Source organism: Winslowiella arboricola (assembly GCF_025527015.1).
GTDB classification, from domain to species: Bacteria; Pseudomonadota; Gammaproteobacteria; order Enterobacterales; family Enterobacteriaceae; genus Erwinia; species Erwinia arboricola.
This window is the reverse complement of sequence record NZ_JAODIM010000030.1, coordinates 1-57,493: the sequence shown is the minus strand read 5'-3', so window position 1 is coordinate 57,493 and position 57,493 is coordinate 1. Positions and strand designations below refer to the sequence as shown.

Here is a 57,493-nt window from a genome sequence, read left to right as displayed (position 1 = left end):
ACCGATCGTACCCGCGCCATTGTGCCGGTGCATTATGCCGGTGTGGCCTGTGAGATGGACACTATTATGGCGCTGGCGCAGCGCTACCAGCTGTTTGTGATTGAAGATGCCGCGCAGGGCGTGATGTCCCGCTACAAGGGCAAGGCGCTGGGCACCATCGGTCATATTGGCTGCTTTAGCTTCCATGAAACCAAAAACTACACCGCCGGTGGCGAAGGTGGCGCAACGTTGATCAACGATGCATCGCTGGTCGAACGCGCCGAGGTGATCCGTGAAAAAGGCACCAACCGCAGCCAGTTCTTCCGCGGTCAGGTGGATAAATATACCTGGCGGGATATCGGTTCCAGCTATCTGATGGCTGATTTGCAGGCGGCTTATCTGTGGGCGCAGCTGGAAGCCGCGACCAGGATTAACGACCAGCGTTTACGCCTGTGGCAGCGCTATTACGACGCCTTAAAACCGGTTGCCGCCCGTGGGCTTATCACCCTGCCGTCGATGCCGGTTCACTGCCAGCATAATGCGCATATGTTTTACATTAAGCTGCGCAACCATGACGAGCGTCAGGCACTGATCGCCTGGCTGAAGGAAGCTGAGATTCTGGCGGTATTCCACTATATTCCGCTGCACAGCTCACCCGCCGGAGAGCGCTTCGGTCGCTTTGCCGGAGAAGACCGGGTGACTACGGCGGACAGTGAGCGCCTGCTGCGTCTGCCGCTGTTTTACAATTTATCGGACAATAACCAGAGCACGGTTATCAATTCGCTACTGAGCTTCTTCTCCTGATATGTCACTGGCCAAAGCCTCAGTGTGGACCGCCGCGTCGACACTGGTAAAAATCGCTGCCGGCTTGCTGGTGGTTAAGTTGCTGGCGGTCTCTTACGGACCGGGCGGCGTGGGACAGGCGGGGAACTTCCGTCAGCTAATTACCGTGTTAGGCGTGCTCGCTGGCGCCGGTATTTTTAACGGCATTACCAAGTATGTCGCCGAATATCAGCAGCAGCCGGATAAACTGCGCGCGGTGACCGGCACCGCCTCCAGTATGGTGCTGGGCTTTTCGACGCTGCTGGCGGTGATTTTCCTGCTGGCGGCAGAGCCAATCAGTATCGGCCTGTTTGGCCACGCGGATTATCAGCAGGTGGTGCGCATCGTGGCATTTTTGCAGATGGGCATTGCCTGGGCCAACCTGTCGCTGGCGATCATGAAAGGTTTTCGCGATGCGATGGGTAATGCGCTGGCGCTGATCGCCGGCAGCCTGATTGGCGTGGTGGCCTACTATGTCTGCTATTGGCTTGGCGGTTACAGTGGTGCGCTGGTCGGTCTGGCGTTGGTTCCGGCCTTGGTGGTGCTGCCTGCGGCGCTGCTGCTGGCGAAACGTGACCATCTGCCGCTGCGCTATTTACTGCCGCAGTGGCATGGCGAGCTGGCGGTTAATCTCGGTAAGTTTACGCTGATGGCGCTGATCACCTCGGTAACCTTACCGGTAGCCTGGGTGATGATGCGTAATCTGCTGGCGGCTCATGAAGGTTGGGAGCAGGTAGGCCTGTGGCAGGGGGTGACGACGATTTCAGATGCTTATCTGCAATTTGTTACCGCCACTTTTAGCGTCTGGCTGCTGCCGACGCTGTCACGACTGAAGAGCAAAACGGATATTTCCGCAGAAATCTGGCGCGCGCTGCGTTTTGTGATTCCGGCGGTCGCCGCCGTCAGTTTCTGCGTCTGGCTGCTGCGCGATTTCGCAATCTGGCTGCTGTTCTCGAGTCAGTTTAACGGCATGCGCGATCTGTTTAGCTGGCAGCTACCCGGCGATGTGCTGAAAGTCGGCTCCTATATTTTCGGCTATCTGGTGATCGCTAAAGCGTCGCTGCGCTTTTATATTCTGACTGAAATCAGCCAGTTTATTTTGCTGACCGCCTTTTCCCGCTGGCTGATTCCGCTACACGGCGCCACGGGTGCGGCGCAAGCTTACCTGGCGACCTATGTGGTCTATTTTGCGCTCTGTTGTAGCGCTTTCTTAATTTATCGTCGAAGAGCATGACTACACTGATTCACGTATTGGGATCGGATATTCCCCACCATAACCTTACCGTGCTGCGCTTTTTTAACGATGTGTTAAGCGTTAAACAGCCGACGGCTGATGCCCGCCATTTTATGGTGGTGGCACAGGATGGCAGCGCTTTTGCCGCCTTTAATGCGCTGCATATTGAGCTATTTGCCAGTAAAAAAGCGCTGGCGCAGGCGGTTATCGCCCGTGCGCGTCAGCGGCAGACGCGCTTTTTCTTCCATGGTCAGTTTAATCCGCTGCTGTGGCTGGCGCTGCTGACCGGCAAACTGCGCACGTCGCAGGTGTTCTGGCATGCGTGGGGGGCGGATCTGTATGAAGAGTCCTCCAGCCTGAAGTATCGTCTGTTCTATCTGCTGCGCCGGCTGGCGCAAGGGCGCCCAGGGCACCTGTTTGCCACTCGTGGTGATATTAACCACTATCAGCAGCGGCATCCGCAGACGCCAGCATCGTTACTCTATTTCCCGACGCGCATGGCTGCACAGCTGGCGCCGTCAGACGCCGGCGAGCGGCCTTTTACTATTTTGCTGGGTAACTCCGGCGACGCCAGTAATCGTCACCGCGAGGCGTTACAGGCCATTCACCAGCAGTTTGGCGATACAGTAAAAGTGATTGTGCCGCTGGGCTATCCACCGAATAATGAAGCCTATATTGCCAGCGTGCGGCAAGCCGGCGAGGCGTTGTTCAGCGCGGAAAATCTTCAGCTACTGACCGAGAATATGCCGTTTGCCGACTATCTCCAGCTGATTGCGCGTTGCGATCTCGGGTATTTTATTTTCCGGCGACAGCAGGGTATCGGCACCTTATGCCTGTTAATTCAGGCCAATATCCCGTTTGTATTAAGTCGTGAGAATCCGTTCTGGCAGGATTTAACCGAGCAGCAGGTGCCGGTGCTGTTTAGCGGCGATGTGCTGGATAAGCAGGTGGTGGCAGAAGCGCACCGCCAGCTGAGTTTGCTGGATAAACAACGCATCGCCTTTTTCGACCCGGCATTTATCACCGGCTGGCAACAGGCGTTATTGCTGGCTGAAGGGGACAAGGCATGAGCCTGATGCAATTTAGTGGTTTGCTGCTGGTTTATCTGTTTTCAGTTGGATTTATTCTGACGCTGACCTGGCGTGAATTCCGTCGCGTACGTTTTAACTTTAACGTCTTCTTCTCGTTACTGTTTTTGCTGACCTTCTATTTTGGTTTTCCGCTAACCAGCATTCTGGTGTTTCAGTTCGACGTCAATGTGGTGCCCGCGGAAAACCTGTTGCAGGCGATGCTGGCGGCCAGCTGTTTTTATGGCATCTATTACGTCAGTTATAAAACCCGGCTACGCGCATCTGCCACCCAGCCGCGGCGTCCGGTGTTTAATATGAACCGGGTAGAGACCCATCTTACCTGGGTGATGCTGGCGCTGGTGGCGCTGGCGACAGTCAGCATTTTCTTTATGCACAATGGCTTTTTGCTGTTCCGCCTGCATGCATATAGTCAGATTTTCTCCAGTGATGTCTCCGGTGTAGCGCTGAAGCGCTTTTTCTACTTCTTTATTCCGGCGATGCTGGTGGTCTACTTTCTGCGTCAGGATTCGCGCGCCTGGCTGTTCTTCCTGGTCAGCACGCTGGCGTTTGGTTTGCTGACCTATGTGATTGTCGGCGGTACGCGCGCCAATATTATTATCGCTTTCGCGCTGTTCCTGTTTATCGGCATTATTCGCGGCTGGATCACGCTGTGGATGCTGGCAGTGGCCGGTATGCTCGGCGTGGTGGCGATGTTCTGGCTGGCCTTACGTCGCTATAATCTTGATGTCAGCGGTGCGGAAGCGTTTTACACCTTCCTGTATCTGACGCGTGACACCTTCTCGCCGTGGGAAAACCTGGGTCTGCTGCTGCAAAACTACGACAAGATTGATTTTCAGGGGCTGGCGCCGATTGTGCGCGACTTCTATGTGTTTATTCCCAGCTGGTTATGGCATGACCGGCCCGGTATTGTGCTGAACAGTGCTAACTACTTCACCTGGGAAGTGCTGAATAACCATTCCGGGCTGGCGATTTCACCGACGCTGATTGGTTCGCTGGTGGTCATGGGCGGTGTGGCGTTTATTCCGCTCGGCGCGGTAGCGGTGGGGCTGATTATCAAGTGGTTCGACTGGCTGTATGAGCTGGGCAAAGCGGAAAGCAATCGCTATAAAGCCGCCATTCTGCAAAGTTTCTGCTTTGGCGCCGTGTTCAATATGATTGTGCTGGCGCGTGAAGGGCTCGATGCTTTTGCTTCGCGTGTGGTGTTTTTCTGCGTTATTTTCGGCGCCTGCGTGGTGGCCGCTAAACTGCTTTACTGGCTGCTTGACCGCGCGGGCCTGATCCGCCGGCGCGTCTCAGCTCGTACGATGCAAGCTGCAACACAATAATAAAATCTCTTTCGGCTAAGATGAGCCGGAATGATGTAAGGGAACTTAAATGGACGTCACCTCTGCTGCGCCGCAATATCAAATTCGTGGTCTGTCGCTGTATGGCTTTCGCGATATGACGCAGTGTCTGGATTTTCTCTATCGCGACGGGCCGCTGAGAAGCGGCACGCTGGTGGCGATTAATGCCGAAAAAGTACTGACGGCGGAAAGCGATACCGACCTGTATAAACTGATTGATGACGCGGAATATAAATATGCGGATGGCATCAGTATCGTGCGTTCGATCCGTAAAAAGTACCCGCAGGCGCAGGTATCGCGTATTGCTGGCGTGAACTTATGGGAAGCGCTGATGGAGCGCGCCGGGCGCGAAGCCACGCCGGTGTTTCTGATCGGCGGTAAACCAGCGGTGCTGGCGCAAACGGAAGATAAACTCCGCCGGCAGTGGAACGTCAATATTGTTGGCAGTCAGGATGGTTACTTTGCTCCGGCCGATCGCGAGGCGCTGTTTACCCGCATTCGCGCCAGCGGAGCGAAGATTGTCACTGTTGCCATGGGATCGCCAAAGCAGGAAATCCTGATGCGTGACTGCAAAGCCTTCTGCCCTGATGCACTGTATATGGGAGTAGGCGGCACCTACGACGTGTTTACCGGTCATGTGAAGCGTGCTCCCATGATTTGGCAAAATCTGGGCTTAGAATGGCTGTATCGCCTGATTTTGCAGCCAAGTCGTTTACGTCGTCAGCTCAGATTGCTGAAATATCTCAACTATCATTACCGCGGCCAACTTTAATTTTCCCGGGTGTTAAAGGTCTTAATGCAGTTTCGTACTGATTTGTGAGCTAAAAAGGGCAAAAAACGCCGGTTGTTTCGACGGAATGCACAAAGCGTAATCAAACGCGTTTTTTTGTGAAAAAAGCACTGGACAGGATCGGCTCACATCCGTAGTATGCACATCCGCAACGGCGCTACGCGCCCGTAGCTCAGCTGGATAGAGCGCTGCCCTCCGGAGGCAGAGGTCTCAGGTTCGAATCCTGTCGGGCGCGCCATTTAATTTGTGCGCAAGAGCTGCGGTGGTAATATTTATCGCGTTAGGAAGTAAGCAGTAAGATGTGGTGGCTATAGCTCAGTTGGTAGAGCCCTGGATTGTGATTCCAGTTGTCGTGGGTTCGAGTCCCATTAGCCACCCCAGATTTTGTACGGTATGCGAAGGTGGCGGAATTGGTAGACGCGCTAGCTTCAGGTGTTAGTGTCTTAACGGACGTGAGGGTTCAAGTCCCTCTCTTCGCACCAAACAAAATCGATGAGAAGCAGTAAAGCAGTACATTTCGGCGAGTAGCGCAGCTTGGTAGCGCAACTGGTTTGGGACCAGTGGGTCGGAGGTTCGAATCCTCTCTCGCCGACCATATTCGAAACCCCGCTTTTATAGCGGGGTTTTTTGCGTCTGGCGTCCGCTAAAAACATCTTTGCGGCAATCCTTCCTCTCCTGACTATTAAAACCCGCTTTTGTCTCAATTGGGAGACGTATAACTATATGTTAATAAACGTATTTTCCTGATCTGACAATTGTTGTCGCCGATCGGAGACGTTGATTGGCTATGATGTGGGGTTTTGACGACACTGTTTATCTGCGTATTTATCTGTAAAACGATTTCTAACTTGATGAAAATAATCATATTTAGAAATAATTAATAAGATAACTGCCATCATGGCACGCATTATGCAATACTATGACTGTAGATGCTCATTCCACCTCTTATGTTCGCGCAAGCTTCATAAACCTGGGAATGATGCAGAGCCATTTTACGGTACCAGTTGTCCAGCCAGCCAATATCGTCAGTTGATCTTATTGGATCCCCGGGCACCACGTTGAGTCTGGTACCAATCGGTTGTCTTACCGACCTGATATTTACACCTGCCATCTGGCAGGTGTTTTTTTTGCCTGAATCCAGACGTAAAAAAGCCGGGCGAACCCGGCTAATTGTTATCTTCATTACCGACTGCGCTAAGGATTACTCTTTAACGTCAGCAGTAACCCGTCACGTCGCATCTGCGCCGCTTCTTCCGGCTTATGCTGACGATCCAGCGTATCTGCCAGCCAGGCATAATCAAAGGCATCAGGGCGCTGTTTTAACGCTTCACGGAAGGCTTCACTGGCTTGCTCCCACTCACCGTGCTTCATCAGCAGCTGACCCAGCGTGCTGTGCAGCAATGGAGTTGCGCCATGCTGTTTGATCTGCTGGCGCAGCGCTTTTTCCAGCTGTTCCGGATTGCCGGTTTTCAGCCGTGGCATCAACAACACCAGACGCTCGTCATACTGACGCTTCAAGCCGTCCAGCACGATAGCCTGAGCCGTATCATGGTCGTCGCATTCAATCAGATGATCTGCCATCGCCACCTGCAAGGCTGGTTCATGACGCGTTTTACGGCTCTGATCCTGCCACCAGCGTTTCAGGCCATCACTGCCCTGATCGGCCATCGCCTGATTCATTAAGCCCAGCCATGCCTGCTGCTGCAGGGCGGCACGATGATTGTCATCGGCAACCTGCGCTTTTTGCATCGAGGGCAGAATATCTGACAATGAACTCCAGGCGCCGGTACGAACATAAGCCTGCTCCGCCAGACGCAGCACTTCCGGATGACGCGGCGCCACTTCCAGCAGGCGATCAACACCATGACGTGCGGCATGATCTTCATTGCGCGCCAGCTGAATACGTACGCGGGTAATTTCAACCGGTAACTGATCACCCTGCGCCAGTTCGGCGGCGCGCTCCAGATGCTGATTGGCGCGTATTTCATCACCGCGCTGCTGCGCGGCTTCCGCAGCCAGCAGATAGTTCACTACCGGTTGTTCAGCATGATCGGCATTACGTGAAAGCAGCTTTTCCACCTGTTTGTAATCGCCTTCCGCCAGTTTCAGCATCGCTTCCTGCGTCTGCTTACGCGCCCGGCTGCGTTTACGGCCAAGGAACCAGCCACGCGTTCTGACGCCGGTACGCAAAATGCGGCGCAACAGCCACTCCACCGCCAGAATTACCAGCAACGCCAGAATCAGAATAATCACCAGGCCGGTGACGCTGGTTTCAATATTCCAGTTGTCGGTCTGAATCAGTACATATCCCTGGTGACCTGCGATCATCGGGCCGATGACCACACCGGCAATCAGCAGAAGGAAAAGCAAAAGTACTTTAAGCATGCTTATTCTCCCTGCTGCGGCTGCGGCTGCGGCTGATCGCCTGACGGCTGCGCCAGCAGATTGCGTACGCGCGTCTGCATCAGTTTATCCAGCATCGGCTGGCTCTGCAGGGCGTCCGGCACATCCATCGAGACACTCTGCTGGCTGAGATCATCCAGCTGAGCAAGGAAGGCTTTGGTTGAGGCGTCATTGGTATCAAACCAGGCGCGTACCCAGGTTGATACGGTATCAATCGACTGTTTATAGATCTCATCCTGATGGCGCGGCACCGCCTGGGCGGCAATCAGCAGGCGTGAGCGAATATTTTCACGCAGATAAACGTCCTGGTTCGGAGCCAGCAGCGGTTCCGCCGTATTGTCACGGCGACGCACGGTAATAAAGTCATCCATAAATTTGTGCCAGCTCTTCACCAGGTTCTGGCGCCACTCATGCAGCGACGAGGAGAGCTCAGTGCTGTCCTCATCCATTGGCGAGTCATCGCTGTCGGTGTCGGCAATACGTAAATTGTCGACGCCGTTAGCCAGCTGATTAAGTTTCAGGATAGTACCGTCATAATCCACCTGGCTGACCGCCGACAGATTACTGATATCCTGGGTCAGGGCACGACGCACTTCAATCAGGCTGGGATCATTCATATCCGCCAGGCTGGCATCGGCGCTTTTCAGCAGCGCGGCGGAAGTGGTGACATCCTGATCGCTCCACAGCTTACGTCCGGCCAGCTTCACCAGATAATCCGCCTGCGCCAGTAACCAGGTGCGCGAGTCGTTACCGGAGATGGTGGTGACTTTCTCTTTTAATTCATCCAGCTGCTGACTGGTGGCGGATTGCTGGTCGCGTGCGGTCTGCAATGCGCTGGTCTGCGCCGCAAGTTGCTCAGTGAGCTGCTGCTTGTCATTTTTTGACTGCTGTTGCAGTTCGGTCAGCTGATCCGCCAGCGCCTGAGTGGCTTCGGTCTGCAATTGCGCCTGGTGTTTAGCATTAATATACAGTCCGGCGCCCAGCGCCAGAGCGATGACAATTGCCAGAGCGCCCAACGCCATGCCGCTGTTTTTCGACTTCCGTGGCGGTTTTTGTTCCGCTGGCGCGGTGGTTTCTACCGCTGGGGTGGTCTCTTCAACCATGGCGGATGAATCTTTTTGTTCCGTCATTGTGGCACATCCCATCTTTAAGTTTATTGTAACGCGCGCAGCAGCGCGTCGTTATCGGCCCCATCGGCTACCGTAATTTCCTGCCAGCCAGACTCCCTGGCCAGGGTAGCCAAACGTTCACTGACGACCACCAGCCGACAGTGTAGTAACCATTCCTCACGATCGATCTCAGGGAACAGTAAATAGAGTTGCTGCAGCATCTCACCACTGGTTACCACCAGCGTATCAATGCCGCGTTCGCGCCAGCGACGTCCTTCAGTGTGGCCGTCGTAAAATTTGGCGCAACGCTGATAACATTCACAAAACGTTACTTCGGCGCCACGTTCAGTCAGCGTTTCTGCTAACAGTTCGCGGCCCCCATTGCCACGCAAAATCAGCGCGCGCTTGCCGGCAACGTGCATCAACGCAGGCAGCTGGACCAGGATTTCACTGCTTTCGCGCTGGCGTGGATATTCTACCTGATAGCCGGTGGCGGTATGCATCACCAGCGCCGTACTGCGACCTATAGCATAATAGTTCAGGCTGGCAGGCCATGTTACTCCGTGTTGACGGATGACCGGCTGCGCGAAGTGAATGGCATGCTGCGACAGAATAAACAGTAAATCCCCGGCAGCCAGGCTGGCCAGCTGCTGTGGCAGATCATCAAGATCGCGGCCAGGCGTAAATTCAATTAACGGCATGCTCCAGGCAACCTGTCCCAGGCCGCGCAGGCGACTGACCAGCTCTTCAGCAGCAGGTGATGGACGGGTTACCAGAATTGTCATACCGGCGGATTCCCCTGATAAACCTCAGCCAGAATCTCACGCGCGCCTTTATTCAGCAGCTCTTCGGCGAGGGAGATACCCATTTGTTCGGCATCGGCGCGGGGGCCACGGCGTTCACCGCAGATCATCTGTTTACCATCCGGCGAACCGACCAGGCCGCGCAGCCATAGCTCGTCGCCTTCCAGTAGCGCATAACTGCCGATCGGTACCTGACAGCCACCTTCCAGACGGGTATTCATCGCGCGCTCGGCTCTGACGCGCACCGAAGTATCTTCGTGGTTCAGGGCCGACAACAGGGTAATGGTGTGTTGATCGTCGAGACGACACTCAATCCCCACCGCGCCCTGGCCCACTGCGGGCAGCGACTCTTCCGCCGGCATCGCATAGCGAATACGCTGTTGTAAACCCAGACGGTTGAGGCCGGCCACCGCCAGGATAATCGCGTCATATTCACCGGCGTCCAGTTTGCTGAGACGTGTACCGACGTTGCCGCGCAGCGAGCGGATCACCAGGTCGGGGCGGCGTGCGCTAAGCTGACACTGGCGGCGCAGGCTGGAGGTGCCGACAATCGCGCCCTGTGGCAGCGCATCAACCGAGTCATAGTGGTCAGAGACAAAGGCATCGAGCGGATTATCACGCTCGCAAATTGTCACCAGCCCCAGCCCCTGCGGAAAATCGACCGGCACATCCTTCATTGAATGCACCGCGATATCCGCCCTGCCTTCCAGCATTGCCAGCTCGAGTTCTTTAACGAATAAGCCCTTGCCGCCGACTTTGGCTAAGGGTGTGTCGAGGATCACATCACCGCGCGTCACCATCGGCACCAGTTCAACAGCAAGCCCCGGATGGCAAGCCATCAGGCGCTGTTGTACATATTGTGCCTGCCACAAAGCGAGCGGACTCTGCCTGGTGGCAATTCTTAAAATTTTGTCTAACATGCTTCATACCGTTTTGATCGTTCATTGATTATCCTATCATTGATACGTGAAGGCTGTCAGTTTCAACGGCTTTTAAACGGTATGTCAGGGATGAGTACACCAGGCGGAAGGTTGATTGATCGTAAAACGTGCTAAACTGTGGGGTAGCGCAACTTTCTTTACGGTCAATCTGCCAGGTGTTAGATTGATCACGTTTCCAGCATTTATTCGCCCGAATATTTCTAAAGCAAAGGGTGGATGTCGGAAACCGGGTTTGTTTAAAAACACTGGGACAATCAGGCGAAACGTCTTGTACCTCTACATTGAGACACTGAAACAGAGACTGGATGCCATCAATCAGCTGCGCGTTGATCGTGCACTGGCTGCGATGGGACCTGCTTTCCAGCAGGTATACAGTCTGCTGCCAACCTTATTACATTATCATCATCCGCTGATGCCGGGTTACCTCGAAGGTAACGTTCCACATGGCATCAGCTTCTTTACGCCTGATGAAAACCAGATAAGCTATCTCAATGATTTAGAAGGTAAATCAGGTAAGAGCGCGGCGCTGCCCGCGCAAGGCGAACGGCCGATTACCGGTGTTTATTCGATGGGCAGCACCTCATCAGTAGGGCAGAACTTCACTTCTGACCTCGATATCTGGGTCTGCCACCAGTCCTGGCTCGATAATGGAGAACGCCTTAGCCTGCAGAAAAAGTGCACCCAGCTGCAAAAATGGTGCGCGGCGATGGGCGTTGAAGTCAGCTTCTTCCTGATTGATGAGAACCGTTTCCGCCATAATGAGAGCGGCAGCCTGGGTGGCGAAGACTGCGGTTCAACCCAACATATCTTACTGCTGGATGAATTCTACCGTACCGCAGTGCGGATGGCGGGTAAGCGTATTCTGTGGAATATGGTGCCGGGTGAAGAAGAAGAGCATTACGACGACTATGTGATGTCTCTCTACTCGCAGGGGGTGCTGACCCCTAATGAGTGGCTGGATCTCGGCGGTCTGGGCACGCTGTCGGCGGAAGAGTACTTTGGCGCCAGCTTGTGGCAGCTGTATAAAAGTATCGATTCGCCGTATAAAGCGGTGCTGAAAACCCTGCTGCTGGAAGCCTACTCCTGGGAATATCCGGATCCAAAACTGCTGGCGATGGATATCAAGCAGCGCCTGCATGACGGCGAAATCGTCTCCTTTGGCCTCGATCCTTACTGCATGATGCTGGAACGCGTCACACATTATCTGACCAGCATTGATGATCACGCGCGCCTTGACCTTGTGCGCCGCTGTTTCTATCTGAAAGTGTGCGAAAAGCTGTCGGAAGAGGGCGGTAAATCGGGCTGGCGTCGTGAAATTCTCGGTCAGTTGGTGAAAGAGTGGGGCTGGGATAACGAACGCCTGAGGATGCTTGATAGCCGCTCCGACTGGAAAATCGGCCGGGTACGTGAAGCGCACAACGAATTGCTGGATGCGATGATGCAGAGCTATCGCAATCTGATCCGCTTTGCCCGTCGTAACAACTTAAGCGTCAGCGCCAGCCCGCAGGATATTGGCGTGCTGACCCGTAAGCTGTATGCCGCGTTTGAAGCGCTGCCGGGCAAAGTGACACTGGTTAATCCGCAGATTTCGCCGGATCTTTCCGAACCGCATCTGACTTTTATTCATGTGCCCAATGGTCGCGCCAACCGCGCAGGCTGGTATCTGTATAATCAGTCGCCGGATATGGGGTCGATTATCAGCCATCAGCCGCTGGAATATAACCGCTATCTGAATAAGCTGGTGGCCTGGGCGTGGTTTAATGGTTTGCTGACCAGCAAAACGCGGCTGCATATTAAAGGCAATGAAATCTGCGACCTCGCGCGTTTGCAGGAGCTGGTAGCCGATGTGTCGCATCACTTCCCGCTGCGGCTGCCTTCGCCGACGCCAAAAGCGCTGTACAGCCCGTGCGAAATTCGTCATCTGGCGATTATTGTCAACCTCGAATATGACCCGACGGCGGCGTTTCGCAATCAGGTGGTGCATTTTGATTTCCGTAAGCTGGATGTGTTCAGCTTTGGCGAGCAGCAGCAGTGCTTAGTTGGCAGTATCGATCTGTTGTACCGTAACTCGTGGAATGAGGTGCGTACACTGCACTTTAATGGCGAACAATCGATGATTGAAGCGCTGAAAACCATTCTTGGCAAAATGCATCAGGATGCGGCGCCGCCGGATGCGGTGGAAGTGTTCTGTTACAGCCAGCACCTGCGCGGTTTGATTCGTACCCGGGTGCAGCAGCTGGTTTCCGAATGTGTCGAGTTACGCCTCTCCAGCACCAGCCAGGAGCCGGGACGCTTTAAAGCGTTACGCGTGGCTGGCCAGACCTGGGGACTGTTCTTCGAACGTCTCGGCGTTTCAGTACAGAAACTGGAAAATGCGGTTGAGTTTTACGGCGCAATTTCCAATAACAAACTGCATGGTTTATCGATCAAAGTCGAAAGCGAGACGCGCTTACCCAGCGTGGTTAACAACTATGCCAGCGAAGGAATCATCCAGTTCTTCTTTGAAGACACCAGTGATGACCACGGCTTCAATATCTATATTCTCGATGAAACCAACCGCATTGAGATTTATCACCACTGTGAAGGCAGCAAAGAAGATCTGGTGCGCGATGTCAGCCGCTTCTACTCGTCATCACATGACCGCTTCACCTACGGTTCCAGCTTCGTTAATTTCAATCTGCCGCAGTTTTATCAGCTTGTGCAGGCGGATGAGCGCTTACAGGTGATTCCATTTCGTAGCCAGACACTGACTCAGCTCTGTGCAACCGTCTCTGACAATGACCATACGGATTACCAGCAGCGTATCCAGATGCATTGATTAGCGCCGCCCCCCGGTGCTAAATAGTAAAAATGCGACAACGGCAGCAACATCGAATCGCCAATACCTGTTGCTTTTCAGAGTTCACCTGCGATGATAAGCAACCAGTAAGCATTAATCATGAGCCAAACGATAATGAACAAAAAGATATGCCAGCTGGCGATGGCGCTGGCGTTAGCGAGCCTGGTTGGTTGCGGTTTAAAAGGCCCGCTCTACTTTCCGCCGAAGGATCAGCCGCAGCAGGAACAGCAGCCTGCGCAGCAGACGACGCAGGATCCCACCACAACCCTGCAGGATGGTAGCGTTCAGAATCCAACGCCTGACCAGCCGGGTATGTAACTGACTGAGTAATCTATGGCGCATCCGGCGGAGCAGAAAATGCAGTTCTCCAAAATGCACGGCCTTGGCAACGACTTTATGGTCGTTGATGCTGTGACGCAAAATGTCTATTTTTCACCAGAGCTGATTCGCCGTCTGGCGGATCGTCATCTGGGGATCGGCTTTGATCAACTGCTGATCGTTGAACCGCCGTACGATCCCGATCTTGATTTCCATTACCGCATTTTCAACGCAGATGGTAGCGAAGTTGCCCAGTGTGGCAACGGCGCGCGCTGTTTTGCCCGCTTTGTGCGCCTGAAAGGCTTAACCAATAAGAACGATATCAATGTCAGCACCCAGACCGGGCGCATGGTGTTGAGTGTCACCAGCGACGATCTGGTGCGCGTGAATATGGGTGAGCCAAATTTCGAGCCGCAGCAGGTGCCGTTCCGCGCCAATAAAGCGGAGAACCTCTATCTGATGCGCATCGCTGAGCAGACCGTAATGTGTGGCGTGGTGTCGATGGGCAATCCGCACTGCGTGATCCAGGTCGACAACGTAAAAACCGCCGCGGTCGAAACCCTTGGCCCGGTGCTGGAGAGCCATGAGCGCTTCCCGGAACGCGTCAATGTCGGCTTTATGGAAGTAGTGAATCGCGAACATATTCGTCTGCGCGTCTATGAACGCGGCGCAGGTGAAACACAAGCCTGTGGCAGTGGCGCCTGTGCTGCCGTCGCCGTTGGCATTCAACAAGGTAAGCTCGCGGAGAAAGTCCGCGTCGATCTCCCGGGCGGCGCTCTGCATATCGCCTGGAAAGGGCCGGGTCATGCGCTGTTTATGACCGGACCGGCCACCCACGTTTACGACGGGTTTATTCATTTATGAAAAATGTCGGCGAACAGACCGCCAGCGAGGTGATGCTGGACGATCAGGCGGTGAGTGACTACCTGCGGCAAAATCCGGATTTCTTTATCCGCAACGCACGGCAGGTTGAACAGATGGTGATACCTCATCCGGTACGCGGCACTGTGTCGCTGGTGGAGTGGCATCTGGCGCGTCAGCGCAACCATATCGCCCAGCTCGAAGAAGAGATCACCTTGCTGATGGAGCAGGCCACGGCCAACCATCAACTTTTTGATCGTCTGTTAGCGTTGCAGAGCCATCTGGCAGCCGCACCGACGTTGCACGATATGCTGAACCGCCTGCATCGCTGGGCGCGTGAGCTGGGACTGGCGGGCGCCAATCTGCGCCTGTTCAGTGATAAGTGGCATATTGGCGCGCCGTCGGACTTCACTCAGCTGGCGCTTTCTCCGCAGGCATTTGAATCGGTGCGCATTCAGCGCATGGGTAATCAGCAACACTACCTCGGCAACCTCAACGGGCCGGAGTTACTGCTGCTGTTGCCACAGGCGAAAGCGATCGGCTCCGTGGCGATGTCGCTGATGGGCGATCGCGGCGATCTTGGCGTGCTGTTATTTAGCAGCCGTGATACCCAGCACTATCAGTCTGGGATGGGGACACTGTTACTGCAGCATCTGGCGCTGATGATGCCGGATCTGCTGTCGCGCTGGATTGAACGGGCATGAACAGCGACTCGCCTCTACAGCCAGCCGTAGAGGGTTTCCTGCGTTACCTGAAAGTGGAGCGGCAGCTAAGTCTGCTGACGCAAAAAAGTTACAGTCATCAGCTTAGCGTACTGGTGACGCTGGCGGATGAGATGAAAATCAGCGACTGGGCAAAGCTGGATGCGGCTCAGGTTCGCTCGCTGGCGGCGCGCAGCCGTCGCGCCGGACTGCAACCCGCCAGCCTGGCGTTGCGCCTCTCCGCGCTGCGCAGTTTTCTTGACTGGCTGGTCGGCCAGGGACAGTTAAAAGCCAATCCGGCGAAAGGCATTGCCACGCCGCGCGCGCCGCGCCACCTGCCGAAAAATATCGATGTCGATGAGATGAATCAGCTGCTGGAGATCGATCTTAACGATCCGCTGGCGGTACGTGATCGGGCGATGCTGGAAATTATGTATGGCGCCGGTCTGCGTCTGGCGGAGCTGGTCGGCATCGACTGCCGTCATCTTGATCTCGCCTCCGGCGAGGTGTGGGTGACCGGCAAAGGCAGCAAAGAGCGGCGGTTGCCGATTGGCGCCACCGCCGTCAGCTGGGTAGAGCAGTGGATGGCGTTACGCGACTTTTTTGCTCCGGACGACGACGCGCTGTTTTTATCCAGCCAGGGCAAACGTATCTCAATGCGCAACGTGCAGAAACGGTTTGCCGAGTGGGGCGTTAAACAGGGCGTTAACAGCCATATCCATCCGCATAAACTGCGCCACTCTTTCGCCACTCATATGCTGGAGTCGAGCGGCGATCTGCGCGCGGTGCAGGAGCTGCTGGGGCACGCCAACCTGTCGACCACTCAAATCTACACCCACTTAGACTTCCAACATCTTGCATCGGTTTACGATGCGGCACATCCCCGTGCGAAACGAGGAAAATCCTGATGCACTTTTACCGCCCCCTGCGACCAATTAAAGCGATTACCTTCGATCTTGACGATACCCTGTATGACAACTCCGAAGTGATTCGTCGCACCGCAAAAGAGTCCCATGCTTTCCTGCAGGGTTATCATCCGGCGCTGGCTGATTTCACTCCTCAGCAGTATCAGGCGTTGCGCGATAAGTTGTTGCAGCAGGAGCCGGAAATTTATCATGATGTGTCGGAATGGCGCCGTCGTGCGGTAGTTGAGGCGATGCTGAGTGTTGAACTCCCAGCGGTGGAAGCAGAAAAAGGTTCACGCGCGGTGATGGCTAACTTCGCCCACTGGCGCAGCCAGATTGAGGTGCCGGAAGAGACGCATCAGGCGCTGACGGCGCTGGCGCAACGCGTGCCGCTGGTAGCGATCACCAACGGTAATGCCGAGCCACATCTGTTTGGCCTTGACAGCTATTTCAAATTTATCCTGCGTGCCGGCCCGCACGGGCGCGCTAAACCCTGGCAGGATATGTATCAGCTGGCCGCGCAAAAGCTTGATCTGCCAATGGAAAATATTCTGCACGTTGGCGACGACCTGACCACCGATGTGGCCGGTTCGGTGCGCTGCGGCATGCAGGCCTGCTGGATTAATCTGCGTGGCGGCAACCTGATGCATATCGGCGACAGTCGTCTGTTACCGCACCTTGAAATTTCGCAGTTGGCATCGCTGACCGCGCTGGTATAATAACTGTTAATATATCCAGTAAAACGCCTGCGGGCGTTTTCCCTGCCTGAATGGTGCTTATGGACGTTTCTGACCTGCTCGACAGTTTGAATGACAAACAACGCGAAGCCGTGGCGGCGCCACGCAGCAATTTGCTGGTGCTGGCGGGCGCGGGCAGCGGCAAAACGCGTGTGCTGGTACACCGTATCGCCTGGCTGCTGGCGGTCGAGAACTGCTCGCCATACTCGGTGATGGCGGTGACCTTTACCAATAAAGCCGCCGCGGAGATGCGTCACCGTATCGAACAGCTGATTGGCACCAGTCAGGGCGGGATGTGGATCGGGACTTTCCATGGCCTGGCCCACCGTCTGCTGCGCGCGCACCATCTGGACGCCGCGCTGCCGCAGGATTTTCAGATTCTCGATAGCGAAGATCAGCTGCGGCTGTTAAAGCGCCTGATCAAAGCGATGAACCTTGATGATAAACAGTGGCCCGCGCGTCAGGCGATGTGGTACATCAACGGCAAAAAAGACGAAGGTTTGCGGCCAAAGCATATTGAGAGCTACGGCAACCCGATTGAGCAGACCTGGCTGCGCGTTTATCAGGCGTATCAGGAAGCCTGCGACCGCGCCGGGCTGGTGGATTTTGCCGAACTGCTGCTGCGTGCGCACGAACTGTGGCTGAACAAACCGCATATCCTTAATCACTATCGCGAACGCTTTACCAATATTCTGGTGGATGAGTTTCAGGATACCAACAATATTCAGTACGCCTGGATTCGCATGCTGGCCGGCGACAGCGGGCGGGTGATTATCGTGGGTGATGATGACCAGTCGATCTACGGCTGGCGCGGCGCGCAGGTCGAAAATATTCAGCGCTTCCTCAATGACTTTACCGGCGCGGAAACCATCCGTCTGGAGCAGAATTACCGTTCAACCAATAACATTCTGAAAGCGGCCAATGCCCTGATCGCCAACAATAATGGCCGTCTGGGTAAAGAGCTGTGGACCGATGGCCTTGATGGCGAACCGATCTCCCTCTACTGCGCGTTTAACGAGCTGGATGAAGCGCGTTTTGTGGTTAATCGCATCAAGGTGTGGCAGGAGAACGGCGGCGCGTTAAATGACTGCGCGATTCTCTATCGCAGCAACGCCCAGTCGCGCGTACTGGAAGAAGCGCTGTTGCAGACCAGTATGCCCTACCGCATTTACGGCGGTATGCGCTTCTTCGAACGTCAGGAGATCAAAGATGCGCTGGCCTATCTGCGTCTGATGGCCAACCGTAATGACGATGCTGCCTTTGAGCGTGTGATTAATACCCCGACTCGTGGTATAGGTGACCGCACCCTTGATGTGGTGCGACAAACCTCGCGCGATCGGCAAATGACGCTATGGCAGGCGACGCGCGCCTTGCTGCAGGAAAAAGTACTGGCGGGTCGCGCCGCCTCGGCGCTGCAACGTTTCTGCGAACTGGTGGATTCCCTGGCGCAGGAAACCGCGGAGATGCCGCTGCATGTGCAAACCGACCGGGTAATTAAAGACTCCGGCCTGTGGATTATGTATGAGCAGGAAAAAGGTGAGAAGGGCCAGGCGCGCATCGAAAACTTAGAAGAGCTGGTCACCGCCACGCGTCAGTACAGCTATCAGGATGAAGATCAGGATCTGATGCCGTTACAGGCGTTTCTCTCCCATGCGGCGCTGGAGGCCGGTGAAGGCCAGGCGGACAAATGGCAGGATGCGGCCCAGCTGATGACTATGCATGCGGCGAAAGGTCTGGAGTTTAGCCAGGTGTTTATCGTCGGTATGGAAGAGGGGATGTTCCCGAGCCAGATGTCGCTGGATGAGGGCGGCAGGCTGGAGGAGGAGCGTCGGCTGGCCTATGTTGGCGTCACGCGCGCGATGCAGAAACTGACGCTGACCTATGCGGAAACGCGCCGGCTTTATGGTAAGGAAGTGTATCACCGTCCGTCACGATTTATTGGTGAGCTGCCGGTTGAGTGCGTCGACGAAGTGCGTCTGCGTGCCAGCGTCAGCCGTCCGGTAAATCATCAACGTCTGGGGACGCCGGTAGCCAGCAATGACAGCGGTTTTGCCCTCGGACAGCGAGTGCGCCACAGCAAGTTTGGCGAAGGTACTATCGTGAATATGGAAGGCAGCGGCGAACACAGCCGGCTGCAAGTGGCCTTTCAGGGACAGGGGATCAAATGGCTGGTGGCGGCATACGCCCGACTGGAAACGGTCTGACGCCACGCTTGCCGGGTGGGCCGCTTGACGCCTTTTTCGTCTCAGCGTAACATGCGCCCACGATTACCCTAAGAGGACATTCGCCTTGGACACACCCAGTCGATACTGGCTCAATAACCTGTTTAGCAGGTGCAACGCCTAAGGCTATCCTCTTAAATGCTGGTAGCCTTCGTGGTTGTCAGCGACCCCGCATTTCCCGTCGCTTGAGTTAGCACTATCACTGACTGAAACGTCATCGTTTCCCGTGTTCTGGCGCAATGTCCCATTTGTTACTGCAATTGGGAGTACTGCTATGCTGAGCGCATTTAAACTGGATCAAAACCGTTTATCCCGTCTGGAACTGGATGACGAGTCAGACTCACTGACCTCATCGGTCTGGGTGGATCTCGTTGAGCCGGAAGAGAATGAACGTGAGCGTGTCCAGTCTGAATTAGGCCAGAGCCTTGCAACCCGTCCTGAACTGGAAGATATCGAAGCTTCGGCGCGTTTCTTCGAAGATGAAGACGGTCTGCACATTCACTCCTTCTTCTTCTATGAAGATGCGGACGATCATGCCGGTAACTCCACCGTCGCGTTTACTATCCGTGAAGGGCGTCTTTACACCCTGCGTGAGCGAGAACTGCCCGCATTCCGCCTCTACCGTATGCGCGCGCGCAATCAGGTGCTGATCGACGGTAACGCCTTTGAGCTGCTGCTGGATCTGTTTGAAACCAAAATCGAACAACTGGCGGATGAGATCGAAAACGTCTACAGCGATCTGGAAAAGCTGAGCCGGGTGATTATGGAAGGCCAGCAGGGCGATGAGTTTGACCGCGCGCTGTCGACGCTGGCGGAACTGGAAGATATTGGCTGGAAAGTGCGTCTGTGTCTGATGGATACCCAGCGTGCGCTGAACTTCCTGGTGCGTAAAGCGCGTCTGCCGAATACGCAGCTGGAGCAGGCGCGGGAAATCCTGCGCGATATCGAGTCGCTGTTGCCACATAATGAATCGCTGTTCCAGAAGGTGAACTTCCTGATGCAGGCGGCGATGGGCTTTATCAATATTGAGCAGAACCGTATTATTAAAATCTTCTCAGTGGTCTCGGTGGTGTTCCTGCCGCCAACGCTGGTGGCCTCCAGCTACGGGATGAACTTTGAGTTTATGCCGGAGTTAAAATGGAGCTTCGGTTATCCCGCCGCCATCACCCTGATGATCCTCGCCGGTCTGGCGCCTTACGCTTACTTTAAACGTAAAAACTGGCTGTAAGCGCGGGTTCCCTCCCTCATAATATGGGGGAGATACCGTCTTGCCATTTGATGCTGGCACATCTTGTGACATCCGCGTAAGTTATAACCTCTTCTTTTCCCAACGCAAGTTTGCTTAATATGGAACGGCTGTCACTCAGGCTGCAATGGTTTATCCTGCTCAGCGTCTCGCTGCTGTTGGGTTTTTTGCTGCAATATTTCCACGTCCCCGCTGCGCTGTTACTGGGGCCAATGATTGTTGGCGTGGTGATGGGGTTGTCCGGCGCGACCTTACGGATTGATAAGCGGCTGTTTATTCTGGCGCAGGCGATCCTCGGCTGCATGATTGCGCAAAGCCTCTCCCCTTCGATTCTTACCCCACTGATCGCTGACTGGCCGGTAGTGCTGGCGGTGCTGGTGCTGACGCTGGCCGCCAGCGGGCTGTCGGGTTTTTTGCTGGTGCGCTTTAGCGATCTGCCCGGCGCTACCGGTGCCTGGGGATCGTCGCCTGGCGGCGCTTCGGCGATGGTGGCGATGGCCGGTGAATATGGCGCCGATGCGCGGCTGGTGGCGTTTATGCAGTATCTGCGCGTGCTGTTTGTCGCCACGGCAGCGGCGGTCGTGGCGCGTATTGGACTGGGCGACAGCGCGCAAAGCGCCGCGCCGCAACTGTGGTTTCCGCCGCTGGATATGCGTTTTGCCGGCACGCTGGCGGTGGCCTTTGGCGGCGCCTGGCTGGGCCAGAAATTCCGTATCCCCTCGGGCGCCCTGCTGTTGCCGGCGCTGTTTGGCGCCGTACTGCATGCCAGCGGCACGCTGTCGTTGCAGGTGCCGGAGTGGCTGCTGGCGCTGGCCTATGCACTGATTGGCTGGAGCGTTGGCTTGCGCTTTACCAAACCGATCTTCCGGCTGGCACTGCGCACCCTGCCGCAAATGATATTGTCGATTATTGGTCTGATGCTGTTATGCGGCGGTATGGCCTGGATGCTGACGCGGCTGCTGCATGTCGATCTGCTGACGGCTTACCTGGCAACCAGCCCGGGCGGGCTGGATACTGTGGCAATTATCGCCGCGGGCAGCCAGGTGGATATCGCTTTTGTGATGGCGCTCCAGACCTTACGCCTGTTCACGATTCTGCTTACCGGCCCGGCGATGGCGCGTTTTATTTCACGCTACGCACGATAAAACCTGTCGGGCGGCGTTCTCGCCGCCCGTATTAGCCAATCAGATAGGTCGCGGTGGCGCTGGCAATATACACCCCTGCGTCGTTATGCAGCTCCACGCGCGCTACCGCCACTTTATTGCCGCCGCGCAGCAGGCTGCTGCTGGCGGTAAAGCGCTCGCCGCGTCCCGGGCGCAGATAGTCGACGCGCAGATCGATGGTGCCCATCCGTGACAGCCGCTGACGCAGCTCCTCTTCGTTAATACGCTCCTGGCGGGTCAGGGTATTACTGACACACACCAGCCCGGCGGCAACGTCCAGCACCGAAGCAATCACGCCACCGTGCAGTATCTTTTGCGCCGCATTACCGACCAGCATCGACTGGTTGGCAAAGCCTAACTCGGCGTAATCCGGCTCCAGGCGATCAAGCGTCAGGCCAAGGGCGCGGTTAAACGGCATATCATAGACAAAGATCTCACCAATCAGACGGCGCGCAGCGTCCTGAGTTAATAAAGTACCCGGCATGTGATGACTTCCTGAAGGCAATTATGGCGAACTAAAATGTTAATATTTTGGTTATCTTATGCTTCTGTCGGGCTGCTTTCCAGTTTCCGCAATCAGCGCTAATGTTGGGCGGTTTTTGTGTGTAGAATGGCGTGCTTTTTATTCATCTATCTTGCAGCGCTTGCTTTATTGGAGAACACTATGCGTATGCTTCGAGGACTGCTGGCAGCGGTTATACTTTTACCCGTTGTCGCATCGGCGCAGGAAGCGACCATTAAAGATGTTCATGATGCACCAGCCGTGCGTGGCAGTATTATCGCTAATTTGCTGGAAAAGCATGACAATCCATTTGTGCTTTACCCGTATGAAAATAACTACTTACTCTATACATACACCAGCGATCTGAACACCGAAGCGATTGAATCATACGACTGGGCCGATAATGCCAAAAAAGATGAAGTAAAATTCCAGCTCAGCCTGGCTTTCCCGCTGTGGCGCGGTATCCTTGGCGACAACTCAGTGCTGGCGGCCTCTTACACACAGCGTTCATGGTGGCAACTTTCCAACCGTGGCGCCTCTTCGCCTTTCCGCGAAACCAACTATGAGCCGCAGATTTTCCTTGGCTGGGCCACCGATTACAGCCTTGCGGGCTGGACGTTGCGCGATGTTGAGTTCGGTCTGAACCATCAGTCGAACGGGCGTTCCGATCCTACCTCACGCAGCTGGAACCGTGTTTATGCGCGTCTGATGGCGCAGAACGGTAACTTTATGGCAGAAGTGAAGCCGTGGTACCGTCTGCCAGAAAGCGACAGCAATGATGACAATCCGGATATCACCAAATATATGGGCTATTACCGCCTGAAGCTGGGTTATCTGGTGGGCGACAGTATTTTCAGCGTGCAGGGCAACTATAACTGGAACAGTGGTTACGGCGGCGCAGAACTGGGCTGGAGCTATCCAGTCAGCGAGCATGTGCGTTTCTACACCCAGGTATTCAGTGGTTACGGCGAATCATTAATCGATTATAACCATCACCAGACGCGCATTGGTGTGGGTGTCACACTGAACGACCTGTTCTGATGTGTCGGGCCAGGCAATTGTCTGGTCCGCCATCAACAATAAATCATGTCATAACAAGCTAAACGGGGAAGATGTGTCTACGGCTGCTGTAATCAACGATCACGATGAAACGCTGGCGGCGAAGGTATTGCAGGATACTTTCGGTTATCAGCAGTTTCGTCCCGGACAGCAAACCATCATTCAGGCGTCGCTCGACGGGCGTGACTGTCTGGTCGTGATGCCTACCGGTGGCGGGAAATCACTCTGCTATCAGATCCCGGCGCTGGTGCGCGAGGGGCTGACGCTGGTGGTTTCACCTTTGATCTCGCTGATGAAAGACCAGGTCGATCAGCTGCTGGCCAATGGCGTAGCCGCGGCCTGTCTGAATTCGACGCAAAACCGTGAACAGCAGCAGGAAGTGATGGCCGGATGCCGTAGCGGGAGTATTCGCCTGCTGTACATTGCGCCAGAGCGCCTGATGATGGACAACTTCCTCGAAAGCCTGGCCCACTGGAATCCGGCGATGCTGGCGGTGGACGAGGCGCACTGTATTTCGCAGTGGGGCCACGATTTCCGCCCGGAGTATGGCGCGCTTGGCCAGTTACGCCAGCGTTTCCCTAATCTGCCGGTGATGGCGCTGACCGCCACCGCCGATGAAACCACGCGTAATGATATCGCGCGCCTGCTGCAGCTTAACGATCCGCTGATTCAGATTAGCAGTTTCGACCGCCCTAATATTCGCTATACGCTGGTGGATAAATTTAAACCCACCGATCAGCTGATGCGCTATGTGCAGGATCAGCGCGGTAAATGCGGCATTATTTACTGCAACAGCCGGGCAAAAGTTGAAGATACCGCTGCGCGTCTGCAAAGCCGTGGCATCAGCGTCGGTGCTTATCACGCCGGTATGGACAACCTGCATCGTGCGCAGGTGCAGGAAGCCTTTCAGCGTGACGATTTGCAAATTGTGGTCGCCACCGTGGCGTTTGGTATGGGGATTAATAAGCCGAATGTCCGCTTTGTGGTGCACTTTGATATTCCGCGCAATATTGAATCCTACTATCAGGAGACCGGTCGCGCCGGGCGTGATGGCCTGCCGGCTGAAGCGCTGCTGTTTTACGATCCAGCCGATATGGCGTGGTTGCGTCGTTGCCTGGAAGAGAAAGCGCCGGGTGCGCTGAAAGATATCGAGCGCCATAAACTGAATGCGATGGGCGCCTTTGCTGAAGCGCAAACCTGTCGCCGTCTGGTATTACTCAACTATTTCGGCGAAGGGCGTCAGCAATCCTGTGGCAACTGTGATATCTGTCTCGATCCGCCACGCCGCTATGATGGCTTAGTCGAAGCACAGAAAGCGCTGTCGAGCATTTACCGCGTGGGTCAACGTTTCGGGATGGGCTATATCGTCGAAGTGCTGCGCGGCTCGAATAATCAGCGTATTCGTGAGTTCCAGCACGATAAATTACCGGTTTACGGTATTGGCCGCGAGCAGACCACCGAACATTGGGTCAGCGTATTGCGTCAGCTGATTCATCTGGGTCTGGTGACGCAAAATATCGCCATGCACTCGGCGTTGCAGCTGACTGAAGCGGCGCGACCGATTCTGCGCGGTGAAGAGCCACTGATGCTGGCGGTGCCGCGTCTGGTGACAATCAAAAGCAAAAGCAGTAGTCAGAAATCTTATGGCGGCAATTATGACCGCAAGCTGTTCGCAAAGCTGCGTAAACTGCGTAAAGCGATTGCCGATGAAGAGAATATTCCGCCATATGTGGTATTTAACGACGCAACCTTGATCGAAATGGCCGAACAGATGCCGCTGACCGCCTCTGAAATGCTCAGCGTTAACGGGGTGGGCCAGCGTAAGCTGGAGCGCTTTGGTAAGCCGTTTATGGTGATGATTAGAGAGCATGTCGACGGCGATGATGAATAAATTATCCGCTAAAAAATCTAACGTTTACAGGATGGAACCTCAATGTTAATACTCTTTCTTACCGTGGCGTCGGTGCATCTTATTGCACTGATGAGCCCGGGACCGGACTTCTTCTTCGTGTCACAAACTGCCGCCAGCCGCTCGCGCAAAGAGGCGATGCTGGGTGTACTGGGAATTTCGCTGGGGATTGTGGTGTGGGCGGGTGTCGCGCTGATGGGCCTGCATCTGATTCTGCAGAAAATGGCCTGGCTGCATCAGATTATTATGGTTGGCGGCGGACTCTATCTGCTGTGGATGGGCTGGCAGCTGCTGCGCTCTGCGCGTCAGCAACATCAGCAACCGGTGCAGACGGAAGCGCAGGTGGAGCTATCCCGCCATGGTCGCAGCTTCTTAAAAGGCTTTCTCACCAATCTGTCGAATCCCAAAGCAGTCATCTACTTTGGTAGCGTGTTTTCGCTGTTTGTTGGCGATGACGTGGGCGCTGCTGAGCGCTGGGGATTGTTTATACTGATTATTCTTGAGACGTTCTGCTGGTTTAGTCTGGTGGCCTGTGTCTTTGCGCTCCCGGCGGTGCGCCGCGGATATCAGCGTATGGCGAAATGGATCGATGGTACGGCGGGCGTACTCTTTGCCGGATTTGGCATTCATCTTATCATCTCGCGTTAATCCGCGACGGGCGGCATTCTCGCCGCCCGTGCAATGGCTTACGCCACTCTGCGCGCTGTTGCCAGCAGTGCGCCAATCGCCATAAACATCCCGCCAAAAATACGGTTCAGCAATTTCATCTGACGTGGCCCCTTAATCCACCCGGCAATACGGGTCGCTAAGGTGGCATAACCGATCATCACGATAATATCGACCGCGACCGTGGTAACGCCCAGCACCAGATACTGCAATGCCTGCGGCTGATGCGGGATAATAAATTGTGGAAACAGGGCGGCGAGAAACACAATGCTCTTTGGATTGGTCAGATTCACCAGCACCGCGCGTTTAAACAGGCGACGACGTGGCATCGCTTGCGAAACCGCATTCAGATCGATGGCTCCGGCGGAACGCCACTGCTGAATACCCAGCCAGATCAGATAAGCCGCCCCGGCCCATTTCAGAATTTCAAATGCCAGCAGCGACTGGGAAAACAGCGCGCCAAGACCAATGCCGACCAGCAGAATATGCAGCGAAAGCCCGACCTGCAAACCAGAAATTGACGCCACCGCACCGCGATAGCCATGACTGATACCGGTACTCATGGTATTGATCGCCCCTGAACCTGGCGACAGACTGAGGATGCTGGTGGTTAAAAGATAGGTCAGCCACCATTCGATGGTCATGGGTAAAACTCCCTGAATACGCAGAATTATGACACAATACGACATTGTGGAACGATCTGCTATGGCCCGCACGACTGGTTATGGCATCGACAATTTTTTGCGGAATTCTTGCCGATGACAAAGCATAAAAATGGCTGGCCAACCCGTGAGAAGGCATTCGCCGCATTCGCCACCGGACCGCTGCTCGATTTCTGGCACCGCCGTGAGGAGCGTGAGTTCGAGGGTGTCGAAAACGTCCCTATTCGCTATGTACGTTTTACCTCGCCACAGCATGATAAGGTGATCCTGCTGGTGCCGGGACGTATCGAGAGTTACGTAAAATACCCCGAACTGGCCTACGATCTGTTCCACTGCGGCTATGACGTGATCATTATCGATCACCGCGGTCAGGGACGATCCGGGCGCCTGTTGCAGGATTCCCACCGCGGACATGTGGCGGAGTTCAGCCACTACGTCGATGATTTAGAAGCGCTGTGGCAGCGGGAAATTGCTGACAGTGAGTATCGCCAACGCTATGCGCTGGCGCATTCGATGGGCGGCGCGATTCTGGCGCTGCTGCTGGCGCGCCATGCGCAGGCGTTTGATGCTGCAGTGCTGGCTTCGCCGATGTTCGGCATTTACTTACCGATGCCCGCCTGGATGGCGAGCCGCATTCTCAACTGGGCGGAGAAACGCCCGGCGATCCGCGAAGGCTATGCGCTGGGTACCGGCAAGTGGCGCGCCCGTCCGTTCGGCATCAACACGCTGACCCACAGCCGCGAGCGCTATCGCCGCAATTTGCGTTTTTATGCCGACGATCCCGGCCTGCGTGTCGGCGGCCCGACCTATCACTGGGTGCGTGAAGGGGTGCTGGCCGGACAAAATATTTTAACCAAAGTCGCTGATATCCATACGCCGATTTTGCTGCTGCAAGCGGCGGACGATAAAATCGTCGATAATCGCTGTCAGGATCTGTTCTGTAAGGCAATGAATGCCGCAGGCCATCCCTGTGAAGGGGGTAAACCTCGGGTTATCGCTGGCGCGCGTCATGAGATCTTGTTTGAAAGAGACGATATGCGCGCCGAAGCCTTAGATGCCATCGTGGAGTTTTTCGAACGGCATAGTTAGCAACATGACTCAGATTTCTCCCGGGCACGCCCGGTTACTTTTTCTAACCAGAGGTTTGAAAGCATTATGTATTACGTTGTCGCATCCGATCTCGACGGCACGCTGTTGTCGCCCGATCACAGACTGACGCCTTACACCAAAGAGACACTGAAGTTACTCACTGAGCGCGGCGTCCACTTCGTATTTGCTACCGGACGTCACCATATCGATGTCTCCCAGATGCGCGATAATCTGGAAATCGATGCTTATATGATTACCTCGAACGGCGCGCGCGTACACAATAGCGCCGGTGAGCTGGTGTTCAGCCATAATCTTGATGCTGATATCGCCAACGATCTGTTTGCGATTAAATATAACGATCAGGATATCCTCACGAATGTTTACCGCGACGATGAGTGGTTCCTTAATCGCCACCGCCCGGAAGAGAAGCGTTTTTTCCGTGAGTCGATTTTTAACTACCAGCTGTTTGAACCGGGCATGCTCGACACCACTGGCGTCAGCAAGGTGTTCTTCACCTGTGATGATCCCGATGTGCTGTTGCCGCTGGAGCAGGCGATTCTGGCGCGCTGGGGCGACCGGGTGAATGTCAGCTTCTCCTTCCCGACCTGCCTGGAAGTGATGGCTGGTGGAGTGTCGAAAGGGCATGCGCTCGAAGCAGTATCGAAAACGCTCGGTTACTCGCTGAAAGAGTGTATCTCTTTTGGTGATGGCCTGAATGATAAAGAGATGCTGGCGATGGCGGGCAAGGGTTGCATTATGAGCAATGCGCATCAGCGCCTGAAAGATCTGCTGCCGGAACTGGAAGTGATAGGCAGCAATGCTGATGATGCAGTGCCGCACTATTTACGTAAGCTGTTACTGGCTTAGTGATGGCGGATGGCCAGCAGTCGCTGGCCATCGCTGTTTATGATGCCTGATTCATCTGCTGCTTATGTTTGTTCTCGCTCAGCATGGTCATGATAAGCAGGATCACCGCCAGCACGCAGCCGCCGACCATAATAATAAAGCCGCCGTTCCAGCCGAAGTAGTCAACGGTATAGCCGACAATGGCGCTGGCCGCGACCGATCCGCCGAGATAGCCAAACAACCCGGTAAAGCCTGCCGCCGTTCCGGCCGCTTTCTTCGGCGCCAGCTCCAGTGCATGCAGACCAATCAGCATTACCGGACCGTAAATCAGGAAGCCGATAATAATCATGCAGGCCATATCCACCCCAGGATTACCCGCCGGGTTCATCCAGTAGACCACGGTGGCGATAGTGACCAGCACCATAAAGAACACGCCGGTGGCGCCGCGATTGCCTTTAAACACCTTATCTGACATCCAGCCGCACAGCAGCGTGCCGGGGATCCCTGCGTACTCATACAGGAAATAGGCCCACGAGGATTTATCCAGCGAGAAGTGTTTTACCTCTTTCAGATAGGTCGGTGACCAGTCGAGAATGCCGTAGCGCAGCAGATACACAAACACGTTTGCCAGCGCGATATACCACAGCAGTTTGTTGGGTAACACGTACTGCATAAAGATCTGCTTCGCGGTCAGCTCTTCTTCGTGCTTATCGCTGTAATCTACCGGATAGTCGTTTTTATACTCCTCAATCGGCGGCAGTCCGCAGGCTTGTGGGGTATCACGCATCAGCGCGAAGGCGATAAAGGCGATAATGATGGCGCCAAAGGCGGGCATATAGAGCGCCGCTTTCCAGTCGTTAAACCACGCCATACCGAGCAAAAACAGCAGTGGCGGAATACCGCCGCCGACATTGTGCGCGCAGTTCCATACCGAAACGATGCCGCCGCGCTCTTTCTGTGACCACCAGTGCACCATGGTGCGCCCGCACGGCGGCCAGCCCATTCCCTGAAACCAGCCGCAGATAAACAGCAGCACAAACATAATCATAATGCTGGAGGTGGCCCAGGGGACAAAGCCCATAATCAGCATCACCACGGCCGCCAGAATCAAACCGGCGGGCAGAAATACGCGCGGATTCGAGCGATCCGAAACCGAACCCATAATAAATTTAGAGAAACCGTAAGCGATCGAGATACCCGACAGCGCGAAGCCAAGGTCGCCACGCGAGAAACCCTGTTCAACCAGATAAGGCATCGCCAGCGCAAAGTTTTTGCGTACCAGATAGTAAGCGGCGTAACCGAAAAAGATCCCCAGAAAAATCTGCCAGCGCAGGCGACGGTAGAGTGGATCGACGCGTTCATCTGCTACGCGTGCCTGGTGTGGTGCAGGTTTAAAAATACTCAACATAAAAAGACTCCGATGGTCGTTTTCGCCGCTGTAAATGTTCCATTTCGCGCAAAGAATAGGAGCAAAAGCGATTCCGGACTGTGAGTAACCACGCAAATGTTTCAGTTTTATTACAATTTTGTGTCAATAATAGCCAAAACGTTCTCAAACCAACATTTTATTTGTTGCTTATCTGTTCAGTTGTCAACCACGAAGTTGCTGCTGGCTGACAGCAATCGGTTACACTAGCCTCTCCTTTTTTTGACGAGTGCTTACTGTGGCATTACTGATTATCACCACCATTCTTTGGGCGTTTTCATTTAGTCTGATTGGCGAGTATCTGGCAGGGCAGGTTGATAGCTGGTTTTCGGTGCTGATGCGCGTCGGACTGGCAGCGCTGGTGTTTCTGCCATTTCTGCGCTGGCGTGGCCATAAGCTGTCGACGCTGCTGCTGTATATGGTGGCAGGCGCAATGCAGCTGGGGATTATGTATCTGTTCAGCTTCCAGGCGTATATCTATCTCAGCGTGTCAGAATTCCTGCTGTTTACCGTGCTGACGCCGCTGTATATCACGCTGATTTACGATCTGCTGAGCGGGCGCGGTATCCGTCCGGGCTATGCGCTCAGCGCGCTGCTGGCGGTACTGGGTGCGGCGATTATTCGTTATGACAAAGTCAGCGACCACTTCTGGTTCGGCCTGATGCTGGTGCAGCTGGCAAATATCTGTTTTGCCATCGGTATGGTGGGTTACAAGCGTTTGCAGGAAGTGCGACCGATGCCGCAGCATACCGCCTTCTCGTGGTTCTATATGGGCGCGGCGATAGTGGCGATTGTCGCCTGGAGCCTGTGGGGCAATGCGAACAAACTGCCGACCACCTCGTTGCAGTGGGGCATTCTGATCTGGCTGGGCGTAGTGGCTTCAGGGCTGGGCTATTTTATGTGGAACTACGGCGCGACCCAGGTGGATGCGGGGACGCTGGGGATCATGAACAATATGCATGTCCCGGCCGGTCTGCTGGTGAATCTGGCAATCTGGCAACAGCAACCGCACTGGAGCAGTTTTATTATTGGCGCGGCGGTGATTTGCGCCTCACTGTGGGTGCATAAACGCTGGATTATCGGTAAGCAGGTCGGGGTGTAGGCAACGGCCAGCGGAGCGGGTAGACCGCTCCGCGATCGGTCAGGCTTTGCCGGCAACCGGGCGGATTTTCATCGTCAGCCCTTTTAAGAAGTTGCGCAGGATCTGATCGCCGCACTCGCGATAGTTTTTATGGCCAGGTTTGCGGAAGATGGCACCAATTTCCGCCTGTGACACCGAAAAATCAGCCAGTTGCAGAATTTCGGTGATATCGGTGGTTTTCAGGTTAAACGCCACACGCAGCTTTTTCAGCATGATATTGTTGGTCATCTTGCGCTCAACGGAGGGCACCGGAGCCTCTTCGCTTTTACCGCGCAGTGAGAAAATCAGGCCGTTAAGGAAATAGCCCATTAGCACGTCAGGACAGGCGCGAAAACCCTCTTCCTCATCTTTTTTCAGAAAGCTCTGCATCTCTTCGACAGTGGCTTCGCTCTCCGCCAGCGCCAGTGTCTCGACCATTTTAGCGTCACTCATATTCAGCATGTAGCGCACGCTGCGTAACACGTCGTTGTTGGTCATAGTGAAATCTCTTCAGTTAATAAAATGCAATGTGGCGCATTATACACATTGGTTCTGAAGTTGCAGCGCTGTTAGCCAGTGGCATCGTTCATTGGCACGGCCGGCGAGAACGCCGCCCTTACGCCAGACTCGGCAGTTGTGTGCCCGGACGCGAGGCATCACGCACAAACGGCAGATGATCGCAGGCATGCTGGCGTGCTGAACGCACAAAGGCTTCCACCACCGGCTGGCGTTGCTCGCCATCGCGCACCGCCGCATACAGACGGCTCCACAAACCTTCGCCCAGTGTGCGGGTGACAATCAATCCCTGATGTTCAAAGCTCTCCACCACCCAGTGTGGCAGGGCGGCAATACCCATCCGCGCGGCAACCATCTGAATCAGCAACAGCGTATTATCGACGCTTTTCAGCGCCGGACTGACGCCTGCCGGTTGCAGGAAGTGGCGCCAGATATCCAGCCGCTGACGCTGCACCGGATAAATCATTAACACTTCACTGGCCAGATCTTCCGGTGAAATCTGTTCAGCCTGCGCCAGCGGATGATCCGGCGCCAGCACCAGACGCACTTCAAAATCAAACATTGGCGTATAGTGCAGGCCACTGCGCGGCAGAATATCGGACGTCAGCACCACATCCAGTTCGCCCTGTTGCAGCGCTGGTTGCGGATCAAAAGTCACGCCTGATTTGAAATCCATCACCACCTGAGGCCAGCTCTGACGGAAATTATCCAGTGCCGGCGTCAGCCACTGAATACAGCTATGGCACTCAATGGCGATACGCAGCGTGGTCTGATGCGGCTCATGACAGGCTTGTAACGCCTGCTGAATTTGCGGCAGTACCTGTTCCGCCAGCTGCAACATAATCTCTCCCTGCGGCGTAAAGCGCAGTGGCTGGCTTTTACGGACAAACAGACGAAAGCCGAGACGCTGCTCCAGATCGCTGAACTGATGCGATAACGCCGATTGCGTTTGATGCAGTTGTGCAGCGGCCGCGGCCAGAGAGCCTGTATTCCTTAAGGCCTGCAACGTCCGCAGGTGTTTGAGTTCGATCATGAGAGTCCTTCACATCGATAGTGAACAATTTGCGCTTGTGGATCATACAGTACCTGCACATTATAGCGGTGTAAACATCTGGACGGCTAAATGAATCAGCTAATTTCCCCGCCCGGTTTGAATCCTCTTAATTCAGGACAAAGATATGAGCATTCTGAACCATACACTCGGATTTCCCCGCGTCGGTCTGCGTCGCGAACTAAAGAAAGCGCAAGAGAGCTACTGGGCGGGTAACAGTACCCAGCAAGAGTTACTGGCTGTGGGTCGCGAGCTGCGTGCTCGTCACTGGCAGCAACAGAAAGAGGCCGGTGTGGATCTGCTGCCGGTTGGCGACTTCGCCTGGTACGATCACGTGCTGACCACCAGCCTGCTGCTGGGTAATGTCCCGGCGCGTCACCAGAATAAAGACGGTTCGGTCGACCTTGATACCCTGTTCCGCCTCGGTCGTGGCCGTGCACCAGCCGGCGAGCCTGCGGCAGCGGCAGAAATGACCAAATGGTTTAACACCAACTATCACTACATGGTGCCGGAGTTCGTTAAAGGTCAGCAATTTAAACTGAGCTGGACGCAGTTACTGGATGAGGTCGACGAAGCGCTGGCGCTGGGCCATAACGTGAAGCCGGTACTGTTAGGTCCGGTAACTTATCTGTGGCTGGGTAAAGTCAAAGGCGAGCAGTTCGATCGCCTGAGCCTGCTAAAAGAGATTCTGCCAGTGTATCAGCAGGTACTGGCTGAACTGGCAAAACGCGGTATCGAGTGGGTGCAGATCGACGAACCTGCGCTGCTGCTGGAACTGCCAGCCGAATGGCTGAATGCCTTTAAACCAGCGTACGATGCGTTGCAGGGGCAGACTAAACTGCTGCTGACCACCTATTTTGACAGCGTGGGGCAGAACATCGATACCATTCGTGAATTACCGGTAAATGGTCTGCATATTGACCTGGTGCATGGTAAAGACGATGTGGCGGCGCTGAACGCTAAACTGCCAGCCGAGTGGCTGCTGTCTGTCGGCGTGATTAATGGCCGTAACGTCTGGCGTGCCGATCTGAGCAGCTGGTTTGAGCGTCTGCAACCGCTGACAGCTCAGCGCAAGCAGCTGTGGATTGGTTCTTCCTGTTCACTGCTGCACAGCCCAATCGATCTGAGTGTCGAAACCCGCCTTGATGAAGAAGTGAAAAGCTGGTTCGCCTTCGCCCTGCAAAAGTGTGGCGAGCTGTCACTGCTGACTAAGGCTCTGAACAATAACGATGCCGCTTCGCTGGAAGCCTGGAGCGCACCGATTCGCGCCCGTCGTCACTCATCCCGCGTCCATAATGCGGCGGTAGGCCAGCGTTTAAAGGCGATCACCAGCAAAGACAGCCTGCGCGACAGCTGCTATCAGGTGCGTGCAAAAGCTCAGCGTGAGCGTTTTAATCTGCCTGCATGGCCGACCACCACTATCGGCTCTTTCCCGCAGACCACCGAAATTCGCGGCCTGCGTCTGGACTTTAAAAAGGGCAATCTCGACCGCAACAACTATCGCACCGGTATCGCGGAACATATTAAGCAGGCGGTGGCGGAGCAAGAACAGCTGGGTCTTGATGTGCTGGTGCATGGTGAAGCTGAACGTAATGATATGGTGGAATACTTCGGTGAAAACCTTGATGGTTTTGTCTTTACGCAAAACGGTTGGGTGCAGAGCTACGGTTCACGTTGCGTTAAACCGCCGGTGATTATCGGCGACGTCAGCCGCCCGGAAGCGATTACCGTTGAGTGGGCTAAATATGCCCAGTCACTGACCGAAAAACCGGTCAAAGGTATGCTGACCGGTCCGGTAACCATTCTGTGCTGGTCGTTCCCGCGTGAAGATGTGCCACGTGAAACCATCGCCAGACAGATTGCGCTGGCGCTGCGTGATGAAGTGGAAGATCTGGAAACAGCCGGTATCGGTATTATACAGATTGATGAGCCAGCGTTGCGTGAAGGTCTGCCACTGCGTCAGTCCGAGTGGGCCGCTTATCTGACATGGGCAGTAGATGCCTTCCGGTTGAACGCCGCGGTGGCGCAGGATGAAACTCAGATCCACACCCATATGTGTTACTGCGAGTTCAACGACATCATGGCTTCTATCGCTGCGCTGGATGCGGACGTGATTACCATCGAGACCTCGCGCTCCGATATGGAACTGCTGGAGTCGTTTGAAGATTTTGATTATCCGAATGAAATTGGTCCTGGCGTGTATGACATCCATTCACCAAACGTACCCAGCGTCGAGTGGATGGAAGCGTTACTGCTGAAAGCCGCGCAGCGTATCCCGGTTGAACGTCTGTGGGTTAATCCGGATTGCGGCCTGAAAACACGTGGCTGGACGGAAACCCGTCAGGCACTGGCCAATATGGTAAAAGCCGCGCAGAACCTGCGAGCGAATAAAGTTTCTGTGTAAAGTGTTGTGTTGTCGTTACCGGGGCGCCAGGCGCCCCTTTTTTTATGCTTAAACTTCAGGCGTGACGCCTGCGCGCTTAAACCACGCCAGCATCCGTTGCCAGCCATCCTGCGCTGACTCCTGATGGTAACTGGCGCGGTAGTCGGCATTAAACGCATGTCCGGCATCGGGATAGACCACGATTTCCGCATCGGCATTGGCGGCACGCAGCGCCTGACGCATCTGCTCAATACTCTCCTGCGGAATACTGTCATCCTGGCCGCCATACAGCCCCAGCACCGGCGCAGTAAGATCGACTGCGATATCCAGCGGCTGCTTTGGTTGCTTCAGCGTTTTCTCCCCGACCAGCTTGCCATACCAGGCCACTGCGGCTTTCAGCTGCGGATTGTGTGCGGCATAGAGCCAGCAAATACGCCCGCCCCAGCAAAAACCGGTGATGGCGGTATTACGCATATCGCCGCCGTTGCGCGATGCCCAGTTAGCGACATGATCAAGATCGGCCAGCACCTGCGCATCAGGCACCGTACTGACCAGCTGTTTAAACAGTGTGGGAATATCGTCGTAGTCGGCAGGGTCGCCTTCACGGAAGTAAAGTTCCGGCGCGATAGCCAGATAGCCTTCGGCCGCCAGCCGACGGCAGATATCGCGAATATGTTCATGGACGCCGAAGATTTCCTGTACCACCATCACTACCGGCAGAGGTGTCGTGGCGTTTTTCGGTCTGGCGTGAAAAGCGGGCATATTCTCGCCCTGCGTCGGTATCGAGGTTTCGCCAGACTGAATGTTATCATTGTCGGTAATAATTGTTGTCGAAGCGGTGGGTAAAACGGCAGGCGCAAAGCCGCTATTGCCTGGCTTTTGAGCCATGTTATCTTCGGTTTTCATCGTCCTCTCCATGCTAAGCGTTAGCGCAATCAGCTAACTATAGACACTCTCTTTAACATCTGACCGGATAACTGCGCAGTGAGGTTAAACGGAAAATTCGCTCACACGACCTGTTTATGTGATTAAAATCACAATATTTTTAATTCCGAATGTAACTTTCATTTTTATCGGTGAATCTGATCACGCTATTCTGGCGCTGCCTGGCTTACAGTAGCGCATAAAATTATTTCCCCCTTTTTCAGGAGTCTGTTATGGCCGAGTCAGATGTGTTCCACCTTGGTATTACCAAAGCCGACCTGCAAGGCGCGACGCTGGCGATTGTTCCCGGCGACCCTGAGCGGGTGAAGAAAATCGCGGCGCTGATGGACAATCCGGTTCATCTGGCGTCGCATCGTGAATTTACCAGCTGGCGCGCCGAACTGGATGGCAAACCGGTGGTGATCTGCTCAACCGGCATTGGCGGCCCTTCAACCTCTATCGCGGTGGAAGAACTGGCGCAGCTGGGCGTACGTACATTCCTGCGTGTCGGCACCACCGGTGCTATTCAGCCCAATATTAATGTTGGTGATGTACTGGTGACCACCGGCTCGGTCCGTCTCGATGGCGCCAGTCTGCACTTTGCGCCGATGGAGTTTCCGGCAGTAGCGGATTTTGACTGCACCACCGCGCTGGTGGCGGCGGCGAAAGCGGCAGGCGCGACAACCCATATCGGCATTACCGCGTCTTCTGACACCTTTTATCCGGGTCAGGAGCGTTATGACACCTTCTCTGGCCGGGTGGTCAGCCGCTATCAGGGTTCGATGCAAGAGTGGCAGCAGATGGGCGTGCTGAATTATGAAATGGAATCCGCCACGCTGCTGACCATGTGCGCCAGCCAGGGTCTGCGCGCCGGTATGGTTGCGGGTGTGATTGTTAATCGTACGCAGAAAGAGATCCCGGATGCGGTTACCATGAAGCAGACCGAAAGCGATGCGGTTACTATTGTGGTCGAGGCGGCGCGGCGTTTACTGTAACTCGGGAGCCTTGCTGATTACTCAAGGAATTGCGGCCCGATAAATCGGGCCGCAATTCCTTCATTATGCTTGTTGCTTCAGCGAAAACTCGCTCTACTGAGCGTGAGATTATGCGTGACCGGATCGAAGGAAATAGTGAAATACGGCATAACTTCACCTTTCCGTTCCCATCTCGCGGACTGACCGTCCCGTGCAACCTCCCTGAAACCCAGCGAAGTGAGGTAAATTTTGACATCGTTTATACGAGCATCAGAGCTGTAGATAATGCTACTTTCGCGAGGCAGACTGCCATCAAGTGCAGTAAAGGCAAAGTGCCAGGATTCCGACACGCGTGGGGCATTCCTGATCTCACTGTCAGTATAAAAGTAATAAGCCCAGATATTCGACTGAGTGTACCCCTCATGCCGTTCTGCTACCTTCTGCATGCTACAGTCAATCAGCAAAAAACCGATGATGATGACCAGGCAAGCTGCAGCGAACTTTTTCAGCTTCTTCATTCTCTGTTTACTCAAATGCGTTGATGATCCCGGCCTTTTTACTGGCGCGCCGCACGGTGTCGTCATTACTGGAAAATTTGTATGGTGTCACCTGCGTCATAAATCGCGGAAGTCGGCCTTTGTAAGGCCATCTGCAGGTGAACCTGTCAGCAGGGTCCGGGAATAGCAGCGGCAAAAAACCTTTATTCTTATGACTGCCGATCGGTCCATAATGGTCCCACCGGCGTAAAGCGGATTCTTTGCTGACAATCCGCAGCTCCCCCCAGTAAATGCGCGGAAAGAGTTCTCTGTAGAAGCCGAAGAGGTTGGATACAAGATCTTCGCCACTGAATCCGCTGTCTGTGTACCAGCTGAACCAGGGCATTGACTGCCAGTTTTCAAATGCGACCGCAGTACTCATCATCATGGCCAGCGCAATGCTGCGCCTTTCCTTAAGTGTCCTGCCTTTCTTGATCTGCCAAACATTCATGCGCCCGGTTGCGAACCGACTCAATCCCATCGTCTGTTCATAGCGTACCTGATAATAATTAGCGCCACTGGCTTCGCCGGCAGCAAACATCGCCATCAACTTACGAATATCATCCCCGCGTGCGTGGCCCATATCGAGCCAGCCAAGCACCTCTGAATAAAGAAGGCCGCTACGTATGCTTTTTTCCGAATGAAACCTTGATGAATCCAGTATGTCTTCACGTTTGCTCATATTGATTACCCCACATATCCCTGTAGAGAGCAGCAGCCGCCTATTTTTTCGCAACACAGGGAGTAAGTAAAGTTAATGAATTCGCATATGTGAAGCCTAATAATTTCCGCTGTTACAATGGCTACCACGCTTTTTATCTGGACATTTATACAGTGCGCCTCTACCTTTTCACTGTTTGACGCGGTGTGCAGGAGGAAGGGTGGAAAAAGAAACTTTATTGGGTGTCTGTCTTGGACTGGCGGGTTTGCTGGTGGGCTGGCTGTTTGCCTCATTCCGTCATGGTCAGCAGCAGGCGGGTCAGGAGACTGAGCGGCGGTTATTAGCTCAGTCGCTGCAACAGGCTGAGCAGCAGCTTCAGCAGCAGCAACAAAGTCTGCAACTCAGCGAGACCGAATTACGCCAGCTGCATGGCGCGCTGGCTGCCGCCCAGGAAAAGCTGCACTATTTCGACCACTGGCGCAGTGAGAGTGAACAACTTAGTCGCGAGCTGCGTAATCAGCTGGAGATCAACAGCGCCCAGGAAGCGGAACTGCGCGAAGTCACTATTCGCCTTGAAGAGACGCGGATGGCGGCGGAAGAGAAGCAGCGTCTGCTGACCAACAGCGAACAGCGCCTCACCGCCCAGTTTGAAAATCTGGCCAACCGCATTTTTGAAAACAGTGGTCGCCGGGTGGACGAACAAAACCGCCAGAGCCTGAACGGCCTGATCACCCCGCTGCGCGAGCAACTGGATGGCTTCCGTCGCCAGGTGCAGGACAGCTTTGGCCAGGAAGCGCGTGAACGTCATACTCTTTCCCATGAGATCCGCAACCTGCAACAGCTGAATGCACAGATGGCGCAGGAAGCGATCAATCTTACCAAAGCGCTGAAGGGTGATAACAAAACTCAGGGTAACTGGGGAGAAGTGGTGCTGGGCCGTGTTCTGGAAGCTTCCGGCCTGCGTGAAGGCCACGAATACCAGACTCAGGTGAACGTGCAGGTTGATCAAAACAGCCGTATGCAACCGGATGTTATCGTGCGACTGCCGCAGGGCAAGGATGTGGTGATTGACGCCAAAATGACGCTGGTGGCGTACGAGCGCTACTTTAACGGCGACGATGACGTTACGCGCGAACAGGCGATCAATGAGCATGTGGCAGCGATCCGCGCCCACCTGCGCGGGCTAAGCCGTAAAGATTATCAACAATTGCCCGGTTTACGCTCGCTGGATTATGTGTTGATGTTTATCCCGGTTGAACCGGCATTTCTGCTGGCTATCGATCGTCAGCCGGAGCTGATCAACGAAGCACTGAAACTGAATATTATGCTGGTCAGTCCGACCACGCTGCTGGTGGCGCTGCGTACCATCAATAATCTCTGGCGCTATGAGCACCAGAGCCGCAACGCCCAGCGCATTGCTGATCGCGCCGCCCGGTTGTACGACAAGATGCGGCTGTTTGTCGATGATATGACCAGTATCGGGCAAAACCTTGATAAGGCGCAGGACAGCTACCGCACGGCAATGAAAAAATTGGCGGAAGGACGCGGTAATCTTATCGCCCAGAGCGAAGGTTTTCGTCAGTTAGGGGTGGAAGTTAAACGGCCAATCAATCCCCGCCTGGCGGAACAAGCATTACCGGAATCGCCGGAAAATAGCCCTGAGCCAGACGACGATGCGCAGGACGAATCCCCGGCGCAACCGGTCAGCGAGATGCTGCGCCGAATCAATGAATAAACGCCGGGTAGGGTGCCTGACTACCCTTACTCTGATACACTTCGATGATATTTGATTGTGGAGCAGGCAAAACAAATGGCAGATGAATCACAGGAAACCACACACTTCGGTTTTCGCACGGTAGCGAAGACTGAAAAAGCTGACATGGTTGCTGATGTATTCCATTCCGTAGCGGCGAAGTATGACCTGATGAACGATCTGATGTCTTTTGGCATCCATCGTATCTGGAAACGTTTCACCATTGATTGCAGCGGCGTGCGTCGCGGGCAACGCGTATTGGATCTGGCGGGTGGTACCGGCGACCTGACGGCGAAGTTCTCCCGTCTGGTGGGTGAAACGGGTCAGGTGGTGCTGGCGGATATCAACAGCTCCATGCTGAAGATGGGACGTGAAAAATTGCGTAATAGCGGCGTGGTCGGTAACGTCAGCTATGTGCAGGCCAATGCTGAAGCGCTGCCATTCCCCGATAACTATTTTGACTGCATCACCATCTCTTTCGGTCTGCGTAACGTCACGGAAAAAGAGAAAGCGCTGGCATCAATGTTCCGCGTACTGAAGCCAGGCGGTCGTCTGCTGGTGCTGGAGTTCTCCAGGCCGCTGCTCGAACCGCTGAGCAAAGCCTATGACGCTTACTCTTTCCATATTCTGCCGCGTGTCGGTGAGCTGGTGGCCAAAGACTCTGAGAGCTATCGCTATCTGGCGGAGTCGATCCGCATGCATCCGGATCAGGAAACGTTAAAAGCGATGATGATGGATGTGGGTTTCGAAAACACTACCTATTACAACCTGACGGGCGGCATCGTTGCGCTGCACCGTGGATTCAAGTTTTAACCAGGAAATCGCATGACCTTAACGCCGCTGTTAACCGCAGGTCTGGAGACCGCGCTTAACCATATTCTGTATCGCGATCGTGGACTGAAAGCGGCGCGTCAACGTTTAAATGGCAAAACTCTCGCCATTGACCTGCAGGAACTGTCTCAGCCACTGACGCTGGTGTTTAGTGAAAATCAGGTCGATGTGCTGGGCGAGTGGCTTGATGTCACCGACTGCACGGTCAAAACCCGTCTTTCTGTCCTGCCGAAACTGCGCGATCGCCAGCAGCTCACCACGTTAATTCGCAGCGGTGAGCTGGATGTGAATGGTGATCTGCAGGTGGTACAGCACTTCTCTGCCCTGATAGATATGGCTGAAATCGATCCGGCGGAGTATCTGGCGCCATGGATCGGCGATATTGCCGCCCAGGGCATCAGCCAGGTCGCGCATCGCGGGTTGAGCTTTCTGCGCAGCGATCTGCAACGCAAACAGGGCTATGCAGCCGAAGTGTTAACCGAAGAGTGGCGTGTGGCGCCGGGCGGCTTAGAGCTGGCCTGGTTTGCCGAAGAAGTCGATGCGGTTAACCGTTCACTGGACGCGCTCAGCGCCCGGTTAGATCAACTGGAGGCGAAATGACGTTAGGTGAAATTCGCCGACTCTATTACATCATCAAGGTGTTCCTGAGTTACGGTCTTGATGAACTTATCCCGCGTATGCGCTTTGGCCTGCTGTTTCGGCTGTGGCGGCGTTCGATTTTCTGGATCCCTAACCAGCATAAAGATAAGCCGTTAGGCGCGCGCCTGCGTATGGCGCTGGAGCAGCTGGGGCCGGTGTGGATCAAATTTGGTCAGATGATGTCAACGCGCCGCGACCTGTTCCCGCCGCATATCGCCGACCAGCTGGCGATGTTGCAGGATCGGGTGGCTCCCTTTGATGGTGCCGAGGCGCGCCGTCAGATTGAGCTGTCGCTCGGCGGCTCGATTGAAACCTGGTTTGACGATTTCGATATCACCCCGCTGGCGTCTGCTTCCATCGCCCAGGTGCATACCGCCACGCTGAAAGAGAACGGCCAGAAAGTGGTGATCAAGGTGATTCGCCCCGATATCCTGCCGGTAATTAAAGCGGATATGCGGCTGATTTATCGCCTGGCGCACTGGGTGCCGCGCCTGCTTCCCGATGGTCGCCGTTTGCGTCCGGTGGAAGTGGTGAAAGATTACGAAAAAACGCTGATCGATGAGCTGAATTTGCTGCGTGAAGCGGCGAACGCCATTCAGTTGCGACGCAATTTCGATAACAGCAAAATGCTGTATGTGCCTGAGGTCTATTCCGATTACGGCAGCGAAACCATGCTGGTGATGGAGCGCATCTACGGTATTCCGATTTCCGATGTGGTAGCGCTTGAGCAGCATGGCGTCAATATGAAGCTGTTAGCCGAGCGTGGTGTACAGGTGTTCTTTACCCAGGTGTTCCGCGACAGTTTCTTCCATGCCGATATGCATCCCGGCAATATCTTTGTCAGCTATGAGCACCCGGAAGATCCGCAATATATCGGTATCGACTGCGGTATCGTCGGCTCGTTAAACAAAGAAGATAAGCGTTATCTGGCCGAGAACTTTATTGCCTTCTTTAACCGCGACTACCGTAAAGTGGCGGAGCTGCATGTGGATTCCGGCTGGGTGCCGCTGGATACCAATGTTGAAGATTTTGAGTTCGCCATTCGCACCGTCTGTGAGCCAATTTTTGAGAAGCCGCTGGCGGAAATCTCTTTTGGTCATGTGTTACTGAATCTGTTCAATACCGCGCGTCGCTTCAATATGGAAGTGCAGCCACAGCTGGTATTACTGCAGAAAACCCTGCTGTATGTGGAAGGCGTCGGGCGTCAGCTCTATCCGCAGCTCGATCTGTGGAAAACCGCTAAGCCGTTTCTTGAAGACTGGATCAAAGATCAGGTCGGTATTCCGGCGATTGTGCGCGCGCTAAAAGAGAAAGCGCCATTCTGGGCGGAGAAACTGCCGGAATTACCTGAGCTGTTTTATGACAGCTTGCGTCAGCACAAACGCCTGCAACATAGTGTTGACCGGCTGGTGACCGATATGAATGTGCAGCGCACGCGCCAACATCAGTCACGTTTTCTGTTTGGCATCGGCGCTACTCTGTTGGTGAGCGGTACCGCGATGCTGTTAACCCATCCGCAGTGGGACTTTTTACCGGCGGTGATGATGGCCGGTGGTCTGGTGGCATGGCTGATTGGCTGGCGCAGGACAAACTGATTGTCATGAATGGTAAAAAGACGCTTTAATGCTGTAACGATTAGCGCGTTGGTCGTGACCCGGCGGTCAGTTGTTATATACTGCGGTGCAGACACTTTATTTCTAATATCAGAGGCATAAACATGGGCGGTATCAGTATTTGGCAATTGTTAATTATTGCCGTGATTGTCGTACTTCTGTTTGGTACCAACAAGTTGCGTTCCCTTGGTTCCGATTTAGGCTCATCAATCAAAGGCTTTAAAAAAGCCATGAGTGACGACGACCAGAAAGAAAAAGATTCTCAGGATGCTGATTTCAATGCCAAAACGCTGGCGGACAAGCAGCATACTGACGCGAAAAGCGAAGAAGTTAAGAACGACAAAGACAAGGTGTAAGCCGTGTTCGACATAGGTTTTAGTGAACTGGTATTGGTGTTCGTTATCGGGCTGGTGGTGCTGGGTCCGCAACGCTTACCGGTTGCGGTCAGAACCGTGGTCGGCTGGATCCGCGCGCTGCGCTCATTGGCATCCAATGTGCAAAATGAACTGGCGCAGGAGCTTAAGCTGCAGGAACTGCAGGACAGCCTGAGAAAAGTCGAGCAGGCCAGCAGAGATTCGCTGTCGCCGGAGCTGAAAGAGTCGATGGAAGAGCTGAAAAAATCAGCGGAGTCCATGAAACGCTCTTATCTCGGTGACAATGAAAAAGCTGACGACGAAGCCAATACCATTCATAACCCTTTGGTGAAAGATCCGAAGGAGTCACATGAAGGCGTGACGCCAGCTGAAGCGGATACGCAAGCCAGCGCACCGGTTCAGGCGCCTGAGGCTGCCGGACCAGTCACTCAGTCCGAACCTGAGATTAAACCGGAAGCTGTTGCCGCACCTGAAGCCACTCCAGTGGTGCGCACTCCGGCCTCAACCACTCAAACTAGCGGTGAACGTTAAACATGGCTGTTGAAGATACCCAGCCGCTGATCAGTCATCTGATAGAGCTGCGCAAGCGCCTGCTGAACTGCATTATCGCAGTGTTAGGCATTTTTCTGGCACTGGCTTACTTCTCAAATGATATCTATCAAATCGTTTCCGCACCACTAATCAAACAGCTGCCGGCCGGTGCCAGTATGATCGCCACTGATGTGGCCTCGCCATTCTTTACCCCCATCAAGCTGACAATGATCGTTTCGGTATTTATTGCGATACCGGTGATCCTGCATCAGGTGTGGGCGTTTGTGGCTCCGGCACTGTACCGCCATGAGCGCAAGCTGGTGATGCCGCTGCTGTTTTCCAGTTCAGCGCTGTTTTATATCGGTATGGCTTTTGCCTATTTCGTCGTCTTTCCGCTGGCGTTTGGCTTTTTTGCCTCAACCGCGCCGAAAGGTGTACTGATAGCCACTGACATCAATAACTATCTTGATTTCGTCATGGCGCTGTTTATGGCGTTTGGCGTCTCATTTGAAGTGCCGATTGCGATCGTATTGCTGTGCTGGACGGGCGTGACGACCCCGGAAGATCTGAAGGCAAAGCGCCCTTATGTGCTGGTTGGCGCATTTGTGGTGGGCATGTTATTAACGCCGCCAGACGTTCTTTCGCAAACTTTGCTCGCTATTCCGATGTACTGCCTGTTTGAAGTCGGCGTATTCTTTGGTCGCTTCTATGTAGGAAAGGGACGTCAGGATAATGATGATAAGGAACAGGAGTCTGAATCGTGATGCCCGTCATACTTCGAACTGCCTCTTCGTTGGCTGCGTTCACTCACCCGAATCACGTAGTTTACTACGCTCATCGGGATTCGTTCGCTTGCCGCCTTGATGCAACCCGAATTATTTAGGGCATCTCAGAAATGTGAGATTCCGGCCTTGCCGCGAGGAATTTAAAGTCATAGCCAGCCGCCCGAAAGGGCGGTTACTGTTTGGAAAGAAATATGTTTGATATCGGTGTAAACCTGACCAGTACGCAATTTGCTAAAGATCGTGAAAAGGTAGTTAAACGCGCGCGTGAAGCGGGCGTCACCGGCATACTGATTACCGGCACCAATGCGCTGGAGAGTCAGCAGGCGCAGAGTCTGGCGCGCCAGCATCCGGACTACTGCTGGTCAACCGCGGGCGTTCATCCTCACCATGCCAGCGAGTGGTCGGGCGATACCGCCGCCACCTTACGCCGTCTGACGGAGAGTGAGCAGGTGGTGGCGATTGGGGAATGCGGGCTGGATTTTAACCGCAATTTCTCCGCTCAGGAGCAGCAGGAGTATGCTTTCAATGCCCAGCTGGAGCTGGCGGCGGAACTCTCGATGCCGGTGTTTCTGCACTGTCGCGATGCGCACTCACGTTTTATCGACATCCTTAAACCCTGGATTGAGAAACTGCCTGGTGCGGTGGTGCACTGCTTTACCGGCACCCAGGCGGAAATCGAAGAGTGCCTGGCGCTTGGCTTATCGATCGGCATTACCGGCTGGGTGTGCGATGAGCGTCGGGGACTGGAATTACGTGAACTACTGCCATTGATCCCCGCAGAGCGTTTACTGCTGGAGACCGATGCGCCTTATCTGTTGCCACGGGATATGAGACCAAGGCCGCCTTCCCGCCGTAATGAACCCTGTTTTCTGCCGCATATTGTTCAGCAGGTCGCCGCCTGGCGTGGTGAAGAGGCTGAATGGTTAGCACAGCAAACAGCAGCGAATAGTCGTAAATTATTTAAAATAGGGTAGTGATGTTCAGGCGTTATCGTCGCCGCCAGTTTGAACGCGGACAGCGCGCAATGACCCGAGCGTACAAGCAGGTACGTGAGGGGAATGAGCACTGCCCAGGTTCAAAATGGCAAGTAAGATAGCCTGCACCATGCCAATCGGAGATAGATACTAATGAGTTTTGCTTTCCCAGGCGCCTTCCCTGGCCGCCGTCTGCGCCGCGTTCGTCGCCATGATTTCAGCCGTCGTCTGGTCGCTGAGAACCAGCTGACGGTCAACGACCTGATCTATCCGGTATTTGTGATGGAAGGCCATAACAAGCAGCAGGAAGTCGCGTCGATGCCGGGCGTTTTCCGCATGACCATCGATGTGCTGGTTAAAGAAGCGGAAGTGATTGCGAAGCTGGGCATTCCGGTGCTGTCGCTGTTCCCGGTGATTGAAGCGGATAAGAAATCCCTGCATGCCGAAGAAGCGTATAACCCGGACGGTCTGGTGCAGCGTGCGGTACGCGCCCTGAAAGCCGCGGTGCCGGAGCTGGGCCTGCTGACCGATGTAGCGCTCGACCCTTACACCACCCATGGTCAGGATGGCATTATCGACGAGCATGGCTATGTGATTAACGATATCAGCAAAGAGATTCTGGTGCGTCAGGGGCTGTCGCATGCCGAAGCCGGCGCTGAGATTCTGGCGCCAAGCGATATGATGGATGGCCGTATAGGCGCGCTGCGCGACCAGCTGGAGCGCGATAATCATATTAACACCCAGATTATGGCCTACTCGGCGAAATATGCTTCCTGCTACTACGGCCCCTTCCGCGACGCGATTGGTTCATCCGGCAATCTGAAAGGCGGTAACAAACTGACCTATCAGATGGATCCGGCCAACAGTGATGAAGCGTTGCAGGAGATCGCCCAGGATTTGCAGGAAGGCGCTGACATGGTGATGGTGAAACCGGGTATGCCGTATCTGGATGTGATCCGTCGGGTGAAAGACACCTTTGGCGTGCCGACCTTTGCGTATCAGGTTTCCGGCGAATATGCGATGCATATGGCGGCAATTCAGAATGGCTGGCTGGCCGAGAAACCGGCAGTGATGGAGTCGTTACTGTGCTTTAAGCGCGCGGGCGCCGACGGTATTCTGACTTACTTCTCGAAGCGTGTTGCGCAGTGGATCCGCGACGAGCAGATGCAGCGTTAGTCAGTCGGGCGGCGATAACGCCGCCCCTACATAAGAGCGCAATAACCTGTAGGGGCGGCGTTATCGCCGCCCGCCCCGAGGATTTCCGCGATACGTAATGGCGGCGTACGCACCGCCCGCTATTACAGTTTCTGAAACTGTAAATTATCGACGCTGCGGACAATCTGTTTATTCAGCAGATTAAGCAGCAGCATTGAGCGTGCTTCGCCATCCGGCTCAGTGAAAATGGCTTTCAGCCCTTCAAAAGTGCCGTCAATAATCAGCACTTCATCGCCCGGTTGCGGCGTTTCCGGGTCGACCATATTTTCCGGTGTCTCGGTCTGCAATATCTGAATGACATTGTGCGGCACGGTAGCGGGCAGGGCGCCAAAGCGCACAAAGTGGCTGACACCGCGTGTCGCACTGATGGTGGTGGTGTGAATCGCTTCGGGATCAAACTCTATAAACAGATAATTAGGAAACAGTGGCTCACTGACGGTTGTACGTTTACCGCGCACGATTTTTTCCAGTGCAATCATCGGGCTCAGGCAATGAACTGACTGGCGCTCAAGATGCTCTTTTGCGCGCAACAGTTGACCACGTTTGCAGTACAGTAAATACCAGGATTCCATAATGTCACTTTCCAATTACCAGACGCTAAGAATAGCAAAACTGCTGTCAGAGTTGTAGCAACATCACGCGTGTTAGCTGGATTTGCTGCTGCGCGCTGGCTACGAAATATCCGAAGTCATCGTGACAAAGCCGCAGCATTTTGGCCATCGTTTTGTCACATTGCCTGAAATTGGAAATTGACGCGCCCGCTTTATCTGTATCAGACTCTGGGCGCGCGACATAATTTGACTGTGCGATCTGTCGGATACCCGGCAGGAACAAAAACAAGCATGCTCGCTGAATCAGCCCTATAATGGCCGATTCACCGGCCCGATTGATGGAAAGGCATGAAATACCACGACTTACGCGACTTCATTGCCCTGCTGGAAAAGCGCGGGGAACTAAAACGCATCACTCTTGAGATCGATCCTGAACTGGAAATGACCGAGATTGCCGATCGTACCTTGCGCGCCGGCGGCCCGGCTCTGCTGTTTGAAAACCCGAAAGGCTATGATATGCCTGTGCTGTGCAATCTGTTCGGTACGCCAAAGCGTGTCGCAATGGGCATGGGCCAGGAAGATGTCACCGCACTGCGCGAAGTAGGTAAGTTACTGGCATTTTTAAAAGAGCCGGAGCCACCGAAAGGTTTTCGCGATCTGTTCGATAAGATGCCGCAGTTCAAACAAGTGCTGAATATGCCGACCAAACGGCTGCGCAACGCCCCTTGCCAGGAAGAGATCTGGCAGGGCGATGACGTCGATTTGTCGCGCATTCCGGTAATGAAGTGCTGGCCGGAAGATGCCGCACCGTTGATCACCTGGGGATTAACCGTGACCCGCGGCCCGCATAAAGAGCGGCAAAATCTCGGCATCTATCGCCAGCAGGTGATCGGTAAAAACAAATTAATTATGCGCTGGCTTTCCCATCGTGGCGGCGCCCTCGATTTTCAGGAGTGGAGCCAGGCGCATCCGGGCGAACGTTTCCCGGTGGCGGTGGCGCTGGGCGCCGACCCGGCCACGATCCTTGGCGCGGTGACACCAGTCCCTGATTCGCTCTCTGAATATGCTTTTGCCGGTCTGCTGCGCGGTAATAAGACCGAAGTGGTTAAGTGTATTTCCAGCGATCTGGAAATTCCCGCCAGCGCCGAAATTGTGCTGGAAGGCTATATCGAACCGGGCGAAATGGCGCCGGAAGGCCCGTATGGCGACCATACCGGTTACTATAATGAAGTGGATAATTTCCCGGTCTTCACCGTAACGCACATAACGCAACGTCGTAATGCCATCTATCATTCAACCTATACCGGTCGTCCACCTGATGAACCGGCGGTACTGGGTGTGGCGCTGAACGAAGTCTTTGTGCCGATTCTGCAAAAGCAGTTTCCCGAAATTGTCGATTTCTATCTGCCGCCGGAAGGCTGTTCGTACCGGCTGGCCGTTGTCACGATGAAAAAGCAGTACGCCGGACATGCCAAGCGCGTCATGATGGGCGTATGGTCATTTTTGCGCCAGTTTATGTACACCAAATTTGTTATTGTCTGTGATGATGACGTCAATGCGCGCGACTGGAATGATGTCATCTGGGCCATTACTACGCGGATGGATCCGGCGCGCGATACCGTGCTGGTTGAGAACACACCAATCGACTACCTTGATTTTGCCTCGCCGGTTTCCGGGTTGGGTTCAAAAATGGGTTTAGATGCCACCAATAAGTGGCCGGGTGAAACCGATCGCGAGTGGGGGCGGCCAATCGTTAAAGATGCCGCAGTCACCGCGCGCATTGATGCTATTTGGGATGAGTTAGCCATTTTTAATCAGTCGCCGCAGCGTTAATCCGCCGCAGTGAACCTATGATAATGACGACCCGACAGAGGGAACGCATGACAAGATTGAGCTGTAAAGTGACCTCGGTTGAAGCGATTACCGATACCGTTTACCGGGTGCGACTGGTGCCGGAAGCTGATTTTTGCTTCCAGGCTGGCCAGTATCTGATGGTAGTGATGGATGAGCGTGATAAGCGTCCGTTCTCGCTGGCGTCGACGCCAATGGAAAAAGATATAATCGAACTGCATATCGGCGCTTCTGAACTGAACCTCTATGCGATGGCCGTGATGGAACGCATCCAGCAGCAGCGCGAAATTACCGTTGATATTCCTCATGGTGACGCTTTCCTGCGCGAAGAGGGCAGCCGTCCGCTGATCCTGATCGCCGGGGGGACTGGCTTCTCCTATGCGCGCTCAATTCTGCTGACCGCACTGGCGCAGCAGCCGCAGCGCGACATCGCCATCTACTGGGGTGGCCGTGAGCTGAAACATCTGTACGATTTGGAGGAGCTTAACGCGCTGGCGGTGAAGCATCCTAATCTGAAGGTGATTCCGGTGGTTGAGCAGCCTGAAGCGGGCTGGCCAGGACGCAGCGGTACGGTATTAACCGCGGTGATGCAGGATTACGGCACCCTCAGTGAGCACGATATCTACATTGCCGGTCGTTTTGAGATGGCGAAAATCGCCCGCGAGCGTTTTTGTGCCGAGCGTGGCGCGCTGGAAGCGCATATGTATGGCGATGCTTTTGCCTTTATCTGATCTGGAGGGCGGCGATAACGCCGCCCCTACAGTAAAGCGGGTGTAGGGGCGGCGTTATCGCCGCCCGTGTTAATGATTTGCATTAACCGTAATGACGGCGTTCTCGCCGCCCGCCAATCAGACGCGTTCAAATACCGTCGCAATGCCCTGGCCGAGGCCGATGCACATTGTCGCCAGACCAAACTGCGCATCGCGACGTTCCATCAGATTAAGCAGAGTGGTGCTGATACGCGCGCCGGAGCAACCCAGCGGGTGGCCCAGGGCGATGGCACCGCCGTTCAGGTTCACCTTCTCATCAATCTTATCCAGCAGGTTCAGATCCTTAATACACGGCAGCGTTTGCGCGGCAAAGGCCTCATTCAGCTCAAACAGATCGATATCCGTCACTGCCAGCCCTGCCCGTTTCAGCGCCAGCTGCGAAGCCGGCACCGGGCCATAACCCATAATCGACGGATCGCAGCCGACCACCGCCATTGAGCGGATGCGCGCACGCGCGGTTAAGCCCAGTTCGGCAGCGCGTGATTCGCTCATAATAAGCATTGCCGCCGCACCATCAGACAGCGCTGACGAGCTGCCAGCGGTGACCGTGCCATTGGCCGGATCGAACGCCGGTTTCAGCGCCGCCAGACCGGCGACGCTGGTTTCCGGGCGGATAACTTCATCAAAATCATAACGCTTCAGTACGCCGTCGGCATCATGGCCGGAGGTTGCTACAATCTCCGGTTTAAAATGACCCGCCTGGGTCGCTACCCAGGCGCGCTGATGTGAGCGGGCGGCAAACTCATCCTGCATTTCGCGGCTGATATGGTGGATGCGCGCCAGCATTTCGGCGGTCAGCCCCATCATTCCGGCCGCTTTTGCCACCGTGCGGCTCAGGCCTGGATGAAAATCAACGCCGTGGCTCATCGGCACATGACCCATATGCTCGACGCCGCCAATCAGGCAGGCACGCGCATCACCGACCATAATCGCGCGCGCCGCGTCGTGCAGCGCCTGCATCGAAGAACCACAAAGCCGGTTGACGGTGGTGGCCGGAACGCGATGGGGGATCTCCGCCAGCAGCGCCGCATTACGCGCAATATTAAAGCCCTGTTCCAGCGTCTGCTGTACGCAGCCCCAATAGATATCGTCGAGGGAGGCGGCGGGCAGCGCCGGGTTACGGCTCAGTAATGAGCGCATCAGATGCGCGGAGAGATCTTCTGCACGCAGATGACGGAAGGCTCCGCCTTTTGAGCGACCCATCGGCGTGCGGATTGCATCAACAATAACGACCTTTTCCATTCTGTTCTCCTCACGCCGTTTTCAGGGCTGCATCAGTCAGCGGCCGGGCTGGCGGATACCAGCTCTGGTTGTTTTGAGCTTTGTGTTTAATTGCTTCGGCTGGCTGATACAGGGCGCCCAGCGCAGCAAACGGCTGCGCCTGCGCGATAAATTGCGCATTGCCGAGCGTATCGAGATAGCGGAACACGCCGCCATGGAACGGTGGGAAACCAAGGCCATAAACCAGCGCCATATCCGCTTCCGCCGGGCTGGCGATAATACCCTCTTCAAGGCAGCGCACCACTTCATTGATCATCGGGATCATCATGCGCGCGATGATTTCGTCATCGCTAAATACCCGTTGTGGCTGGCAGACATCCTGCAACAGCGCGTCAACGCTGGTATCCGCCACTTTCTTCGCTTTTCCTTTCTTACCCGTTTCCCAGCCCCAGAAGCCTTGCTGATTTTTCTGCCCGAAGCGTCCGGCGTCAAACATCACATCAATAGCGTCGCGGAAATCTTTTTTCATCCGCGTCGGGAAGCCATCGGCCATCACACTTTGCGCATGATGAGCGGTATCAATACCAACCACATCCAGCAGCCAGGCAGGGCCCATTGGCCAGCCAAATTTTTTCTCCATCACCTTATCGATCTGGCGGAAGTCGGCGCCATCACGCAGCAGCAGGCTGAAACCGGCAAAGTAAGGGAACAGCACGCGGTTAACAAAGAAGCCCGGACAGTCGTTGACCACAATCGGCGTTTTGCCCATCTTGCTGGCCCAGGCGACCACTTTTGCCAGCGTGGCGTCCGAGGTTTTTTCTCCGCGCACCACTTCTACCAGCGGCATGCGCGGCACCGGGTTGAAGAAGTGCATGCCGCAGAAGTTTTCCGGCCGCTGCAGTGATTGCGCCAGCAGGCCGATCGGAATCGTCGAGGTGTTCGAGGCGAGTACGGTGTCGCTGCGCACCTTACTCTCCGTTTCTGCCAGCACCGCGGCTTTCACTTTCGGGTTCTCCACTACCGCTTCCACTACTATATCGGCACGCTGAAAATCGCTATATTCCAGAGTGGGCTGGATGGTGGCAATTACGCTGGCCAGTTTCAGTCCGTCGATTTTGCCGCGTTCAAGCTGTCGGTTAAGCAGTTTCGCCGCTTCATTCATTCCCAGTGTCAGTGATTTCTCACTGATATCTTTCATGATCACCGGCACGCCTTTCCAGGCCGACTGATAAGCGATGCCGCCGCCCATAATGCCGGCGCCCAGCACCGCCGCCTGTTGGGGGATTTCGCTATCGCGCGTCAGTTTTTTCGCTTTGCCTTTCACGTACTGATCGTTAAGGAAGATACCGACCAGCGCCCGCGCCACATCCGAACGTGCCAGCGGTACAAATGCGCGGGTTTCCAGCTGCAATGACTCATCGCGCCCCAGCCCGGCGGCGGCTTCAATGGTTTTCACCGCCGTGAGCGGCGCCGGATAGTGTTTACCGGCGTTCTGCATCACCATGCTTTTGGCGATGGTGAAGCTCATCGCAGCTTCCACGGGGCTGAGTTTTAACGGTTCCAGTTTGGGCTGACGCCGCGCGCGCCAGCTTTGTGGTTCGGCAATCGCCTCTTTCAGCATTGCAATCGCGCCATCACGCAGTTTTTCCTTCGCCACCACCGCATCGACCAGGCCAATCGCTAACGCCTGATTAGCATCGACATCTTTACCCGCAGCAATAATTTCTAAGGCGCTATCGGCGCCCAGCAGGCGCGGCAGACGTACCGAGCCACCAAAGCCCGGCATAATCCCCAGTTTAGTTTCCGGCAGGCCGATGCGCGCATCTTGACTGGCAATACGTAAATCGGTCGCCAGCACGCATTCACAGCCGCCGCCCAGCGCATAGCCGCTGATAGCTGCGATGGTTGGCACCGGCAGATCTTCCAGACGATTAAAAATGCTGTTGGCAAAAATCAGCCACTGTTCAAGCTTGTCTGCCGGTGCGGCAAACAGCGATAAGAATTCGGTGATATCCGCGCCAACAATAAAGGCGGGTTTCGCTGAACTCAGCAGCAGGCCTTTCAGTGCCGATTGTTGTTCCAGCACCGCAATGGCTGCGCCGAGACTGGCGACGGTTTGGGTATCCAGCTTATTAACCGAGCCGGGCGCATCAAATACCAGCTCGGCGATGCCATCGTCCAGCCAGTCAAGTGAAAGGGTTTCGCCTTGGTAGAGCATGTCAGTCTCCTGAAACCGCGATAAAGGGATCTGGTCATACCAGATGATCTGGAGTTTGGGTTTGATGTTAATTATTTGCAAACAGAAGTTTGCTTATTTGCTAACAAGATCACAGCCGCGGCAAAACGGCATCGTGCAATTGGCTGTGATAAGATGCGGACACTTTTTCGTGCATCGGAGAGAAGTTAATGGACTCACTGGTTACGCTCTATAAAGATCATATTTCCGTGCTGCAGCAGCGTGCGCAGCAACTGCTGGCTCGCTTTAAGCTTGATGCCATGCTGATCCATTCCGGGGAATTACTGACGGTTTTCCTCGACGACCACAGCTATCCCTTCAAGGTCAATCCGCAATTCAAAGCCTGGGTGCCGGTAACGCAAGTGCCTGGCTGCTGGTTGTGGGTTGATGGCGTCAATAAGCCGAAGCTGTGGTTCTATTCGCCGGTTGATTACTGGCATAACGTTGAGCCATTGCCGAACAGTTTCTGGACCGACGAAATCGAGATTATCCAGCTGAAAAATGCTGACGAGATTGCCCAACTGCTGCCCGCGCAGCGGCAGAATGTGGCCTATATTGGGCCGGTGCCGCAGCGTGCGGCGCAGCTGGATATTCAGTCTGACCGTGTGAACCCGCAGGGCGTACTGGATTACCTGCATTATCATCGTTCTTATAAAACCGATTATGAGCTGGCCTGTATGCGCCAGGCGCAGAAAGTGGCGGTGCTGGGGCATCGTGCGGCGAAGGAAGCATTCCTCTCCGGCATGAGTGAATTTGATATCAATATCGCCTACCTGACAGCGACCGGCCACCGCGATACCGATGTGCCCTATGGCAATATTATCGCGCTGAATGAGCATGCGGCGGTGCTGCACTATACTCAGCTCCAGCATCAGGCGCCGGAACAGCAGCTTAGCTTCCTGATCGATGCCGGTGCGGAATATAACGGTTATGCTGCGGATTTAACCCGTACCTATGCCGCGCAGGGCGATAGCCTGTTTGCGGAGCTGGTGAAAGATCTTAATGACGAAGAGCTGGCGCTGATTGATACGCTGAAGGCAGGGGTACGCTATACCGACTACCATGAGCAGATGCATCATCGCATCGCTAAACTGTTGCTGAAGCATCAGCTGGTCAGTGGGCTGAGCGCCGAGGCGATGGTCAAAGAAAATCTGACCGGACCTTTCCTGCCGCACGGTCTGGGGCATCCGCTGGGTCTGCAGGTCCATGATGTTGCCGGTTTTATGCAGGACGATAGCGGTACGCATCTGGCGGCGCCGGCGCAATATCCTTATCTGCGCTGCACGCGCGTGCTTGAACCGCGTATGGTGCTGACTATCGAGCCGGGCCTCTACTTTATCGAATCCTTGTTAACGCCATGGCGCGCAGGCAAATTTAGTCAGTACTTCGACTGGGAACGTATCGAAGCGCTGAAGCCTTATGGCGGCATCCGTATCGAAGACAATGTGGTGATTTACGACAATCGTGTCGAAAATATGACGCGTGATCTGAATCTTGCCTGATGGATGCTTATGACATCCCCGCTGAGCCGGTTAGCGTCAGCGAGGAAACGATCAAAAAAAGCCGTTTTATTACGCTGCTGGCGCATACCGACGGCAGCGAAGCGGCGCGTGCGTTTGTGCAACAGGTCAGGAGTGAACATCCCGCTGCCCGGCATCATTGCTGGGCATGGGTGGCTGGCGCGCCAAATGATTCGCAACAGCTGGGGTTCTCTGACGATGGCGAACCCTCAGGCACCGCAGGAAAACCGATGCTGGCGCAGCTGATGGGCAGCAATGTCGGCGAAATTACCGCCGTGGTGGTGCGTTACTACGGTGGTATTCAGCTTGGCACCGGAGGGCTGGTCAAAGCTTATGGCGGCGGCGTTCAGCAGGGATTAAAACGGCTGGCTCGGGTGCAGAAAGTACCAATGCGAGCTTTCTGGTTGTGCTGTGACTATGCGCAACTGGGCGATGTTGAACGCATGATCCAGCGCTTTGATGGCAGACTGCTGGACAGCGAGTTTTCAGATGTGGTGACGATCAATCTGGCGCTGCCTTATGCGCAGCTTGAGGGGTTCACCCAAAATTTATCAGACTTTAGCCGGGGCGCGCTTCAGCTTATCCCGGTAAAACCATAACTCTCTTTTTATTTGTCAGGTTAAGGAAACGGCTGGATGCATATTCGTGCCATTACCCGCATCGTCGGTTTGTTGGTCATTCTGTTTTCCGGAACGATGATCGTCCCCGGTTTGGTGGCGTTGATTTATCGCGATGGGGCCGGACGCGCCTTCAGTCAGACGTTCTTTATGGCACTGATTATCGGCGCGCTGCTGTGGTGGCCGAATCGCAAGCAGAAGAGCGAGTTAAAACCGCGCGAAGGCTTTCTGATAGTCGTGCTGTTCTGGACCGTGCTGGGCAGCGTGGGGGCGATGCCGTTTATCTTCTCCGAACAACCCAACCTGAGCATTACCGACGCATTTTTTGAATCCTTTTCCGGTTTAACCACCACCGGCGCGACCACGCTGGTCGGGCTGGACTCACTGCCCAAGGCGATTCTGTTCTATCGTCAGATGTTACAGTGGCTCGGCGGTATGGGGATCATTGTGCTGGCAGTGGCGATTTTGCCGATTCTCGGCGTCGGCGGTATGCAGCTGTATCGCGCCGAAATGCCCGGGCCGCTAAAAGATAACAAGATGCGCCCGCGCATAGCCGAAACCGCCAAAACTCTGTGGCTAATCTATGTGTTACTGACGGTCGCCTGTGCGCTGGCGCTGTGGATTGCCGGGATGCCGCTGTTTGATGCGATAGGCCATAGCTTCTCCACTATCGCCATCGGCGGCTTTTCGACCCATGATGCCAGCATCGGTTATTTTAACAGTCCGACCATTAACACCATTATTGCCATCTTCCTGCTGATCTCTGGTTGTAACTACGGTTTGCATTTCTCATTACTGAGTGGGCGTAACCTGCGTGTCTACTGGCGTGACCCTGAGTTCCGTATGTTTATTGGCGTGCAGCTGACGCTGGTGGTGGTCTGTACCCTGGTTCTGTGGTTCCACGATGTTTACCAGACTGGAATGCAAACCCTGAATCAGGCCTTCTTCCAGGTGGTATCAATGGCAACCACCGCCGGATTTACCACTGACAGTATTGCGCGCTGGCCGCTGTTCCTGCCGGTGCTATTATTGTGTTCCGCCTTTATTGGTGGCTGTGCTGGTTCCACCGGCGGTGGCCTGAAGGTAATCCGTATTCTGTTACTGTTTAAACAGGGATCGCGTGAACTGAAAAGGCTGGTGCACCCGAATGCGGTATACACCATTAAACTGGGCAATCGCGCACTGCCGGAACGGATCCTCGAAGCAGTTTGGGGATTCTTCTCTGCCTATGCACTGGTGTTTATTCTCAGCATGCTGGCGATTATTGCCACCGGCGTCGATGATTTCTCTGCATTTGCGGCGGTTGCGGCTACGCTTAATAACCTCGGCCCGGGCCTTGGAGTGGTTGCCGATAACTTCACGTCGATGAATGACGTGGCGAAATGGATTTTGATTGTCACGATGCTGTTTGGGCGTCTTGAAGTATTTACGCTGTTGGTGCTGTTTACTCCAACGTTCTGGCGTGAATAAAACCACGAGTAAAAACTATGAAAGCGCTTATTCTTTTTTCCAGCCGTGAAGGCCAGACGCGTGAAATCGCCTCTTATATAGCTAACAGTATTAAAGAGGAGATGGAGTGTGATGTGTTTAATATCCTGCGGGTCGAACAGATCGACTGGTCGCAGTATGATCGCGTGTTAATTGGTGGCTCCATCCACTACGGTCATTTCCATCCAGCGGTAGCAAAATTCGTTAAGCGTCATCTGCATGAGTTACAGCAACGCGCCAGCGGCTTCTTCTGCGTGAACCTTACCGCACGTAAAGTGGATAAGCGGACGCCGCAAACCAATGCCTATACGCGTAAGTTCTTATTACAGTCGCCATGGCAGCCTGACTGTTGCGCAGTATTTGCCGGTGCGTTGCGCTATGCGCGTTATCGTTGGTTTGACCGGGTGATGATTCAGCTGATTATGCGCATGACCGGCGGTGAGACCGATACCTCGAAAGAAGTCGAATATACTGACTGGACGCAAGTGGCTCGTTTTGCTCAGGAATTTGCTCATTTACCAGGCAAGGCGCAGTAAAAATCCGCGCTTTGTCGAAAATTACAACGCTCAGTCATTTTTTTATAATAAACGCTTGTCACCCGCCAGAAATTCCCTATACTGCGCCTCCACTGACACGGAACAACGGCTTACACAGCGCGGTGTCAGGAGGTTCGGTAACACGAACCGCCGGAAG

Annotated in this window: 53 protein-coding genes and 4 tRNA genes (1 of these 57 cut by a window edge); 42 read left to right on the top strand and 15 right to left on the bottom strand. The window is 54.7% G+C overall.

Translation table 11 applies throughout. From position 1 onward, the window contains the following. The 9 genes from rffA to N5923_RS00920 all read left to right on the top strand — a co-directional run. Nucleotides 1–783: the 3' portion of a dTDP-4-amino-4,6-dideoxygalactose transaminase gene (rffA, locus tag N5923_RS00960; RefSeq protein WP_267141617.1), read on the top strand. 348 nt of this gene lie to the left of the window's left edge; only the last 783 of its 1,131 coding nucleotides appear in the window; its start codon lies off the left edge, out of view; it ends in the stop codon at nt 781–783. A gap of 1 nt (nt 784) precedes the next feature. Next, complete coding sequence (gene wzxE, locus N5923_RS00955) at nt 785–2,035, top strand: lipid III flippase WzxE (protein WP_267141616.1); 1,251 nt, start codon at nt 785–787, stop codon at nt 2,033–2,035. After that, the gene (locus N5923_RS00950; protein WP_267141615.1) at nt 2,032–3,105 is read left to right on the top strand and encodes a TDP-N-acetylfucosamine:lipid II N-acetylfucosaminyltransferase; all 1,074 of its coding nucleotides are present in this window, start codon (nt 2,032–2,034) and stop codon (nt 3,103–3,105) included. The genes wzxE and N5923_RS00950 overlap by 4 nt, the downstream gene beginning before the upstream one ends. Beyond that, nucleotides 3,102–4,451 carry an ECA oligosaccharide polymerase gene (wzyE, locus tag N5923_RS00945; RefSeq protein WP_267141614.1) on the top strand — a complete coding sequence of 450 codons (1,350 nt, stop codon included), beginning with the start codon at nt 3,102–3,104 and terminating at the stop codon, nt 4,449–4,451. Before N5923_RS00950 ends, wzyE begins: the two co-directional genes overlap by 4 nt. A gap of 49 nt (nt 4,452–4,500) precedes the next feature. Further along, nucleotides 4,501–5,241 carry a lipopolysaccharide N-acetylmannosaminouronosyltransferase gene (gene wecG / locus N5923_RS00940; RefSeq protein WP_267141613.1) on the top strand — a complete coding sequence of 247 codons (741 nt, stop codon included), beginning with the start codon at nt 4,501–4,503 and terminating at the stop codon, nt 5,239–5,241. Between the two features lie 179 nt (nt 5,242–5,420). Further along, nucleotides 5,421–5,497 (top strand) — tRNA-Arg (locus tag N5923_RS00935). A 66-nt stretch (nt 5,498–5,563) separates the two neighbouring features. Then, nucleotides 5,564–5,639, top strand: a tRNA-His gene (locus N5923_RS00930). A gap of 15 nt (nt 5,640–5,654) precedes the next feature. Next, a tRNA-Leu gene (locus N5923_RS00925) sits at nt 5,655–5,741 on the top strand. Nucleotides 5,742–5,777: 36 nt separating this feature from the next. Continuing rightward, a tRNA-Pro gene (locus N5923_RS00920) sits at nt 5,778–5,854 on the top strand. A gap of 599 nt (nt 5,855–6,453) precedes the next feature. Here the strand turns inward: N5923_RS00920 and hemY are convergent. Genes hemY through hemC form a run of 4 tightly spaced genes read right to left on the bottom strand, consistent with a single transcriptional unit; the run spans nt 6,454 to nt 10,494 of the window. Then, nucleotides 6,454–7,644 (bottom strand): protoheme IX biogenesis protein HemY, encoded by a 1,191-nt coding sequence (hemY, locus tag N5923_RS00915; RefSeq protein WP_267141612.1) that lies wholly within the window; start codon nt 7,642–7,644, stop codon nt 6,454–6,456. 2 nt (nt 7,645–7,646) lie between these two features. Then, a complete protein-coding gene (gene hemX / locus N5923_RS00910; protein ID WP_267141611.1) occupies nt 7,647–8,792 on the bottom strand; it encodes a uroporphyrinogen-III C-methyltransferase in 1,146 nt (381 codons plus the stop codon). A 23-nt stretch (nt 8,793–8,815) separates the two neighbouring features. Continuing rightward, nucleotides 8,816–9,556: a uroporphyrinogen-III synthase gene (gene hemD, locus N5923_RS00905; protein ID WP_267141610.1), complete on the bottom strand. Its 741-nt coding sequence runs from the start codon at nt 9,554–9,556 to the stop codon at nt 8,816–8,818. Then, a complete protein-coding gene (gene hemC, locus N5923_RS00900; protein WP_267141609.1) occupies nt 9,553–10,494 on the bottom strand; it encodes a hydroxymethylbilane synthase in 942 nt (313 codons plus the stop codon). The genes hemD and hemC overlap by 4 nt, the downstream gene beginning before the upstream one ends. Nucleotides 10,495–10,783: 289 nt before the next feature. On the opposite strand from hemC, the gene N5923_RS00895 reads away from it, so the two are divergent. From N5923_RS00895 to N5923_RS00855, 10 genes are all read left to right on the top strand, one after another. Continuing rightward, nucleotides 10,784–13,333 (top strand): class I adenylate cyclase, encoded by a 2,550-nt coding sequence (locus N5923_RS00895; RefSeq protein WP_267141608.1) that lies wholly within the window; start codon nt 10,784–10,786, stop codon nt 13,331–13,333. A gap of 135 nt (nt 13,334–13,468) precedes the next feature. After that, the gene (lptM, locus tag N5923_RS00890; RefSeq protein WP_267141607.1) at nt 13,469–13,672 is read left to right on the top strand and encodes an LPS translocon maturation chaperone LptM; all 204 of its coding nucleotides are present in this window, start codon (nt 13,469–13,471) and stop codon (nt 13,670–13,672) included. Nucleotides 13,673–13,711: 39 nt separating this feature from the next. Further along, nucleotides 13,712–14,536 carry a diaminopimelate epimerase gene (gene dapF / locus N5923_RS00885; RefSeq protein ID WP_267141606.1) on the top strand — a complete coding sequence of 275 codons (825 nt, stop codon included), beginning with the start codon at nt 13,712–13,714 and terminating at the stop codon, nt 14,534–14,536. Next, nucleotides 14,533–15,237, top strand: a complete 705-nt coding sequence (locus N5923_RS00880; protein WP_267141605.1) for a DUF484 domain-containing protein — start codon at nt 14,533–14,535, stop codon at nt 15,235–15,237. Before dapF ends, N5923_RS00880 begins: the two co-directional genes overlap by 4 nt. Beyond that, entirely contained in the window at nt 15,234–16,142 is a 909-nt protein-coding gene (gene xerC, locus N5923_RS00875; RefSeq protein WP_267141604.1) for a tyrosine recombinase XerC, read from the top strand. Before N5923_RS00880 ends, xerC begins: the two co-directional genes overlap by 4 nt. Next, complete coding sequence (gene yigB / locus N5923_RS00870; RefSeq protein ID WP_267141603.1) at nt 16,142–16,858, top strand: 5-amino-6-(5-phospho-D-ribitylamino)uracil phosphatase YigB; 717 nt, start codon at nt 16,142–16,144, stop codon at nt 16,856–16,858. The genes xerC and yigB overlap by 1 nt, the downstream gene beginning before the upstream one ends. Nucleotides 16,859–16,917: 59 nt before the next feature. Beyond that, nucleotides 16,918–19,080: a DNA helicase II gene (gene uvrD, locus N5923_RS00865; protein WP_267141602.1), complete on the top strand. Its 2,163-nt coding sequence runs from the start codon at nt 16,918–16,920 to the stop codon at nt 19,078–19,080. A gap of 85 nt (nt 19,081–19,165) precedes the next feature. Beyond that, nucleotides 19,166–19,222: a YsgD/CorL family protein gene (ysgD, locus tag N5923_RS24755; RefSeq protein ID WP_407704357.1), complete on the top strand. Its 57-nt coding sequence runs from the start codon at nt 19,166–19,168 to the stop codon at nt 19,220–19,222. Nucleotides 19,223–19,372: 150 nt separating this feature from the next. Continuing rightward, complete coding sequence (gene corA, locus N5923_RS00860; protein WP_017800662.1) at nt 19,373–20,326, top strand: magnesium/cobalt transporter CorA; 954 nt, start codon at nt 19,373–19,375, stop codon at nt 20,324–20,326. A 119-nt stretch (nt 20,327–20,445) separates the two neighbouring features. Next, nucleotides 20,446–21,489 carry an AbrB family transcriptional regulator gene (locus tag N5923_RS00855; protein ID WP_267141601.1) on the top strand — a complete coding sequence of 348 codons (1,044 nt, stop codon included), beginning with the start codon at nt 20,446–20,448 and terminating at the stop codon, nt 21,487–21,489. A gap of 31 nt (nt 21,490–21,520) precedes the next feature. Here N5923_RS00855 and N5923_RS00850 read toward each other — a convergent pair whose 3' ends face one another. Continuing rightward, the gene (locus N5923_RS00850) at nt 21,521–21,991 is read right to left on the bottom strand and encodes a thioesterase family protein (protein WP_267141600.1); all 471 of its coding nucleotides are present in this window, start codon (nt 21,989–21,991) and stop codon (nt 21,521–21,523) included. A 180-nt stretch (nt 21,992–22,171) separates the two neighbouring features. Here N5923_RS00850 and pldA point away from each other — a divergent pair, with 180 nt between their 5' ends. From pldA to rhtC, 3 genes are all read left to right on the top strand, one after another. Beyond that, nucleotides 22,172–23,050 carry a phospholipase A gene (gene pldA, locus N5923_RS00845; protein ID WP_267141599.1) on the top strand — a complete coding sequence of 293 codons (879 nt, stop codon included), beginning with the start codon at nt 22,172–22,174 and terminating at the stop codon, nt 23,048–23,050. 73 nt (nt 23,051–23,123) lie between these two features. Further along, on the top strand, nt 23,124–24,959 hold the full coding sequence (gene recQ, locus N5923_RS00840; RefSeq protein ID WP_267141598.1) for an ATP-dependent DNA helicase RecQ: 1,836 nt from the start codon (nt 23,124–23,126) through the stop codon (nt 24,957–24,959). Between the two features lie 42 nt (nt 24,960–25,001). Then, nucleotides 25,002–25,625: a threonine export protein RhtC gene (gene rhtC / locus N5923_RS00835; protein WP_267141597.1), complete on the top strand. Its 624-nt coding sequence runs from the start codon at nt 25,002–25,004 to the stop codon at nt 25,623–25,625. A gap of 38 nt (nt 25,626–25,663) precedes the next feature. On the opposite strand, the gene rhtB is transcribed toward rhtC, so the two are convergent. Next, the gene (gene rhtB, locus N5923_RS00830; protein WP_267141596.1) at nt 25,664–26,287 is read right to left on the bottom strand and encodes a homoserine/homoserine lactone efflux protein; all 624 of its coding nucleotides are present in this window, start codon (nt 26,285–26,287) and stop codon (nt 25,664–25,666) included. A 114-nt stretch (nt 26,288–26,401) separates the two neighbouring features. On the opposite strand from rhtB, the gene pldB reads away from it, so the two are divergent. Together pldB and yigL are read left to right on the top strand one after the other, a co-directional pair. Beyond that, complete coding sequence (gene pldB / locus N5923_RS00825; protein ID WP_267141595.1) at nt 26,402–27,394, top strand: lysophospholipase L2; 993 nt, start codon at nt 26,402–26,404, stop codon at nt 27,392–27,394. A gap of 66 nt (nt 27,395–27,460) precedes the next feature. Next, a complete protein-coding gene (gene yigL, locus N5923_RS00820; protein WP_267141594.1) occupies nt 27,461–28,261 on the top strand; it encodes a sugar/pyridoxal phosphate phosphatase YigL in 801 nt (266 codons plus the stop codon). A 37-nt stretch (nt 28,262–28,298) separates the two neighbouring features. Here yigL and glpT read toward each other — a convergent pair whose 3' ends face one another. Continuing rightward, nucleotides 28,299–29,648 (bottom strand): glycerol-3-phosphate transporter, encoded by a 1,350-nt coding sequence (glpT, locus tag N5923_RS00815; protein ID WP_267141593.1) that lies wholly within the window; start codon nt 29,646–29,648, stop codon nt 28,299–28,301. A 256-nt stretch (nt 29,649–29,904) separates the two neighbouring features. Here glpT and N5923_RS00810 point away from each other — a divergent pair, with 256 nt between their 5' ends. Continuing rightward, entirely contained in the window at nt 29,905–30,768 is an 864-nt protein-coding gene (locus N5923_RS00810; RefSeq protein WP_267141592.1) for a carboxylate/amino acid/amine transporter, read from the top strand. A 39-nt stretch (nt 30,769–30,807) separates the two neighbouring features. Here N5923_RS00810 and N5923_RS00805 read toward each other — a convergent pair whose 3' ends face one another. Both N5923_RS00805 and metR read right to left on the bottom strand, forming a co-directional pair. After that, on the bottom strand, nt 30,808–31,284 hold the full coding sequence (locus tag N5923_RS00805) for a YehS family protein (RefSeq protein WP_267141591.1): 477 nt from the start codon (nt 31,282–31,284) through the stop codon (nt 30,808–30,810). Between the two features lie 118 nt (nt 31,285–31,402). Then, on the bottom strand, nt 31,403–32,335 hold the full coding sequence (metR, locus tag N5923_RS00800) for an HTH-type transcriptional regulator MetR (RefSeq protein WP_267141590.1): 933 nt from the start codon (nt 32,333–32,335) through the stop codon (nt 31,403–31,405). A 145-nt stretch (nt 32,336–32,480) separates the two neighbouring features. On the opposite strand from metR, the gene metE reads away from it, so the two are divergent. Then, entirely contained in the window at nt 32,481–34,757 is a 2,277-nt protein-coding gene (gene metE / locus N5923_RS00795; RefSeq protein WP_267145186.1) for a 5-methyltetrahydropteroyltriglutamate--homocysteine S-methyltransferase, read from the top strand. A gap of 48 nt (nt 34,758–34,805) precedes the next feature. On the opposite strand, the gene N5923_RS00790 is transcribed toward metE, so the two are convergent. Beyond that, nucleotides 34,806–35,642: a dienelactone hydrolase family protein gene (locus tag N5923_RS00790; RefSeq protein ID WP_267141588.1), complete on the bottom strand. Its 837-nt coding sequence runs from the start codon at nt 35,640–35,642 to the stop codon at nt 34,806–34,808. Nucleotides 35,643–35,893: 251 nt separating this feature from the next. Between N5923_RS00790 and udp the strand changes: the two genes are divergently transcribed. Next, nucleotides 35,894–36,655 (top strand): uridine phosphorylase, encoded by a 762-nt coding sequence (udp, locus tag N5923_RS00785; RefSeq protein ID WP_267141587.1) that lies wholly within the window; start codon nt 35,894–35,896, stop codon nt 36,653–36,655. A gap of 77 nt (nt 36,656–36,732) precedes the next feature. Here the strand turns inward: udp and N5923_RS00780 are convergent, their stop codons facing one another. After that, nucleotides 36,733–37,152 carry a hypothetical protein gene (locus tag N5923_RS00780; protein WP_267141586.1) on the bottom strand — a complete coding sequence of 140 codons (420 nt, stop codon included), beginning with the start codon at nt 37,150–37,152 and terminating at the stop codon, nt 36,733–36,735. 7 nt (nt 37,153–37,159) lie between these two features. Beyond that, on the bottom strand, nt 37,160–37,852 hold the full coding sequence (locus N5923_RS00775; protein WP_267141585.1) for a hypothetical protein: 693 nt from the start codon (nt 37,850–37,852) through the stop codon (nt 37,160–37,162). Nucleotides 37,853–38,051: 199 nt separating this feature from the next. Here N5923_RS00775 and rmuC point away from each other — a divergent pair, with 199 nt between their 5' ends. The 9 genes from rmuC (at nt 38,052) to hemB (ending at nt 46,507) form a co-directional block, all read left to right on the top strand. Next, nucleotides 38,052–39,566, top strand: a complete 1,515-nt coding sequence (gene rmuC, locus N5923_RS00770; protein WP_267141584.1) for a DNA recombination protein RmuC — start codon at nt 38,052–38,054, stop codon at nt 39,564–39,566. A gap of 75 nt (nt 39,567–39,641) precedes the next feature. Beyond that, entirely contained in the window at nt 39,642–40,397 is a 756-nt protein-coding gene (ubiE, locus tag N5923_RS00765) for a bifunctional demethylmenaquinone methyltransferase/2-methoxy-6-polyprenyl-1,4-benzoquinol methylase UbiE (protein WP_267141583.1), read from the top strand. Between the two features lie 12 nt (nt 40,398–40,409). Beyond that, entirely contained in the window at nt 40,410–41,015 is a 606-nt protein-coding gene (gene ubiJ, locus N5923_RS00760; RefSeq protein ID WP_267141582.1) for a ubiquinone biosynthesis protein UbiJ, read from the top strand. Then, a complete protein-coding gene (gene ubiB / locus N5923_RS00755) occupies nt 41,012–42,649 on the top strand; it encodes a ubiquinone biosynthesis regulatory protein kinase UbiB (protein ID WP_267141581.1) in 1,638 nt (545 codons plus the stop codon). The genes ubiJ and ubiB overlap by 4 nt, the downstream gene beginning before the upstream one ends. Before the next feature lie 122 nt (nt 42,650–42,771). Beyond that, the gene (gene tatA / locus N5923_RS00750) at nt 42,772–43,023 is read left to right on the top strand and encodes a Sec-independent protein translocase subunit TatA (RefSeq protein ID WP_267141580.1); all 252 of its coding nucleotides are present in this window, start codon (nt 42,772–42,774) and stop codon (nt 43,021–43,023) included. Nucleotides 43,024–43,026: 3 nt separating this feature from the next. Continuing rightward, nucleotides 43,027–43,572: a Sec-independent protein translocase protein TatB gene (tatB, locus tag N5923_RS00745; protein WP_267141579.1), complete on the top strand. Its 546-nt coding sequence runs from the start codon at nt 43,027–43,029 to the stop codon at nt 43,570–43,572. 2 nt (nt 43,573–43,574) lie between these two features. Further along, a complete protein-coding gene (gene tatC, locus N5923_RS00740) occupies nt 43,575–44,336 on the top strand; it encodes a Sec-independent protein translocase subunit TatC (protein ID WP_267141578.1) in 762 nt (253 codons plus the stop codon). Between the two features lie 212 nt (nt 44,337–44,548). Beyond that, a complete protein-coding gene (gene tatD, locus N5923_RS00735) occupies nt 44,549–45,331 on the top strand; it encodes a 3'-5' ssDNA/RNA exonuclease TatD (protein ID WP_267141577.1) in 783 nt (260 codons plus the stop codon). A 153-nt stretch (nt 45,332–45,484) separates the two neighbouring features. Then, on the top strand, nt 45,485–46,507 hold the full coding sequence (gene hemB, locus N5923_RS00730; protein ID WP_267141576.1) for a porphobilinogen synthase: 1,023 nt from the start codon (nt 45,485–45,487) through the stop codon (nt 46,505–46,507). A gap of 122 nt (nt 46,508–46,629) precedes the next feature. Here hemB and rfaH read toward each other — a convergent pair whose 3' ends face one another. Continuing rightward, on the bottom strand, nt 46,630–47,118 hold the full coding sequence (gene rfaH / locus N5923_RS00725; RefSeq protein ID WP_267141575.1) for a transcription/translation regulatory transformer protein RfaH: 489 nt from the start codon (nt 47,116–47,118) through the stop codon (nt 46,630–46,632). 327 nt (nt 47,119–47,445) lie between these two features. Between rfaH and ubiD the strand changes: the two genes are divergently transcribed. Then, the gene (ubiD, locus tag N5923_RS00720) at nt 47,446–48,930 is read left to right on the top strand and encodes a 4-hydroxy-3-polyprenylbenzoate decarboxylase (RefSeq protein WP_267141574.1); all 1,485 of its coding nucleotides are present in this window, start codon (nt 47,446–47,448) and stop codon (nt 48,928–48,930) included. Nucleotides 48,931–48,977: 47 nt separating this feature from the next. Then, the gene (gene fre / locus N5923_RS00715; RefSeq protein WP_267141573.1) at nt 48,978–49,679 is read left to right on the top strand and encodes an NAD(P)H-flavin reductase; all 702 of its coding nucleotides are present in this window, start codon (nt 48,978–48,980) and stop codon (nt 49,677–49,679) included. Between the two features lie 117 nt (nt 49,680–49,796). Here fre and fadA read toward each other — a convergent pair whose 3' ends face one another. Both fadA and fadB read right to left on the bottom strand, forming a co-directional pair. Then, on the bottom strand, nt 49,797–50,960 hold the full coding sequence (gene fadA, locus N5923_RS00710) for an acetyl-CoA C-acyltransferase FadA (protein WP_267141572.1): 1,164 nt from the start codon (nt 50,958–50,960) through the stop codon (nt 49,797–49,799). 10 nt (nt 50,961–50,970) lie between these two features. After that, nucleotides 50,971–53,157 (bottom strand): fatty acid oxidation complex subunit alpha FadB, encoded by a 2,187-nt coding sequence (gene fadB / locus N5923_RS00705; protein WP_267141571.1) that lies wholly within the window; start codon nt 53,155–53,157, stop codon nt 50,971–50,973. Between the two features lie 188 nt (nt 53,158–53,345). On the opposite strand from fadB, the gene pepQ reads away from it, so the two are divergent. From pepQ to hemG, 4 genes are read left to right on the top strand one after another with little or no spacing between them, the layout of a single operon-like run. Next, entirely contained in the window at nt 53,346–54,677 is a 1,332-nt protein-coding gene (gene pepQ / locus N5923_RS00700; protein WP_267141570.1) for a Xaa-Pro dipeptidase, read from the top strand. Continuing rightward, nucleotides 54,677–55,294 carry an IMPACT family protein gene (locus N5923_RS00695; protein ID WP_267141569.1) on the top strand — a complete coding sequence of 206 codons (618 nt, stop codon included), beginning with the start codon at nt 54,677–54,679 and terminating at the stop codon, nt 55,292–55,294. The genes pepQ and N5923_RS00695 overlap by 1 nt, the downstream gene beginning before the upstream one ends. A 36-nt stretch (nt 55,295–55,330) precedes the next feature. Beyond that, complete coding sequence (gene trkH / locus N5923_RS00690) at nt 55,331–56,782, top strand: Trk system potassium transporter TrkH (protein WP_267141568.1); 1,452 nt, start codon at nt 55,331–55,333, stop codon at nt 56,780–56,782. Between the two features lie 17 nt (nt 56,783–56,799). Beyond that, nucleotides 56,800–57,336, top strand: coding sequence for a menaquinone-dependent protoporphyrinogen IX dehydrogenase (gene hemG, locus N5923_RS00685; protein WP_267141567.1), 537 nt, complete (start codon nt 56,800–56,802; stop codon nt 57,334–57,336). The last annotated feature ends 157 nt before the right edge of the window (nt 57,337–57,493 follow it).

Bases quoted from the DNA above. Each gene is read 5' to 3' on its own strand.
- N5923_RS00855 (WP_267141601.1), top strand. From the start codon at position 20,446: ATGGAACGGCTGTCACTCAGGCTGCAATGGTTTATCCTGCTCAGCGTC.
- pldA (WP_267141599.1), top strand. From the start codon at position 22,172: ATGCGTATGCTTCGAGGACTGCTGGCAGCGGTTATACTTTTACCCGTT.
- rfaH (WP_267141575.1), bottom strand. From the start codon at position 47,118: ATGGAATCCTGGTATTTACTGTACTGCAAACGTGGTCAACTGTTGCGC.
- hemG (WP_267141567.1), top strand. From the start codon at position 56,800: ATGAAAGCGCTTATTCTTTTTTCCAGCCGTGAAGGCCAGACGCGTGAA.
- metE (WP_267145186.1), top strand. From the start codon at position 32,481: ATGAGCATTCTGAACCATACACTCGGATTTCCCCGCGTCGGTCTGCGT.
- hemY (WP_267141612.1), bottom strand. From the start codon at position 7,644: ATGCTTAAAGTACTTTTGCTTTTCCTTCTGCTGATTGCCGGTGTGGTC.
- tatC (WP_267141578.1), top strand. From the start codon at position 43,575: ATGGCTGTTGAAGATACCCAGCCGCTGATCAGTCATCTGATAGAGCTG.
- ubiJ (WP_267141582.1), top strand. From the start codon at position 40,410: ATGACCTTAACGCCGCTGTTAACCGCAGGTCTGGAGACCGCGCTTAAC.
- rhtC (WP_267141597.1), top strand. From the start codon at position 25,002: ATGTTAATACTCTTTCTTACCGTGGCGTCGGTGCATCTTATTGCACTG.
- ubiE (WP_267141583.1), top strand. From the start codon at position 39,642: ATGGCAGATGAATCACAGGAAACCACACACTTCGGTTTTCGCACGGTA.
- metR (WP_267141590.1), bottom strand. From the start codon at position 32,335: ATGATCGAACTCAAACACCTGCGGACGTTGCAGGCCTTAAGGAATACA.
- glpT (WP_267141593.1), bottom strand. From the start codon at position 29,648: ATGTTGAGTATTTTTAAACCTGCACCACACCAGGCACGCGTAGCAGAT.
- yigL (WP_267141594.1), top strand. From the start codon at position 27,461: ATGTATTACGTTGTCGCATCCGATCTCGACGGCACGCTGTTGTCGCCC.
- udp (WP_267141587.1), top strand. From the start codon at position 35,894: ATGGCCGAGTCAGATGTGTTCCACCTTGGTATTACCAAAGCCGACCTG.
- N5923_RS00950 (WP_267141615.1), top strand. From the start codon at position 2,032: ATGACTACACTGATTCACGTATTGGGATCGGATATTCCCCACCATAAC.
- N5923_RS00790 (WP_267141588.1), bottom strand. From the start codon at position 35,642: ATGAAAACCGAAGATAACATGGCTCAAAAGCCAGGCAATAGCGGCTTT.
- ubiD (WP_267141574.1), top strand. From the start codon at position 47,446: ATGAAATACCACGACTTACGCGACTTCATTGCCCTGCTGGAAAAGCGC.
- N5923_RS00880 (WP_267141605.1), top strand. From the start codon at position 14,533: ATGAAAAATGTCGGCGAACAGACCGCCAGCGAGGTGATGCTGGACGAT.
- corA (WP_017800662.1), top strand. From the start codon at position 19,373: ATGCTGAGCGCATTTAAACTGGATCAAAACCGTTTATCCCGTCTGGAA.
- trkH (WP_267141568.1), top strand. From the start codon at position 55,331: ATGCATATTCGTGCCATTACCCGCATCGTCGGTTTGTTGGTCATTCTG.
- pepQ (WP_267141570.1), top strand. From the start codon at position 53,346: ATGGACTCACTGGTTACGCTCTATAAAGATCATATTTCCGTGCTGCAG.
- N5923_RS00780 (WP_267141586.1), bottom strand. From the start codon at position 37,152: ATGAAGAAGCTGAAAAAGTTCGCTGCAGCTTGCCTGGTCATCATCATC.
- pldB (WP_267141595.1), top strand. From the start codon at position 26,402: ATGACAAAGCATAAAAATGGCTGGCCAACCCGTGAGAAGGCATTCGCC.
- hemB (WP_267141576.1), top strand. From the start codon at position 45,485: ATGAGTTTTGCTTTCCCAGGCGCCTTCCCTGGCCGCCGTCTGCGCCGC.
- tatA (WP_267141580.1), top strand. From the start codon at position 42,772: ATGGGCGGTATCAGTATTTGGCAATTGTTAATTATTGCCGTGATTGTC.
- wzyE (WP_267141614.1), top strand. From the start codon at position 3,102: ATGAGCCTGATGCAATTTAGTGGTTTGCTGCTGGTTTATCTGTTTTCA.
- fadB (WP_267141571.1), bottom strand. From the start codon at position 53,157: ATGCTCTACCAAGGCGAAACCCTTTCACTTGACTGGCTGGACGATGGC.
- uvrD (WP_267141602.1), top strand. From the start codon at position 16,918: ATGGACGTTTCTGACCTGCTCGACAGTTTGAATGACAAACAACGCGAA.
- tatD (WP_267141577.1), top strand. From the start codon at position 44,549: ATGTTTGATATCGGTGTAAACCTGACCAGTACGCAATTTGCTAAAGAT.
- xerC (WP_267141604.1), top strand. From the start codon at position 15,234: ATGAACAGCGACTCGCCTCTACAGCCAGCCGTAGAGGGTTTCCTGCGT.
- dapF (WP_267141606.1), top strand. From the start codon at position 13,712: ATGCAGTTCTCCAAAATGCACGGCCTTGGCAACGACTTTATGGTCGTT.
- ubiB (WP_267141581.1), top strand. From the start codon at position 41,012: ATGACGTTAGGTGAAATTCGCCGACTCTATTACATCATCAAGGTGTTC.
- N5923_RS00805 (WP_267141591.1), bottom strand. From the start codon at position 31,284: ATGACCAACAACGACGTGTTACGCAGCGTGCGCTACATGCTGAATATG.
- N5923_RS00695 (WP_267141569.1), top strand. From the start codon at position 54,677: ATGGATGCTTATGACATCCCCGCTGAGCCGGTTAGCGTCAGCGAGGAA.
- yigB (WP_267141603.1), top strand. From the start codon at position 16,142: ATGCACTTTTACCGCCCCCTGCGACCAATTAAAGCGATTACCTTCGAT.
- hemD (WP_267141610.1), bottom strand. From the start codon at position 9,556: ATGACAATTCTGGTAACCCGTCCATCACCTGCTGCTGAAGAGCTGGTC.
- fre (WP_267141573.1), top strand. From the start codon at position 48,978: ATGACAAGATTGAGCTGTAAAGTGACCTCGGTTGAAGCGATTACCGAT.
- N5923_RS00850 (WP_267141600.1), bottom strand. From the start codon at position 21,991: ATGCCGGGTACTTTATTAACTCAGGACGCTGCGCGCCGTCTGATTGGT.
- N5923_RS00775 (WP_267141585.1), bottom strand. From the start codon at position 37,852: ATGAGCAAACGTGAAGACATACTGGATTCATCAAGGTTTCATTCGGAA.
- fadA (WP_267141572.1), bottom strand. From the start codon at position 50,960: ATGGAAAAGGTCGTTATTGTTGATGCAATCCGCACGCCGATGGGTCGC.
- lptM (WP_267141607.1), top strand. From the start codon at position 13,469: ATGAACAAAAAGATATGCCAGCTGGCGATGGCGCTGGCGTTAGCGAGC.
- hemC (WP_267141609.1), bottom strand. From the start codon at position 10,494: ATGTTAGACAAAATTTTAAGAATTGCCACCAGGCAGAGTCCGCTCGCT.
- wecG (WP_267141613.1), top strand. From the start codon at position 4,501: ATGGACGTCACCTCTGCTGCGCCGCAATATCAAATTCGTGGTCTGTCG.
- wzxE (WP_267141616.1), top strand. From the start codon at position 785: ATGTCACTGGCCAAAGCCTCAGTGTGGACCGCCGCGTCGACACTGGTA.
- rhtB (WP_267141596.1), bottom strand. From the start codon at position 26,287: ATGACCATCGAATGGTGGCTGACCTATCTTTTAACCACCAGCATCCTC.
- hemX (WP_267141611.1), bottom strand. From the start codon at position 8,792: ATGACGGAACAAAAAGATTCATCCGCCATGGTTGAAGAGACCACCCCA.